Genomic DNA, 57671 nt, shown 5'->3' with positions numbered 1-57671 from the left:
GGTCGTCGTCCACCCGCCACAGGTTGATGCCGCGAGCCTTCGCCGCAGCGATCACGTTGTCGGCGCGGCCGGGCACCCGCGCCAGCACGGTGTCGAAGTACTGGTCGTGCACCAGCGCATCGCCCAGTGCCGCAGCGATTTTCTCGGCGTAGCCATGCACGCGGCGCGCAATCGCGGTCAGCCCGTCGCCGCCGTGGTAGCTGGCGTACATCGCGGCGATCACCGCCAGCAGCACCTGCGCGGTGCAGATGTTGCTGGTCGCCTTGTCGCGGCGGATGTGCTGCTCGCGGGTCTGCAAGGCCAGCCGGTAGGCGGGCGACCCATCGGCGTCGAGGGACACCCCGACCAGCCGGCCGGGCACCTGGCGGGCGTGCTGCGCGTGCACGGACAGGTAGCCGGCGTGGGGGCCGCCGAACCCCATTGGCACACCGAAACGTTGGGTAGTACCGAACGCCACGTCGGCGCCGAACTCTCCGGGCGGAGTGATCAACGTCAACGCCAGCAGGTCGGCCCCGACGGCGACCAGTGCGCCGCGATCGTGCGCCTGCCGCACCAACGCAGACCAGTCGGTGATCCGGCCGCTGGCCCCGGGCAGCTGGGTTATTACACCAAAAAAGTCGCCGTCAGATAGGTCGTCGGGCAGGCCGTCACGCAGGTCGGCGGTGACGATCTCGATGCCCAACGGCTGGGCGCGGGTGGCCAGCACGGCGGCGGTCTGCGCAAACAGGTCGACGTCGACGACCAGCCGGTCGGCCTTACCGCGGGCCGCCCGGTGCATCAAGGTCATCGCCTCGGCGGCTGCAGTGCCTTCGTCGAGGAGCGACGCGTTGGCGACCTCGAGGCCGGTGAGGTCGGCGACCATGGTCTGGAAGTTCAGCAGCGCTTCCAGCCGACCCTGGCTGATCTCCGGCTGGTACGGCGTGTAGGCGGTGTACCAGGCCGGGTTCTCCAAGATGTTGCGGCGCAGCACCGCCGGAGTGAGCGTGTCGTAGTAGCCCTGGCCAATCATCGATACCGCGACCGTGTTGTCGGCTGCCATCGCCCGCAGCTCGGCCAGCGCCTGCTCTTCGCTGGCTGCGGGCGGCAAGCTGTCCAGACCGGGCGCGGCGCCGCTGCCGGTCAGCGCATCGAGAATCCCGGCCGGCAGAGCCTTGGCGGCCAGCTCGTCGAGCGACTCGATACCAATGACGGCGAGCATCGCGGCGATCGCGTCGCGGTCCGGGCCGATGTGCCGGTCGGCGAAACAGGTTTCAGTGAGATCGAACATCGCGGGCTCCTGACATCGGCAGAGGACTACGGGTCCTCTCCCTCTGTCCCTACCCGAGCCGGGCGCCTGAGAGATTCGACAGCTGCGCTAAGCCCAACATGTCTTTCCCCATCGGCGGGTGAACATTGTCACCGCTTTCCAGAGGCATCGTGTCCCCGCGCGGTCCGGGTGCCTGAGAGGTTGACGGAGAGGTGTTGCTCCTTCGGCGTCCGTGGCTGGCGGTCACGGAACTCTCCCGCGCGGGATCGATGCACAGCCGATTTTACCGACTGCTATTCAGGCCTATGAGCGCGGACCAGCTAGCCGATCTTGCGGTCGCGGTGCTTGCGGCGCGACGCCAGCTCGTCCTCCGGCGCGGCGATCGACTCGCCGCCGTCGGCGCGCTCGCCGGGGAAGTCGGCGATCACGCCGGTCAGCTCGCGCATCGCGCCCGACACGGCGATGCCGAACACGCCCTGGCCGCCCTGCAGCAGGTCGACCACCTCCTCGGCCGACGTGCATTCGTACACCGTCGTGCCGTCGGAGAACAGGGTGATGTTGGCCAGATCCTGCACGCCGCGCTGACGCAGGTGGTCGACCGCGACCCGGATGTTGTGCAGCGAGATACCGGTGTCGAGCAGCCGCTTGACGATCTTGAGAACGAGAATGTCCTTGAACGAGTACAGCCGCTGGCTGCCGGAGCCGGCCGCGCTGCGGATCGACGGCACTACCAGCGACGTGCGGGCCCAGTAGTCCAGCTGGCGGTAGGTGATGCCAGCAATCTGGCAGGCGCTCGGCCCGCGGTAGCCGACAAGTTCGTCGGGCACGGAGTCGTCGGGGAACAGGCCCGGTTGCACGGGTTCGCTCGGCGCTGTGGCGGCGGGTTCGGGGCTCGGTGCGGACTTGTCACCCGTGGCGGATCCGGAATCAAGGTCTAACTCATCTTGACGTGGTTGGTCGCCCACGGTGCTTCCTCTCGCCGCTGTCACTGACTGCCCCCGCAGTCGCGCTTGGTCAGGCCCGAGTGCTTGAGAGCATACGCTTTTCGACAAGCTGTCGTGCTGCTCGTCACGATCAAGCCGCCATCAAAGTATGGCCGCGATCGGGGGCGGCCGAGGCTTTCCGGGGGGCGTGTCGAGGTCGAAGTCACAGATGAGACGCATCCGTAACATCACGGACAGCGCTTGACGTCCGCGATCAGCGCGCAGCATTTGATCGATTAGGTCGCTTTGAAATCGTCGGGCGACACGCTGTCGAGGAACTCCTTGAACTTCTCCACTTCGTCCTCGCGCACAGCGCTGGTGGGCTCCTCGTCGCTTTCGTCCGGGATCAGCAAACCCGCTTCCGCGAGCACCGCCTCCTCGACGTAGATCGGCACGCCCACCCGCAGCGCGATGGCCACCGAGTCCGAGGGCCGCGCCGAGACCTTGATGTTGCGGTCGAAGATCAGGTCGGCGTAGAAGGTGCCCTCCTGCAGGTCAACGATCCGCACCTCCTTGAGGGAATGCCCAAGGGCGGCAATGACATCGCGGATCAGGTCGTGCGTCAGCGGACGGGGCGGCTCGACGCCCTGCTGCTCTAGAGCGATGGCAGCGGCCTCCGACTGGCCGATCCAGATCGGCAGATAGCGGTCACCGTTGGCCTCGCGCAGCAACAGCACCGGCTGGTTCTGCGGCTGCTCGACGCGAATGCCCACCACGCGAACTTCAGCCATCTGTGTCTGCCCTCCGCACGTGCCGCCGTGTCCACCCGACCCGGTGTCACGGGGTCGGGCGAACCTCACACCACCGAACACCAAGCCGTCGAACGAAGTCTAGTCCTCAGCGGTGAAGAACGTCGCGTACGGCCGACTTGATCAACGCCGTGTGCAAGGTGATCGCCAGCGCGGCCACCTCCCGCGCCAAGTCGTCGGCGCGGTCCCGCGCGCCGGCCTTTCCGGCTTTGCCGGCCCCGACGAGAGGCGCGGCGATCTGCGCGATGAGGTCGGATTGGCGATCAGCCGCGGAACGGAAGGCCCGCAGATGCCGCGGTTCGATGCCGTAGTCGGCCAGCGCCCGGGCGCATTGCAGGATGACGATGGCGTGCTCGTCGAAGAAACCGCCCGGTCCGGTGGTGATGACGCCCGCCTTGAGCAGTGCGGTGAGCAGCTCGCCGTCCACGCCTGATCGCTGTAACAGATCCTCTCGGCTCAGCCGGACTCCGGTCGGGGCCACCGACGTCGTGTCGGCTGCGGGTGAGGCACCTGCTACCGGCACCAAACGCGGTACGCCGTAAGGCGATACAGAAGGCGGCAGCTCACCGTCGGGCTGGGCATCCAGCTGCTCCTTGATCACCTTCAGCGGTAGATAGTGGTCCCGCTGGGCGGTGAGGATGAAGCGCAGCCGGGCGCAATCGTACGCAGTGAACCGGCGATACCCCGAGGCTGCGCGCTGGGGGGTCACCAACCCCTCGGCTTCCAGGAACCGAATCTTGGAGATGGTGATGTCCGGGAACTCCGGTCGTAGCAGCTCCAGTACCGCTCCGATCGACATCCCGGTCAGCGCGGGCGTCTCGGGCGCGGTCACGAGCTGGCCGATCCCCCGTCCTCGCTGGGCTTGGGGCCGGTCAGAAACACCAAGCGGAATTTGCCGATTTGGACTTCGTCACCGTTTGCCAACACCGCCGAATCGACCGGTTCACGGTTGACGTAGGTGCCGTTGAGGCTGCCCACGTCGACGACGTGGAATTCGTCGCTTTCCAAGCGGAATTCTGCGTGCCGACGGCTCACGGTGACGTCGTCGAGGAAGATGTCGCTGTCGGGATGCCGGCCCGCCGAGGTGACGGGTTGATCGAGCAGGAAGCGAGAGCCCGCGTTGGGGCCCCGCTTGACGACCAGCAACGCCGAGCCGGCCGGCAGGCCTTCGACGCCGGAAACCGCACTCTCCGTGCCCGCTTGCGCGGGAGCATCCAGTTCGTTGAGGAAGTCGGCCCGGAAGACCGATGTCGTCTCCACCGTGACTTCGTCTGAGGTCTGGTCGTTGTCCTTTTCCGTCACCGGCTGCTCCTCACTGGCCGCTGTGGCGCTGTCTGGCCGGGCCCACTGGGCCGGCTATCCGACCGATTTACCGTCGTTGTCTTGACCGTACCGCGCACGGGTCCCCAATGTGCCCACCACCGCAGGATCACCCGACCCGATGCCAGGTTGCTCCGCGGGCCGTCGAACGGCCGCATCTGCGCCCGCGGGCTCGTGCTGGCGAAAGGCACCTTAACAATCGTCATTCGGTCAGCGTCCCGCGGTAGGCGTCGGCGTCGAGCAGCGCGGCGAATTCCTGTTCGAGGGCGTCGCTCCCGTCGGCTTCGAGATCGAGCAACCAACCCGCGCCGTACGGGTCGGAGTTCACCAGTTGGGGACTGCCTTCCAGATCACCGTTGACCGCAACGACTTTCGCCGAAACCGGCGCATACAGATCGGATACCGACTTGGTGGATTCCACTTCGCCGAAGGATTCGCCCGCGGTCACATTTGTACCGACTTCGGGCAGCTGGACGAACACCACATCACCCAGCGACGACTGCGCGAAGTCCGTGATGCCCACCCGCACCGTGTTGTCGCCGGTGCGACGTACCCACTCGTGCTCGGCGGTGTAATGCAGGTCGGGCGGGATTTCGGTCACAAGCAATCCTGTTCTGGTCGATATAGCTTATTTGACTGGCTGAGCGTATTGGTGTGGTTTCGGTTGTCGCAAGGCGGTGACGTCGACTCGGTCCGACTGTTGCACCGACATGCGGCCGCCCACGCGTTTGACGCTGTCTACTGCGCCGCCGGGGATGTTCATCGCCGCGGCCAGCGTGGGTGGATCACCAACGGCCAGAATCGAATACGGCGGCGACAGGGTTTTGCCGTCGATGGTCAGCGCACCAGGTGCGCCGACCACCCAGGTGTCGACGCCCACCCGCAGCGCCTGGTGCCCGTCGTTGATCTCGATGGCCTCGGCGCCGGCGGCCCGCAGCTCGTTGATGACATCGAGCATCGCCTCCGGCGCGACGCCCGGTCCCGGATCGTCGATCTTGACGCTGACACCGGGACCAGTGGCTCCGACCGTCCCGACCAGGATGGACAGCGCAGCCAGTCTCGCCTGCGCGTTTTCGATAGCCGCCTGGTTGCTGCTGCCGGATGCCTGCAACGAGCTCAGCGTGCGCTGCAGTTCGGTGACTTCGGTGTTCAGCGTCGCCTCGCGCTGCCGCAACGAGTCCAGCAACACCAACAGGTCAGCCGGACGAGCGGTTTCCAGCGAATCACCGGACTCGTTCTGCCGGACCTGGGTGACGATCGCGACACCCAGCACGAAGCACAACACGATCGCCAGCGCACCGAACACCAACTGTGAACGGCCACGCCGCAATACGCCGCCCAGATCCGATCGCCGCAACCATCCGAACCTTCGCCGCGGATAGTCGGGCGGCAGCTCGTGGCGACCGTGCGGCGCGGCTCCGTCAGCGTGGGAGTCGTGTTGCTGCTCGCCGCCACGTGCTGCCGGTTGATCGGTCATCGCCGTCAAGCCCCGAACAGCCGGCGTCGAAGTGCGGCGGTATTGCCGAAGATGCGGATGCCCAGCACCACGATGATCGCGGTCGACAATTGCGTTCCGACACCGAGTTGATCGCCGACGTAGACGATTAGCGCGGCCACGAACACGTTGAATACGAACGACACCACGAAGACCTTCGGGTCGAAGATCCGCTCGAGATAGGCCCGCAATCCGCCGAACACCGCGTCGAGCGCGGCGACGACGGCGATCGGCAGGTAGGGCTGAATGACCTCGGGCACGCTGGGATGGAAGACCAAACCCAGCACGATGCCGACGACCAGAGCCGCGAGACCGATCATCTGGCTCGGGCTTTCGCCGCGGCGGTGGTAGATGCTGGTGTCATCACGATTCCTGTCGGTCCGAATCAGGGGCCAAACGGCTTGGCGAACTTAACATCCCGAACAGCCCCCGCCGGCAAAGTGAGCCCGTCGCCGACGCTGACATTGACACCGACACCGTAGGAAACCTCCAGCAGCCGGAGCCGATGCAGGCCGGGGCTGTTGTCGAACTGATCGCGCATGGCGTGCGGCGGTCCGATGGCCTGGATCGTGTACGGCTTGCTAACCGGATTATTGTCGACCAAGATCGCGCCGCCCGCCTGCCGGATGGTGACGTTGGGTCCGATCCGGACGCCTCCCACTGCGATAGCTTCGGCGCCACTGGCCCACAACGAATTGACCACCAGCTGCAGATCCCGGTCCAAAATGATTTGCTGGCCGCCGGCCACCCGTTGTTTGGAGACGTCAGACAGATTCGGGCTGACACCCGGGTCGGTCACCGTCACGGTCAGACCTGGACCGATGACCGGCGTGCTGGCCGAGGCCAAGGCCAGCTTGTCGAGGTTGCCCAACAGTCGCTGCCCCTGCGCGTCGGCGACCAGCGTGCGCCGCTGCACGTCGTCGACCTGCGCTGCCAGCGCGTTACGGCGCTCGGTCAGCTCGTTGGTGGACGCCTCGGCTGATCGGACGCTCGCTGCCAGCACCTGCTGAGCAGCGCTGACGCCTGGCGCAACCGAACGGGCCTGCGCGACCGCCGCCGCGAAAACCACGGCGACCAGTAACGCCGCCGCCGCTTGCCAGATCCGGCCAAGCATGCGCGCGCGCCGCGTTGGCGGTGTGGTGGCGCGGGCACGTTCGGCGGCTGCCGCGGCGTAGCCAGGATCCAGGTGCTCCGATAGCAGTGCCCGCAGCAGCGATGGCACGGGGATCAGTTGCGGTCGCTCAGCCTCGTGCGCGCTGCGGCCCGCGACGGGGTCATAGCCGCCCAGCGTCGGGTTAGCCATGAGCCGCTTCGCCTCCCATCCTGGGCAGTCGGCGGACCACGAGGATCATCTGAGCCACGTACAAAACGAACGACCACAGGTACATGTACAGGCCCCAGATCAGAAACGCCCAGCCGCAGGCCAGCACCACCCGACTCCACTGTGCGTTCCACTGCCCCAGCAGGATGAGCGGGAACGCCGACATCAGAGCGAAAGTCGCTGCCTTGCCGATGTAGAGCACGGGCAGCGCGGTGAACCCGCGGCTGCGCAGCACCGGCAGCTCCAGGGCTAGTAGCGCATCGCGCGCCAGCAACACAGCGATGATCCACCACGGCACGATGCCGCGTAATCCGAACACGATCGGAACCGTCACCATGTAGAGCCGGTCAACCGCCGGGTCGAGCAGTTCCCCCAGCCGCGACGCCTGGTTCAACAACCGCGCGATCTTGCCGTCGGCCCAATCCGACGCGCCACTGAAGATCAAGATCGCAAGCGCCCAAGCGTCGCTGTGCGCCACCAATAGCAGGTAGATGAAGACCGGGATGAGCAGAAGCCGGACAACGCTCAGCGCGTTGGGTACGGTCAGCACCCGGTCGCGCGCAGCTGGGCCGCTCATGAGCCGTGACCCTACCGAAACACCCCCGGCAGGCTCAGTGCCGAAAGCGTGTCGTCGGCCAACGGGTTGTCCCGCACCATGTACGTCCACGTCGACGTCGGCCGGGCCAGCTTGGACAGGTCCACGCCCGGCTCGTCCTCGATGGCCGGTGACGTTTCGAACGTCTGCTGGGCCGCCTCGATCGCGTCGGCGGCCAACGACGCGAACGCGTCGACCGCCATCCGGTGGAACTCGTCGAGCGGATTCTGCCGGCCCAGTGCGCGCAGGTGGATGCTCTCCCGGATGTCGGCCAGATAGGCCAGGTGATCGGCCCAGCCGCGGTCGAGGTGATAGAGCATGATCAGCCGGCAGATCTTTTCCAGACGGTCTTCGGAGAGCTCCTCGGCCAGCTCCTTGTACCGCTTCGGTGACAGCTCGGCCAGCTCCTTGCGGGCGGTGTCAGTGGACAGCAGCGCGTTGCGCCGCTCGACGATGATGGTCCGCTGCTGGGCGGTCAACTGGTTGTAGCGCCAGGTGTTGGCGTGCACGTCGAGCATCTTGCCCTCGGCGACCCGCTGCGCGTGGTCGAGCAGGCCGGCCGCTTTGGGGCTGGTGATGCGACCGTTGTCGTCGGTGGCCATCGGCAGCTTGTGCCGCTCCAAGTTGGCGGTGACGACGTCGTCTTCCCAGCTGGCGAAGAAAACCGACGAACCCGGGTCGCCCTGGCGCCCGGCCCGCCCGCGCAGCTGGTTGTCCAGCCGTTGGGTCTGGTGTCGCCCGGTGCCGACCACGTGCAGGCCACCCAAGTCCGCGACCCGGTCGTGGTCGGCCTCGTCGGAGCCCCCGAGCCGGATGTCGGTGCCGCGCCCGGCCATCTGGGTGGACACCGTGACCACCCCGAACTTGCCGGCCTCGGCGATCACCCGCGCCTCCTCGGCGTCGTTCTTGGCGTTGAGCACCACCGCCGGAACGCCGCGGCGCAGCAGCCGCTCGTGCAGCTCCTCGGACTCGGCGACGTCTCGGGTGCCGATCAGCACGGGCTGTCCGGTCTCATGCACCTCGATGATGTGCTCGACGATCGCGTCGTTCTTGGCGGCCGCGGTGATGTACACCCGGTCGGCCTCGTCTTCACGAATGTTCGGCTTGTTCGGCGGAATCGGTGAGACGCCGAGTTTGTAGAACTGGCGCAGCTGTTCCCCGGCGGCCAGCGCGGTGCCGGTCATCCCGCACACGGTTTCGTAGCGGTTGATCAAGGCTTGCACCGTGATGGTGTCGAGCACCTCGCCGGTCTCGGTGGTCTCGATGCCTTCCTTGGCCTCGACGGCGGCCTGCAGCCCATCCGGCCAGCGCTGCAGCTGCGCGATGCGGCCCCGGGAGGCGTTGATCAGGTGCACGGCGTCGTCGCGCACGATGTAGTGCACGTCGCGCTGTAACAGCACATGCGCGTGCAGTGCGACGTTGACTTCCGTCAGTGTCGTGCCGACGTGCTCCTCCGAGTACAAGTCGATGCCGCCGAGCGCCTTCTCGATCTTGCGGGCACCGGCTTCGGTGAGGTGGACGTTGCGGTTGTCGGAGTCGGTGTCGTAGTCGTCGCCGGGCTCCAGTTCGCCGACCAGCCGGATGATCTCGAGCCGCGGAGTCTCGCGATGGGTGGTCCCGGCCAACACCAACGGCACCAGCGCCTCGTCGACCAGCACCGAGTCGGCCTCGTCGATCAGCGCGACGTCGGGATCGGGCGACACCAGGTCGGCGACGTCGGTGACCAACTGGTCGCGCAGCACGTCGAAGCCGATCTCGTTGACCGAGGCATAGGTGACGTCGCATTTATAGGCCTTACGCCGCTCCTCGGCGGTGGACTCCGCGGTGATCCAGCCGACCGTCAACCCCAGCGCCTCGATCAACGGGCCCATCCACTCGGCGTCGCGGCGGGCCAGGTAGTCGTTGATGGTGACGACGTGCACGTGTCGGCCCGCCAGCGCATACCCGGCGGCGGCGATCGCGCCGCTCAGGGTTTTGCCCTCGCCGGTGGCCATTTCGATCACGTCGCCGGCGAGCATGCGCAGCGCGCCGAGCAGCTGCACGTCGAAGGGGCGCAGCCCGGTGGACCGCTCGGCGGCTTCCCGGGCGATGGCAAGGAATTGCGGAATGTCGGCGGACTCGGCGAGGTCGTCGAGCCGTAATAGCCCGGCCGCTTTGCGCAGTTGTTCGTCGTTGAGCCCGGCGGCCTTCTCGTCGTATTCCGCCGACGCGCTGACCTCTGACAGCGAACGGCTCTGGTTCTTCTCCGTGCTCGCGCCGAGCAGGCGCCAGAAGCGGCTGCTCAGGCGCCCCGGCTGAGCGCTGGTGGTCTTCGGCACAGGTCAACGGTACGCGGACTCGACGGAGGGCCGTCACCGGCACGAGCGTGCGTGTCTGTCCGCGACACGCCGGTCGCCGGTGTGCAACTGCGCACGTTCAGCGCCATCAGGCGAGGTTCGAACGGCGCGGATACGCGATCGCGGGGTCGGTGAGCACGTTGACGACGGCGGGCATACCGCTACCGAAAGCGCGCTCCAGGGCCGGGCGCAGCTCGTTGGGTGTTGATACCAGCTCACCGTGGCCGCCGAGCACGCGCGCCACCTCGTCATACCGCGTCCCCGGCCGCAGCTCGGCAACCACCGAGTAGCCGTAGAGGGCCTCCATGGGGTGTTTCTCCAGGGCCCAGATGCCGTTGTTGCCGACCACCGAGACGACCGGCACGCCGTGGCGGACCAACGTGTCCCACTCCATGCCGGAAAACCCGAATGCGCCGTCGCCCTGCAGCAGTACTACCTGGCGGTCCGGCCGGGCCAGCTTAGCTGCCAGCGCATAACCCGGCCCCGAGCCCAGGCAGCCGAACGGGCCGCTGTCGAGCCAGGCGCCCGGAACGTAGCTGTCGATCACGCGGCCCGCGTAGGAGCCGAAATCTCCGGCGTCGACGACGACGATCGCGTCACGGTCCAGCAGCGGCGCCAGCTCGGCATACACCCGCATCGGATGTAGGGGGGCGCGATCGTCGGCCAGCTCGGCGCGTTCGAGATCGCGCGCGGCGGTTTCGGTCTCGCACAGCAGCCCGATCCACTCTTCATGGTCGGGTCCGCTGGTGTCGGCAAGCGCCGACAAGATCGCCGACAGATCGCCGTAGAGCCCGGCCGCGATCGGACGCGGATGCTCGCGCTGGGGTGCGGCGCGGTCGGCGACGATGAGCTGAGTCTCGGCTCCGAACACCCCGCCGAAGCCCAGCCTGAAGTCCATCGGCACCCCGAGCACTACGGCAACATCGGCCTCCCGCAACGCTTTTGAACGCGCACGCGAAAACGCCAGCGGATGGTCGGCGGGTACCGTGCCGCGTGCCATCCCGTTCATCAGCACCGGTATCCGTCGCTGCTCGACCAGCCGCAGCAACGCCGCTTCCGCATGGCCCCACCACACATTGGTGCCCGCCATGATCACCGGCCGCTGGGCCGCGGCCAGCAATTCTGCGGCGCGGTCGAGGGCCTTGCCGTCGGGTGCGGGCGCCGGCGGCGGGTCGGTCAGCGCGCCCGGGCGGTTGTCGTCCTCGCACGGCGAAAAGACGTGGTCCATCGGGAAGTCGACGAACGCGACGCCCGATGGCGCGGCCACCGTTGCCCGCAGCGCGTCGTCGACCAGTCGCCCAGCATCGTCGGCGGATTTCGCCGTGGCCGCGAAGCGGGCCAGCGGCGCCACAAACGGCACGTGGTCGATTTCCTGCAGCGAGCCCATGCCCCACCGAGCTGCGGGCGCGCGGCCGCCCAGCACCAGCAGCGGTGACTGGTTTTGCTGCGCGGCCGCCATCGCGCTGATCCCGTTGGTGACACCCGGACCGGCGGTCAGCGCGGCCACACCGGGTTGTCGTGTCACCTTCGACCAGCCCTCGGCGGCGAAGGTGGCGGTCTGCTCGTGGCGGGTGTCGACCAGCCGGATGTCCTCGCTGCGGCAGCCGTCGTAGATGGAGAACAGGTGGCCGCCCGACAGGGTGAATATGGTGTCGATGCCGCTGGCATTCAGCCGCCGCGCGATCAGACGGCCGGCGTGGGTGGTCTGGTTGCTGGGGGCATCGGTGCTCATTGGCCGAGCGTAACGATCGCCGTGGCGCTCTGGACGGCTGCGCTCAGGTAGCTTCGCGGGAAAGTCATCGGGAAAGTCATGAGTTGGCGCTCGTCGGCGCCGCCGGCCGCACAGATCAAAGGAGTGGGCACACCGTGGAGCTGTTCAAGCCATCCATCGACTGGAGTCACGCCCTGGTCGATTCGTTGCGTTGGATTGCGCTGGCATGGGTGATAAGCGCGGTGTGCGTGGTCGCAGTGTTGGCGCTGCTGCGACTACTCACGCCGTGGGGGCGCCAGTTCTGGCGGATCACCGGCGGCTATTTCGTCGGTCGCCGCAGCGTTCGGGTCTGGCTGATGCTTGCCGTGCTGCTGTTGTCGGTCGTTATCGCGGTGCGCCTCAACGTGTTGTTCAGCTACCAGGCCAACGATCTGAATTCCTCTGTCCAGACCGCGGTGCAGGGTATAGCCGCCCACAACCAACAGGTCAAACAGTCTGGAATTCACGGCTTTTGGATGTCGCTATGGGTCTTCAGCATCATGGCGGTACTGCACATTGCCCGCTTCATGCTCGACATGTATCTCATGCAACGCTTTATCGTTGCCTGGCGCGTCTGGCTGACCGACCGACTCACGGGCGATTGGCTCACCGGGCGCTCTTACTACCGCGGACGCTTCATCGACTCCACCATCGACAACCCCGACCAGCGAATCCAGCAAGACATCGACGTGTTCACCGCCGGGGTGGGAGCCACACCTAACGTGCCGTCCAACGGCTCCAACAGCGTGTTGCTGTTCGGCGCCGTGAATTCGGTGCTGTCGGTATTCTCGTTCACGGCCATTCTGTGGAAGCTCTCCGGAACATTTACCATCTGGGGTTTCAGCATTCCCAAAGCGTTGTTCTGGAGCGTCATCGCCTATGTATTGTTCGCGACGATCATCGGATTCTGGATCGGGCGACCGCTGATCTGGCTGAGCTTTCGCAACGAGCTCACCAACGCAGCCTTCCGTTATGCGCTGGTGCGGGTGCGTGATGCCGCCGAGGCGGTCGGTTTCTACCGCGGCGAGCGGGCTGAACGAGTGCAGCTGTCCGAACGGTTCCGCCCGATCATCGACAATTACCTGCGGTTCGTGAACCGGACGATCGGGTGGTTCGGCTGGAACGTCTCGATGAGCCAGGCGATCGTGCCGTTGCCCTGGGTACTGCAAGCGCCGCGGTTATTCGCCGGCCAGATCAGGTTCGGCGACGTTACCCAGTCGGCGACCGCGTTCGAAAGCATTCACGACGGCCTGTCGTTCTTCCGTAACGCCTATGACCAGTTCGCGAGCTACCGCGCGGCGATCATCCGGCTGCACGGTCTGGTTGTAGCCGACGAGAAAGCCCGCGAGCTGCCCGAGATTCTCACCACACCGAGCGCCGACGATGCGGTCGAGATCGAGGCTTTAGAGGTGCGCACGCCGGACGGCGACCAGCTCATCGATTCCCTCGACGTGCACCTGTCGTCCGGTGAGGCGTTGGTGATCACCGGACCATCGGGCAGCGGTAAGACGACGCTGCTGCGCAGCCTTGCCGAGTTGTGGCCGTACGCGTCGGGCACATTGCGGCGGCCTGACGGGCCTAACGAAACGATGTTCCTTTCGCAGCTGCCCTATGTGCCGCTCGGTGATCTGCGAGCCGTGGTGTCCTATCCGTCCTCCGCCGCCGACATTCCTGACAGTGAGTTGCGCCAGGTTTTGACGAAAGTTGTGCTGCCGCATTTGGTTAACCGCCTCGACGAGGAGCAGGATTGGGCGAAGGTGCTCTCCCCCGGCGAACAGCAGCGGGTGGCATTCGCCCGGGTCCTGTTGACCAAGCCCAAAGCGGTGTTCCTCGACGAGGCCACGTCGGCGATGGACGAAGGGCTGGAGTTGGCGATGTATCAGTTGCTGCGCAACGAATTACCGGACACCGTAGTGGTCAGCGTCAGCCACCGCAGCACTGTGGAGCCGCACCACGATCATCGCCTTGAGCTGCTCGGCGAAGGGCATTGGCGGCTGAGCCGGGTCGAGGAGGAGCCGGCCCCAGTGTAGGGCGCTTAGGCGCGAACAGACGCAAAAGTACCCAAATCGCCTGGAAAACGGGGGCTTTTACGTCTGCTCGCGCATGGCAGCGGCGTGGGCTCCGGCGCGGCGGCCGAAGAATGACCCTTCACCGAGCTGGGTGCCGCTGGCGTATCCCTTGCCGTCCTGGGCGATATTCGATGCACACGCGCCGACCGCATACAAACCCGGGACGACGGTGCCGTCGTCACGCAGCACCTGACCGTCCACCGACGTGGCCAGCCCGCCGATGGTAAACCCGGCATACATCGCCTTACCTAGTGACAGGTCGAACGCACCCCACGGCCCTTTGTCTTGCGGCGCAAGGAATTCCGGCTGCTTGTGAAAGTCCGGGTCCTCCCCGCGGGCCGCGAACTCGTTGTAGCGGTTCAGCGTCGCAACGAGGTTGCCCGTCGGGATGCCCAGCGCGGCTTCCATCTCCTCGACGGTCTCCCAGCCGTCGATCAACGGCACCAGCGGCACTTGTGGGCGTTGCAGGTGCGCCTCGTCGACGATAAGGAACGCCGCGCTGTCGGGCTGGTCCATCACGAAACCCGAAGTGCGCGAATGATAGCTGTCCTCGGCGACGAACCGCTTTCCGAGTTTGTTGACGATGACCCCGGTCAGCAGGATCGACGGCGGGTAGGCCGGCGCCGTAATGAAGATCTGGTCCATGTGCTGGGTGGCACCACCGGCCGACATACCCAGCCGGATGCCCAGGCCGTCGTCATAGGTGTTGCCTAATACGAACGGCTTTTCCGCCAGTTTCGGGGTGTACTTCGCCACCATCTCGTTGTTCATCACAAATCCACCGGCGGCAATGATCACCGACTTCGCTTTCACCGCACCGGTTTCCGAGAATTGCTTCCACATCACCCCGGTGATCGCGCCCGACCCGTCCACGATTAGCTGCGTCGCACCGGTCTCATACCGGATCTGCACACCGAGGTTCTCCGCGCGCTTGAGCAGCAAGTCGATCACGAGCTTTGCGCCCTCGGTGTCGCCAGGCACCGGCACCTTGTGCCCCCGCGGCGCCGGCAGCGCTTTTTCAAAGAACGGCCACACCTTCTCGTTGCCGGTGTACATCAACCCTTCGGTGTTGGGCTGGATAACCGCCTTCTCAGGGTAGAAGCTGCGCTCGAACTGAAAGCCAAGATTTTCAAGCCAATTGAAGTGTTCGACGCTGCCCTCGCAATAGGCGCGGATCTTTTCGCGATCGGGATCCCGCGACACCGCGACCAGATACTTGTACATCTCCTCCGGGGAATCCGGGTGGCCGGTCGCTTGCTGCACCGCGGTGCCGCCGCCGAGGTAGAAATGCCCGCCCGCCATTGCGCTGGTACCACCGGCCGCGGCGGCGCGCTCCAAAACCAGCACCCGGGCGCCGGCGGCGGCCGCACTGACGGCCGCGCAGCCACCGGCGATGCCGAACCCGATGACCACCACGTCGACGTCGTCCGACCACGACGTCACATCGCCCGCATTGACCGTTGCCGGTGCCTGGATGCTCACTGCTGCTCCTGCTTCACGTAGTCGAAGAGCGCCCGGATTTCTGGCGAGATGTGCGCGATCTCGACGAACGGCACCCCGGCCTGCGGTGCCGATATGTAGGCGAACCGCATACCGCCGGGCATCAGGCCCTCTTGCGCAACCTCTGCCCCGTGCTCGCCGGCCGCCGCGATCATCGCGTCGAACTGCTCGGCGCTTTCCGCCTCGATGCAGATGTGGTGCAGCCCCGGTCCGCTGTCGCGCAAAAAGTCACTATAGATGTTCGGCCCGCGGACCGGTTCGATGAGTTCCAGCTGCATGTCGCCGAGGTAGCTCAGGGAAATGCTGGCGACGAAGTCGACGGGCTTCCCGTGGTAGCGGCAGGTGTCCGACGGGAAATGGACGTCCGGTAGCCGCACCCACTTGCGGACGCCTAATACGCCGGTGAGAGCGGTTTCGGTGGTGTTCAGGTCGGCGGTTACCCACGCGATCTGGACCGGCGATCCGGCGTGTAGGCTCATCGCCTCGAAGGATAGCCCAGCTGCTAGGCCGACAGATAGGCGTTGCACGGCCGGCTGCTGCAGGCGCGGTCAAGCTCGATGAACACGTTCTAATTCACGCGTGACAGGCGTCATCGCCGCGTCAACACATCAACCAACAACCGGCTCTGGGCATCGAAGACCGCTTCGGGGTCGGTCAGGATGTCGGGTCCGTACTGCCCGAACACCTCCAGGCTGATCGCACCCACAATGGCTGCCCATAACAGGAAGCACTCGGCGACGACGCGGTCGTCTCCGGGAAACCCGAACTCGTCGCGAACCCGCCTGAAGTCCGACGACGTTGGCTGCGGCGCAGCATCGTCCGTCAACATAATCTCGCCGGTGGCGATCCCGGCGGCTACCGCGTCGAACAATGCGCCCACCACCCGGGTGCCGGGTCCAGCGGTCCGTTCCGCGGGTGCGTGATAGCCCGGCACTGGGCTGCCGTACAGGAGCGCCCACCTCGCCGGGTGTGCGACGGCCCATCGGCGGACCGCGTGCGCGATCGCGATGACGTCGTCGCTCCACGCCTCTGCCATGGCGTCGCGGGCCCCGTCCACGGTATCGGCTAGTTCGTTGTAGGCGTCGACGAGCAGCAACGTCAACAGCTCGTCGCGGCTGGCCACGTACCGGTAGACCGCCGAGGAAACCATGCCCAGGTCGCGGGCGATCGCACGCAGCGAGAGCCCGGCCGCCCCGTGGTCGACGAGGTGGCGGCGGCCCAGCTCTACGATTTGCGCCTCAATGCGCTTCCGCGAGGCCTGCCGCGTGGCCATGGCGTCAAGTGTGGCACAAAGCGAGAACAGTGCTCTTGATTTGGCGCTGGGACCCGCCGCTGGGAGCCGTGCGAGGTGTCAGGTGCGCGGCGGCAGGCCGGCCGCTGCGCTGCTGACTTTGCCCACCCCGACGTCCTCGCGGACCTGTTGGGACGCCGACACCCAGGACACGGCCGCCGGGAACTGCCCCCACCTGCTGTTGAACATTCCGACGATCAGCGCCGACCCTGGATTGGAGGTCACATACACCGGCCCACCGGAGTCGCCGCTTTGGCTGACGACGCCTTCGGACATGGTGAACCAGCCGTTGTTGACGCGCTCGACGGTGCCGCAGCTTTCACCGGTGACGACGCCGAAATGGCAGACGGGATCTCCGGGCCGCACCACGAGACCAGGATCGGATCCCAGCGCACGCCCGCCGGGCAGGATGTTGTTCGCGGTCACGTCGTCGGCCAGCACAATCGCCTCGTAGTCGTTGATCTGCTGGTCGGTTGCGACGGTGGCGCCGTTGGGAGTGTTGTCGCGAAACGTCGCCAGGTTACCGATGACGTGGTTGTCCCTGTCGGTGACCGGGCCGTGGCCGCGGCAGTGTCCCGCGGTGAAGGCGACCCGCAGTGCCGGGTCGACGTAGCCCAGGGTGCACAGGTGGGTGTCCTGGTGGATTTCCATGCCCGGATACACCAGCACGGGATCGGCCCCGGCGACCATCGGCGCCAGCCATGCCGTCAGCGCCGCGGTGAGCGTCGCGGCGAATGCGTATATTGCAGCCCGGCGCACCATCGACTCCGATCCGTCGGCGGCCGGCACGACGCCGGCCGAAGAGTAGGTCCTGTGCAGACCATCGGCGTAGCGCCTCGAGACGTTACCGGCTTGTGACCCGCGACGGCGACCGAGTGACAAATTCGCCCGCCGGATCGGCGTTTAGCCGCCCACTGCTGCGGGGCTGCCAGCCGGGTGGTCCGAACACGTAACCGAGCCGATCACGAAGCCGTGCCGCCGAGCGCACATCCCGGGCGATCGCGACGTATTCGTAGGTCTGCAGCTTCCAGATGTTGAACGTGTCGACCTGCTTGGTCAGCCCGTAGTGCGGTCGGAAGAGCTCGGGCTGGAACGTGCCGAACAGCCGATCCCAGACGATGAAGATGCCGCCGTAATTCTTGTCCAGGTACTCGGGGTCCATGCCGTGGTGCACCCGGTGATGCGACGGAGTGTTGAAGACGAATTCGACCGGTCGCGGTAGCTTGCCGATCCGTTCGGTGTGTACCCAGAACTGATAGATGAGGTTCACCGAGAAGCTGGCGAACACCAGCCACGGCGGAATTCCCAACAGCGGCAACGGAATCCACATCAGGATCTCGCCGCTGTTGTTCCACTTCTGGCGCAGCGCGGTGGCGAAGTTGAAGTACTGGCTGGAGTGGTGGGACTGATGCGTGGCCCAGATCAGACGAACGCGATGAGCGATGCGGTGATAGGTGTAATACAGCAGGTCGACGCCGAGGATCGCGATCAGCCACGTGTACCACCGGGTCGCCGACAGATGCCAGGGTGCCAGATACGCGTAGATCGCGGCGTAACCGAGCAGCGCCAGGAACTTCCAGCCCGCGGTGGTGGCCAGCGACACCAGGCCCATTGAGATGCTGGTCAGGGAATCGCGTGTCAGGTACGCCCCGGACGGCGGCCGCTCCGCGTTTTCGATGTGTTCGAGCTTTCGCGCGGCGGTCCATTCGAGGATCAGCAGCAGCAGGAAAAACGGGACGGCGAAGAGTACCGGGTCGCGCATTTGCGCCGGCAGCACGGACAAGAAATCCGCGATCGCATCCACATCCGACACCCTAGGATGCACTCAATCTCGTAGGCGCCGATCCCTAACGTCAGCTGACTATGCGGCGGCTTCCGGCGGGAACGCAGCACGGTCGGCGATCGCGCTGCGGTAGGCATGCACCCGTCCGGGGATGGTGGACACCACCGCTATGGTCCGGCCGTCGCGCCCGTAGGCGGCGACGAACTTCCAGGCGTCGAGATCGCCTTCAATCACCTGCATGGCGTCGTAATCGTCTGGCACACCGAGCATCTGCAACTTGACGTCGTACTGATCCGACCAGAAGTAGGGCACTTCGTCGTACGTGTCACCGTGACCCGGGCCGGCCAGCAGTGTGCATGCGGCCGCCGCACCTTGGCGCGCCGCGTGTTCCCAGTGCTCGACCCGCAGATGCTTCTCATAGAGCGGATGCCACCAGCGAGCGAGATCGCCAGCGGCGACGACACGGGTGCCGCCCTCGACGGCACCGGTGGCATCGCACACCACACCGTCGTCGATCCGCAACCCCGAACCGTCCAACCAGCCGGTGGCCGGGTCGACGCCGAGGCCGATGAGTACGAGGTCGGCCGGCAACTCGTTGCCGTCGGTGAGCCGCACGGCCCTTACGTGGCCTTCGCCGATAAACGTGTCGACGCCGACATTGACCCGGACGTCCACGCCGTGCTGGCGGTGCAGCGCGGCGTAGCGATCAGCCATCTCCTCGCCAAGCGCTCCCAGCAACGGCCCTGCGGTCAATTCGATCAACGCGACATCCAGCCCCAGCGACCGGCAACTCGCGGCGACCTCTGCGCCGATGAACCCGCCGCCGACGACGACGACCCGCGGACGCGCCTGCAGTCGCTGGCGGATAGTCAGGCAGTCGTCGACGGTGCGCAACAGGAACACCCCGTCGGGCACGGGGCCGCCCGGCCATTCCCGTGGAGCGGCGCCGGAGGCGATGACCAGCCCGTCGAAGCCCAACTCCTGCTCGCGGTCGTCGTCTCGGACCAGCACGGTGCGCGACGACATGTCAAGCCCGACGGCAGACGCCCCGCGCAGCACCCTGGCATCGAGATCGATGTGCGGCGCCAAATCGATGCCTGCGCGCTGCACTTGTCCGGTGAGCAGTTTCTTCGATAGTGGCGGCCGGTGATAGGGGGCATGCCGTTCAGCGCTCACAATCGTCAGCGCACCGTCGTAGCCCGCGACTCGCAGAGTCTCTGCCGCCCGCATGCCCGCCACGCCAGCACCGACGACCACGACCTGTTTCAGCTGCTGATCTGACGACACGGCATTAATCCTGGATGGTGATGGCCTGGGTGGGGCAGGACACTTCCGCGCCCTTGACCTTTTCGCGCAGGTCCTCGCCCGGTTCTTCTCGGAGCACGTGAAGATAACCGTCGTCGCCCAGTTCGAAGACTTCAGGGCAAATACTCATGCAAACGGCGTTCCCGTCGCAGGTGTCGAAATCCACGAAAACCTTCATCGAATCTCCGTCCTTAGCAACTCATGCCTCGACTGTGTCGGCGCGCTGCGGATTCAGTTGGGTAATGGCGCGCTTCCGGGCTTCGCGGGCCGACGGCGAGTGCTTCAGGTAGTCCACCGCCATCTGTGTGGACGCCTCGGTACCGGGATGGTGGCTGGGACGCAGGTAGCGGACCGGGACGGTCACCAGCAACTTCCACGGCCCCGGCACCTTGTACTCGCGCGCGGCGCGCAGCCAGTCGCTCCAGCGCGGTTTGGCGTCGATGGTCGGGTCGTGGGTCATCAGGAAGCGCACCCCGAGAAACCACCAGAACATGAACTGCGGCGCGGTCGTCAACATGGACAGTGCCCGCAGCGGGTAGCTGCCGCACACATGCTGATACACGTCGTATACCAGCGAGCGGTGCTCGATCTCCTCGGCCCCATGCCAGCGCAGCAAGTCCAGCATGACCGGGTCGGTGCCCGCGTAATCCAGACCCTGGTTCTGCAGCACCCACTGACCTAGCACCGCGGTGAAGTGCTCGAGCGCAGCTACATCGGCCAGCCGCCGATACAGCCACCACCGCTTCATCGCCGGCGGCCACCACTTAGGCGGATCCCCCAGTGCCCACGACAAATATCTCCCCAGCCGGGTGGTGTACGGCGTGGTGTCGATGCCTTGCTCGGCCAAGTGGTCGAGCACCACTTGGTGCGCCCAGGCATGCCAGGACTCCTGTTGGATGAACGGTTTGATCGCCGCCTCCAGCTCGGGATCGTCGACGAGCGACGACGCTTCCAAGACGGCCTTGATGAAATGCCGCTCCCCTTCCGGCAGCAGCAAATGCAACACGTTCATCATGTGCGTCGCGAACGGGTCATCGGGTACCCAGTGCAACGGCAAATTCGACCAGTCGAAGCGAACTTGGCGACGAAACGCAGGGTGTCCATCGTGGCGCACTTCCACTTCAGGCATCGGCCACTCCTCTCCAGAGGGTTATGAGTGCCCCGTGTCAGATAAGGCAAACCTGCGGTCGCATGAGACCGCGGCAACCGAACGACACCCGCAGCAGCCGCCGCGGCGACAACTTCCCCCGGCCCTAACGGTTGGCCACCCCATCCGGCACCAGCAGCAGTTCCGGACAGTTACCATCCTACTGAGTGAATAGGCGAGCACACAACACCGGAATCCGATCAGGGTGAAAATTCCTGGCAGTAGACGAATTCTGTGATAGCTTCTCAGTTAGGTGTACGACCGTTCACCAGCCCAGTGAACAGGTAGATGGTCTCTTAGCCGGCGTCTGACATCGGCGGCAGTGAGTCGCTCGGCTCACCGGCGTACCAATGCACCGCCTGAATGCCCGGCTGCAGAGACAGTTCGGCGACGAGGCGCTCAAGTCGCGCTGGCGCGTGCCCATCCATGAGTAGGTAAGCGGTCAGCGCAACATTGTCGTCGCCAGCGCGTCCGGTGTGGATTCCGCGCAGGATGAGGTCGTTGGTGCTGGTGTGCTGCACGATTTGGGCGCGCGCATATTTTTCGCTCTTGGGACGGCAAATCAACTGAATTTGGTAGGGCTGCTGGTCTTCGCTTTCTTCGACGACGTTGTTGTCGTGGTCGATCAACCGGCCCAGCGGGCGGCCCAGGAGGTGGATGGCGACGACGGTGCCGGTGGCGATCACAGTGAACAACAGATGCCCGGAGGCGGCCAGCACCCCCACCGCGGCCGAACACCACAGCGTCGCAGCGGTATTCAGCCCGCGAACATTGAATCCCTCACGCAGGATCACCCCTCCGCCGAGGAATCCGACCCCGGATACCACATACGAGGCCACTCGTGTCGGACTACTGTCGTTGGTGACCGCCGCGTAGAGCACGAACAGGGTGGCCCCGGTTGCCACCAGCGCGTTGGTGCGCAGTCCGGCCATGCGGGCCCGCCATTGCCGTTCCAGGCCGATCAGCGCGCCGCAACCGAGGCCAACTGCCAAGCGCAGCACGAAGTCGGCCAGGCTCAGCGTGTTCATGACACGGCGCTCCTTCCTGGTGAGGCGGCCGATTACCTGCAAACAGTGTGTCTGGTTTTGGCGACGGCCAGACGAACACGGGATGTACAGCCGGGTGATCGGCAGGGTTGGGATCGGCGCGGTGCTTGGGGCAATAGCGCCGCGGTGTCACGCGGACTGACGCGCGCGTTCCGCCTCGGCCGTCTCGCGATTCAGCCGCTGGGACCGGTAGATGCTTACGCCGCTGCGCGACATCAGCAGCGACGCGATGCCGACCGCGATGATCGCTCCGGGTATCGCGGCGAAGGATCCGGTCATCTCGGCCACCATGATCATGATGGCGAGCGGCGCATGGGCGACGCTGCCGAAGCATGCCATCATTCCCACTACCACGAAAATGCCAGGGTCGCTGGGTACTCCGGGCAAGCCCCACAGTTCACCCACCCGCCAGATCGCCGCCCCGACAAATGCGCCAATCACAATGCCGGGACCGAAAATTCCGCCAGATCCTCCCGTGCCAATCGACAATGACGTCGCGACGATTTTGGCGATCGGTAGGGCGAGAACGATCCACAACGGGATCGCCGTCAGTGTCGGTCGTGCGATGGCTTCCTGAATCCAGCCGTATCCACTGCTCAGGATTTGAGGGATCAGCAGCCCTAACAGCCCTACCAGCAGTCCCCCGAAGGTCGGTTTGAGTACGCCCCCGGGCAGTCGATCGGTCAATGCCACCGTCCAGTAGAAGACGCGGGCATATAGATAGCCGATCGCCGCAGCGATCACGCCGATTAGCGCGAACCACAGCAGCGGCCAGGCTTCCTCGAAGCGGTATTCCGCGTCGACAAAACCGAACAGCGGCTCGAAGCCCATGATCGAGCCGAGCACCGCATACGCCGTGGCGGAGGCGATGAAACCGGGCACCAGTGAGCGGTACTCGAGGTCTTCGCGATAGATGATTGAGGTCGCCAGTACTGCTCCGCCCAGCGGTGCGCCGAAAATCGCTCCGATCCCTGAGCCGATACCCACGGCAACCGCGATCCTGCCGTCCTCGACTGGAAGGTTCAGGCGACGGGTCAGCAGCGATCCGAAGCCTGCCGAGATCTGAGCGGTAGGGCCCTCGCGACCACCCGAACCGCCAGACCCGATAGTCAGTGCGCTTGCCACCATCTTGACCAGCACCACCCTGCTGCGGATGTTGGTGGGATAGCTGTGGACCGCCTCGATCGCTTCGTCGGTGCCATGGCCTTCGGCCTCCGGGGCAAGCCAGGCGACGATGACCGCCGACAAGAACGCACCGGCCGTCGTCACCAGCGGAATAGCCCATGGACGGTGGAAACCGGAGGCCGGATGGTGGCCGTCCTCCCCCACGGGCGTAGGGATGCGGTAGTCGGCCAGATAGCCGAGCAGAAACTCGCCGGCGTATTTCAGCAACTGATAGAAGACAACCGCGCCCACGCCGGCGATGACGCCGATGGCAATGCCAAGGATGAGCCACTTGCGCACGTAGCCGGAGCTCTGGATGAATGCGCCCAACCGCCCACTGGACTCGTCGGGACCGGTATCTTTCGCCGCCGGCACCGTGGGATGGTATCAGCGCACAGGCGGCGCTCGATGCGGCCAAAATCGCCTCGGTCGCGCTGCGAAACGTCGGTCGCCCGGGACCGCCCGTTGAAGAGCGGATAGCTACACGTCACCCTCGAAGTCGGCGGCCGGCTCTCCCCCGGCGCCGGTAAACGCGGTCAGAGCGCGCACCAACCCATGGCGCTCTGAGGGCGGCATCTTTTCGACGATGCGCGCAATCTCAGCGCGCCGGTGAGAAGTGACCTGCCGCACCGCCTTTCGTCCGCGGGGAGTCAAGGCGGCAAGTAGTTCGCGCCGCGAGTTGGGATGTGGTTGGCGGTCGATCAGTCCGGCGCTTACGAGTCGATCGACCATCCGGCCCGCGGCCGAGGGTTTGACGCCGAGCAGCCCAGCCAGCGTGGCGAGGTTGATCGGCCCGCGATTCGACAGGATCACCAGGGTCCGGAACTGCGGAATTGTGATTGTTTCGTCGACTTGGGCAATCGAGTGAGCCGAGATGGCGACCAGTAACCGCGACGCGGTCAGCAACGCGTCAGTGATCGCATCGAGTGATTCCATTGTTGCTGCCGCGCTTTCGGTTGCCATTGTCTGCTTTCCGCTCCTGGTTCATCCCGCCGGACGCGGCGCTCGTCGATGCGATTTTCACAGCTGCATCCAGCAGTTTAGCAGGCACCTACTATAGTTAGAGTAAACTATCTCCTAGTATTACTATAGCTGCATGTGAGCTTGGTGCGTGAAGTTTTGCCGCCATGGCGCCGACGACGGTGTTGGCGCACCCACCCGTTGCTTTCGTCAGGAGATTTGTATGAGCATCGACACCCCTGCCGGCGCAGAACACGCCGTGGCGACCACACACCGGGCGGTGTGGGCGATGGGCGACTACGCCTTGATGGCCGAGGAGGTAATGGCCCCTCTCGGCCCATTACTGGTCGCCGCCACGGGCATAGGCCCGGGCGATCGGGTGCTCGACGTCGCCGCTGGCTCCGGCAACGTCTCGATCCCCGCCGCGAAAGTGGGTGCCGAGGTGGTTGCCAGTGACCTCACCCCGGAGCTGCTGCACCGCGCCCAAACACGAGCTGTGGAACAGGAACTCAGCATCGAGTGCCGCGAGGCCAACGCCGAAGCGCTGCCGTTCGCCGACGGCGCGTTCAACCGGGTGGTTTCGGCGATCGGGGTCATGTTCGCGCCGCGGCATCAGCGTGCGGCCGACGAGTTGGTGAGGGTGTGTCGGCCCGGCGGAAGGATCGGGCTCATCAGCTGGACACCGGAGGGCTTCTTCGGCCAGATGCTCGCAGCCATCAGGCCGTACCGGCCGACGCTGGATCCGACCGTGCCGCTGGCGGCGCTGTGGGGCCGGGAGGATTATGTCGCGGGGCTCTTGGGCCAGCGAGTCAGCGAAATCAGCGCTCGGCGGGGCATGTTGACGGTCGACCGGTTCGACAGCCCCGAGTCGGTGCACGAGTACTTCAAGCACCACTACGGTCCGACCATCAACGCCTACCGCAACATCGCCGACAATCCCGTGCTGGTCGAGAGCCTCGACACCCAACTCGTCGAGCTGGCGCAGCGCCACATGTCGAAGGGCGTAATGCAGTGGGAGTACCTGGTTGTCGTCGCATCAAAGTGGTGCCCGACTGGAAACGCTGGCAGCGCCCGGGCATAACAGCGAGATGGCCCGCTCGCATCGCATCTCGTACTGGGACGCTGAAGACACTGTCGCGTGGGAGGCGGGCAACAAGGCGATCGCGCGCCGCAACCTGCTCTGGATCGTCGCCTGTGACCACGTGGCGTTCGGGATTTGGACGCTATGGCCGGTGATGGTGCTCTTCATGCCCCGCAATGTGTACGGCTTTTCTCCGGCCGACAAGTTCCTGCTGGGCGCTACCGCCACACTGGTCGCGGCGTGCCTGCGTATCCCATATTCGTTGGGCATTGCGCGCTTCGGTGGCCGGAGTTGGACAGTCTTTTCGATCCTGATACTGTTCGTCCCCAGCGTGAGCGCTATCGTGCTGCTGGCCCATCCCGGCCTGCCGCTGTGGCCATATTTAGTGTGCGCGGCGCTTACTGGCTGCGGGGGCGCTAATTACGCGGCATCGATGACCAACACCAACGCGTTCTACCCTCACCGGCTGAAGGGCTCAGCACTGGGATTCAACGCCGGGGCCGGCAATCTCGGCGTGCCGGTGATCCAATTGGTGGGGCTGCTTGTGATCGCAATCGCCGGCCACCGCCAACCCTATTGGGTATGTGGCCTATACGTGATGCTGTTGACGGTCGTCGCGATCGGCGCAGCTCATTACATGGACAACCTTGAGCACCCCACCGAGGTCAGCCACCTGCGCTCGATTCTCTCCGAGCGGGACACCTGGCTGTTGGCGCTGCTCTACCTGGGCACCTTCGGTTCATGGATCGGCTTCTCGTTCGCCTTCGGCCTCGTGCTGCAAGTGAATTTCGAAGCCACCGGGCAAACCCATGCCCAGGCAGCACTGCATGCCGCCGAATTCGCTTTCATTGGACCAGCATTGGGCTCCGTGGCCCGCATCTACGGCGGCCGGCTCGCCGACCGCATCGGCGGCAGCCGAGTCGCGCTAACGGTCTTCGCCGCCATGGGGTTGGCCACCGCGATGCTGGTGGCCATCAGCACGGTGGATGACCACAATCCCGGTCCCACGACTGCCGCCACGATGGTGGGCTATATCTGCGGCTTCATGGTCCTGTTTCTGCTGTCCGGGTTGGGAAATGGATCGGTATACAAGATGATCCCGTCGGTTTTCGAGGCGCGCAGCCACCTACTGGCCGTCACTGAGCTCGAACGCCGGCACTGGTCGGCCGCCACTTCGGGCGCAGTAATCGGATTTGTCGCGGCTTTCGGCGCACTCGGCGGTGTGGGGATCAACCTGGCGCTGCGGCAGTCCTACCTGAACACCGGCACCGATACGCCGGCGTACTGGATCTTCTTGGCTTTCTATATCGTTGCTGGCGTTCTGACCTGGGTGAGGTACGTTCGTCGCCCGGCCTCGACGCGCTTTGAGCAGCAGCAAGCCGCCATGCAGAAACCGGCCGCCCATGTTGGGCAGCTGTAGACCACGGCCATGGATCGCACACAACCCGTCGTCGATACCGGCGGCACGGACCGCCCAGACCGGCTTCCCGCGTCAATTCAGGCTTAGTGAGGGACAAAGCGGATAAACGGCAGCTGGTGCCCGACCGCGCGAAAGTCAGCCTCTGAGCCATCGACTGAGTAGCCAAGTAGTCGCGGGAGTAGGTATTTCGCTGCCGCTCGATGACGCGCAGCGTATTTCGCGAATGTCTTTGCTCCGTCTTCTTCGTCGAGCTTCGCCGCTCTGACCGGTATAGTCCGCCTGCCCACCTGGATCGTGACGTCGGGCGTATGCATGACCTTGCGGTACCACGCGGCGGTCGGTCCCCATCCCGAGGCGACGACATAGCTGTCGTCGGCCGGATCATCGTCGACGACTTCGAGTACCGCTTGACGTGGCTTGCCCGACACCCGCCCGATGTGATGCAGCAGCAAAAGACGTTGCCCGAAAAGCGGGCTGAGGCCAGCTCGATACACATAGATCGGAAAGCGAAAAACTAGCTTTCTCAAGCCTTTCGGTGGGCGGACGTTCTTGGTGATCTGCACCCTCCCCATCCTTTCAGTGAGTGGCCGCTCTTCGCGCCTATCCGCGATCAGTCAGACCAGCACCCAACCACACTGTTGCATAGAGTCATTATATGCTGAGTGTGGTGTACTGCCCCGAAGGGCTGCGTCGATGCTGTATGAACCAAAACGGGAATGCGACGCAACGCGTTACGCTCGAGCTGATTTCGACTCGGTGGACGATCGCTCGAGCGGCCAATTCATTGGCGGGGCCGCGCTGATGAGAAATAAGGAGGGAACAATGGTCGACGCACGAGGGCGGCTCCCAATGGCGCGCGCTGCCAACCAGACATACGACAGCCGAAACGGCCGGTGTTTTCGATGAACGAGGTGCTGGCGCAGTTAATCGATGGATGGCAGCCCGCAGCCTACGCAGCGCTCAAGGCGCTTGCCCTATTCGTAACTGCCGCCGGGGCTTTCCGGCTCACGCTTCGTCGCACCATCTCCGCGTTCACACCATTTGACTGGGTAACCGCCGTCGCAGTCGGCGCCATTGTGGGCCGGACCGCCACGGCCGCCGACACGTCCTGGCTCACAGGGGCAGCGGCACTGCTGACGTTAATTGCTGCGCATGACATTGTCGCTCGGTTGCGTTTCAACCCGTGGATGCGTCGCCTGGTTGACCCACCGGTTCGGGTGCTGGTCCGCGACGGGCAATTGCACCAAACCAACATGAAACGATGCGGTATCACCCATGCCGACCTTGACGCGATTCTCCGCGAGCATGGTTACCAGACGCCCGATGCCATTCGCTTGGCGCTATTCGAATCCAAAGGAGTGGTATCCATCTTCGGCAGCCCCGACTAACCCCGGTGGTACTAAGCCCAACTGGAGCCGACGGCGGTGTCGGTGCTGTTCATGTTGGCACTGGCGGTTTGCACCTTTTGGCCGTGGGCGTTGGCCTGCTCGTAGATCACCTGGAAGTTGCGGCCCGACTCGGTGATGAACTGTTGGCACGCCGTCGACCCGGCGCCACCCCAGAAGTCACCGGCGGCCAGCACGTCACGGATGATCGCCTGGTGCTCGGCCTCCAACGCCGCAGCCTGCGCCCGAATCGTCGCACCGTGGGCGTCGACGTCACCGAACTGATAGTTGATCGTCATGTCGTTGTCTCCTAACAGTTTTCGTTGCTAGCTGCGCAGGATGTTCTGGGACGCCTGCTCTTGCTGTTCGTAGTTGTTCGCGTCGCGGATCAGCCCGTCACGCACGCCGTGCAGCATGTTGACGATGTTGCGGAAGGCCTGGTTCATTTGACCCATGGTGTCGTAGGAGGTGGCCTGTGCAGTACCACTCCAGCTCGCACCGGCGATGTTGACCGACGACGCCCACATCTTGCGGGCCTCGTCCTCAACGGTCTGCGCGTGCACGTCGAAACGGCCCGCCATCGCCCGCATCTGGTCCGGGTCAGTCATAAAACGCGTAGGCATTTCCTAATCTCCTATCTCGAGGTCATGCGGCAGTAGCCGCCGTTGCCGATCGATTGCAACAATGGCCAACGGCTCACCGCCGAAACTCCTGCGCAACAATATCGTTCGTTCTGAGTGGTGGTGTCGCTAACGCACTGCTAGCGTGCCGCGACCGCATTGGCGGCCTCGGTGGCCGCGTACGATCCCGCGCTGGTGTACATCGTGTTTACAAACATCTCGTGGATCGCGGCCGCTTGGGCGCTGATCGCCTGATACATTGTGGCATGCGCGGCAAACTGTGCAGCTGTCAACGCTGATACCTCTTCCGCGGCAGCGGGAACCACGCCCGTAGTCGGAGCTGCCATGGCCGCGTTCTGGGCCGCCATATCAGCGCCAATGCCTTGCAAGTCGTCGGCCGCTCCTGCGAGCAGCTCGGGTTGTGTTGTCACAAATGACATTTACTCATCCTTTCTCTCGTTATCCCCACTTTGCCTCGGGTCGCGTACATTGTCCACGTGATGACCGCTGCGGCGACATAGGCCGCCAAAAAGGTCCACAGCGCCGCGGTGTCGGTGCGGATGCTTTGGTAGGACTCGCGCGCAGCGCGAGATTAATGCCGACGCCGCCGAACGCTCCAGCCGCGGCGGCGAACCCGATCAGTGCTCCGGACATGTTACGTGACCATTGTCGGCGTTCGGGTTCACTGAACACCCGCGTATAGCTGCGCGCGTCGACAGCAGTCGGAATCAGCTTGAAAACCGCCCCTTTGCCCAGTCCGGACAAGGCGAACAACGCGATGAAGCATGCGACACACTCGATCGTCGCGGCAGTGGAGGTGGCCCCGGCGGTGTGGTCGTGGTGAGTGCTGATGCCGGCCAGCGCTCCGGTTACGGCGATCATGCCGCCAAAGACGGTCAAGGTGACGCGGCCGCCTCCGAAGCGGTCAGCCACGCGGCCGCCGTAGATCCGTGCCAGTGACCCAACCATCGGCCCGATGAATGCGAACTCGGCGGCATGCAACGACGCCTGCGGTGCACGTGTCCAAAGCCGGCAAGAACAAGGTAACGGCATGCCAGCTGACAATCCGATGCGCGCGGCCCATTCAACCCCCTCGCGATTAACATTGGCCGACGATCACGCTAATCTCGGGCCATCCTTCATCGCTCGCGACCGCAGCTGTAAATTAGTCGTGAATTTCAACTGGCCGACCTGGGTAAGGATCGCTCGAGCTCACCGAACCGGCGCTCGGTGAGCCGCACGCCGAGCTCGGTTAACCACACTAAGAGCCGTTAGCCGCCCGCCGCCGCGCCTCGGCCTGCGAGGCTCACAGCATCTGCTGACGACGTGCTCGGCGGCCGGTAAAGCGGCGCACACCGGTTGGGCCTTTCGGTGCAGGCTATTTCGCGCCTGCACCGCTGCTTGGTGCCAGTTGTTGGGGACAGTAAGACCTCGCGGCAATCGCAGCGAATTGTGCTGCGCCGTCGGTCGTGAATCCGGGATTGGTGCTTTTCAGGTCCTTGAGAACCTCCAGACCTGATTCGCCGTTGTCGATCAGCCCGCAGACAGCATGGCCGGCTGTTATGGCTTGATCTGCGTTGTTATAGGTGATTCCTGCGTTTCGCAGCGAGGCAAGGAAGGCGGCATTGTCAGTACCCTCCTCGGCGCCGGGATCGGCATGTCCTGGCCCGGCCAGAGCGATCAGCGTGCAGACGCTAGCTAAGGCTGGCATGAATCTCATTGGCACTCCTTGCTGTTGACTGGCACTCTGTTTGCGGCTGCGGAACTCGCCGGGCCGCAGCAGGGTTAATGCGCATCGCTAGCCTGGCTGCGACCGCGGCGAGGTGGGCTTGGCCTTCTCAGCCGACAGGTGCACCGTATGGATGCCGGGCTTCTTGGCCAGGTTCGCCAGCAGATCGTCGAGCCCGTCCTGGTCAACTTGCCAGTGCTGCACCGCCTCTGGTCGCTGCCGCAGTTGCGCGATGACGCGGTCCAGGTTGACCGGTTGGCTGCCGTCTTTGCCCGCGTTGCGGCCGCGGGCCGCGGTTCCGTTGATCACCCGAGGGGCAGAGCCGCCCAGCGCGCCTCCGGTCAGACTTCCCAGCGCCATCTGGCTGAGCAGGCTTGCCGGGATAGCGGCGGCTGGGGCCGCGGCTACGCTGGCGCCCGGGAACGCATTGGCCGCCAGTCGGATTGCCGGCGTGGCGGCGGCCCAGCTCGGCGGGACCGATAACGTTCCCACTGTCGAGGCCTCCCCGACACCCGCCGACACCGTCGTGGCCATGCCGGTGGAGGCTGCCGAGCGCAGCCCAAGACCGGCGCCCAGATCCGACTTCGGGATCAACTCGGGACGGAACGGAACAACCGGGTGGTAGAACTTCTGGAACTGCACCATGCCCAAGAGCGCGGTGATCATGGCGTCGTTGGCCGGCAGGATCGCCTTCGCGCCAGAACCGATCGAGAACAAAGACTGATACATCGATGCTGCCGATGACGAGCCGGTAAGGCTGTCCAGCAGGTTCCCCATGTCGGTGTTGTACTGCGTGCTGGCCGATGCGAGATCTTGCAACAGCTGCGGGATGCCGGACAGCACTGACTCGGCTCCGGTGCCCCCTGAGGTGCCGGCAGCTTGCGTCACCGCGGCCGTCTGGCCGGCCAGCGCAGCCGCATTGGTGGTCTGCGGCGGCACAGCGAACGGCGTCACCTTCGTGGCGGCTGCCGACGAGCCGGCGTAGCCGTACATCGCGGCGGCATCCTGGACCCACATATCCCCGTACTGCGCTTCGGTGGCCGCGATCGCCGCGGTGTTCTGCCCCAAGATGTTCGTCGCCACCAGCGACGCGAGCTGACTGCGGTTGGCCGCAATCACCTGCGGCGGCACTGTCATAGCAAATGCGGTTTCATAGGCACTGGCCGCGGCCCTGGCCTGCAGCGCGGTCTCTCTGGCCTGCGCCGCCGTGGCAGACACCCATGCGACATACTGTGCGGCCGCAGCCGCCATGGACGCCGACGACGGCCCCGACCACGGGCCGCTGGTGAGGCCCGAGACCACCGACGCGTAGGAAGCAGCTGCGGAATGCATGTCAGCAGCCAGAGCATCCCAGGCCGCCGCCGCGGTCAGCATGGATCCCGCGCCGGGACCGGCATACATCCGGCCGGAGGTGATCTCCGGTGGTAGGGCACCGAAATCCGTTGCCATAGCTCTGTGTTCTCCCAACTTGTCAAAGCCGTTCAGCGGCGGTCATTCTTGGGTCGGCGGGATGACGATGATGGTCGCCGTGGTCGGGGCTACTTCAGCAACCGCGCCACCCAGGACACTGGTAGCCGAACCTGTGATGGAACGAGCCGCGGTACCGCCGACTGCCCGTCCAGCCAAACTCGCCAGAGCCATGTCGCTGAAGAGGCCTGCCTGGCCATCGGCGGCGACGGCTGGGGCGGCACCCAGTGCGGTGCTTGGCATGACCGCCGCAGCCGTTCTGATTGCCGGTGCCGCGGAGGCCCAGCTCTGCGGCACCGAGAGCGCGCCCACCAGGCCGGCGCGGCCCATCGCCCCCGATGCCGCCCCTCCACCGAAGCCGGCCGGACCTGGAACACCCGCCTGCAACCCAGTTCCCTCGGCCAGAGGCGCGAGCGCCCCGGTGATCGGCTTTGACGCTGGGCCGCCGAGCAATGCGGCGACACCCTGTCCGTTTTGCGGTAGGAGCACGCCTTGCATGCCGAACAGGTATGGCGCGCCAGCCACGTCGGTCAGTGCGAACGGCGAATACGGTCCGGTGACGTTGGTCACCAAGGTGGCGAGGCTCGACAGGCTGGACTGGAGCCCCGACGTCGACGACGTCGATGACGACGCCGGCAATGCCAGGGTCTGTAGCGTGTTCGGCACCAGCGAAACCAGCTGTGACAACGCCGCGTTCACGCTGCTACCGCCCGATGTCCCAGCGGCTTCGGCGACCGTGCCGGCTTGAGCGGCCGTGCCCGCGGCGCTGGCGGTCTGCGGCGGCGAACTGAACGGCGCCATCTGGGCGGCAATCGCCGACGAGCCGGCATAGCCGTACATGGCGGCCGCATCCTGGGCCCACATCTCGGCGTACTCCGCTTCGGTAGCCGCGATCGCCGGCGTGTTCTGCCCCAGGATGTTCGTTGCGATCAGCGCCGCCAGGCGGGCACGGTTGGCCGCGATCATTGGCGGCGGCACGGTCGCCGCGAAGGCGGCCTCGTAAGCTGCCGCCGCCGCCCTGGCCTGGCTGGCAGCCTGCTCAGCCTGCGCGGCGGTGCCATTCATCCACGCCACATATGGTGCGGCCGCGGCCGCCATCGACGCCGACGAAGCGCCGGACCACGACGCGCTGGTAAGCCCTGAGATCACCGATTGGTAGGAGGATGCCGTCAAAGCCAAGTCCGTTCCCAGGCCGTCCCACGCGGCAGCCGCAGCAAACAACGGCTCAGGTCCTGGCCCCGCATACATCCTGCCCGAGTTGATCTCTGGTGGTAACAAACCAAAATCCATGCCCTCAACCTCAGTGAATCGTTCGGCTCCGGCGCATCACGGCCGCCGCGCTGACGAGCCGAACCCTCTTGCGCCAATGAGTTCCCGAGAACTCGTACCGGCCACTCTCTCAAGCGGCCCTGTCTACTCCCTGCCAGAAAGATCTGAAACGTCTTCGAATCGGCCTTAGTTCATCACTCGCATTTGGGAACATCTTGCAGCAGTGAGCATTTCGATGCTCGACCTGCCTGGTGTGGTGCCTCTCACAGTCGCGACCCCATACTGTCGCGACCATGCTGCGTGCACATTGTTTGTGTTGCGTTCACTCCAGGTAATTGAAACGTAAACCAGCCTTCACTTCACCGGGTGGTTCGCCGTGAAACAACTGTGCTTGTTACGCAAATCACATGGGTAGGCCACTCGACGTCCGGTATCGAACTGGAGTGGGCAGCCGAGGCACACAACTAATCTGACGTTGCTGTTACACAGCAGAATGAACCGAAACCGACGCCTATGACGGGTAGGGAACCTGTCAACCTGAATGAGGCACCGTTGCGCGGCATTTACTGCATCCTCCTCTGGTTGGTCGGGGCGGTTGATCCACGAGATTTCGGGGATCTTCGGCGGTTCGGGCGGCTTGCGGACGAACCGTTCGGGATGTGCGGCATAAGCGGCGTCGAGTACGCCGGCGCGCTTGTCGCGGATTGCTTCGGCCAGGCCGTAGTGGACATCAGAGGCGGTATGCAGCCCCAGCGCGGTATGGCGATGTTCATCGTTGTACCAGCCGAAGAAGATCTGGGTCACTAATTGTCAGGGGGGTGCCTCAACCCAGGTTGACAGAGAGGGGTAACCCCTTCTGCGATCACCACGGGATTGCCCAGCCGCTTACCCGCTTGGGCCTTCCCCGCCGGAAGCGCGAACATCGCTACCGCGGTGGTCGCTGTCCGCGCAATGCCGGTAACCGAGTGCCGGGATGAAAGCTTCTGGTTGACAACACGGTTGACTGGGTCAGCAGATATGCTGCTAGCGCTGGCAGTAGGGGTTCCCCCGGATTTCCCGGAGACTTTGCTATCTGGGATCGGCACCCTCGGGTTGGAGGGTAGCCCGTTGGGGTTGATGCTGCTGGCTGGCCTGCCACGCAGCCTCGTACTCGTTGGGTGAGAGTCCGCCGAGTCCGGCTTGGATGCGTCGGGGTTGTACCATCCGTCGATGTAGCGGAACAACGTCGCCTGCGCTTCTGCTCTGGTGACGAAGTTGTTGCGGGCCAGTAGATCAGCTCGACCTTGATGGCTGACCACAGGTTCTCCGCGAGGGCGTTATCGAACGAATCCCCGACGCCCCCGGTGGACGGTGCGATGCCGGCGTCGAGCAGCCGTTGGGTGAACCGGATCGAGGTGTATTGGCAGCCCTTGTCGCTGTGGTGGACCAGCTCCCCGTCGCGGACGTCACGAGACCAGATCGCGTAGTCGAGCGCTGAGATGACCAGCTCGGTGGTGGCACGTAGGCCGCTGTCCCAGCCGACCACTTTGTTGGAGAACGCGTCGCGCACGCTGGCCAGCCACACCACACCCTCTAGCGTGAGAATCCGAGTGAGATCCGCGACCCACTTCTGGTTGGGCGCTGTGGCGGTGAAGTCGCGGCCGAGCAGGTCCGGCGCGGCGGTGTGCTTAAGGTTTTGCCGGGTCGACCCGTGCTTCCAGCCTCGGCGCAGGTAGGCGCCTTTGCGGCCATTTTCGCGCATGATCCACTCGACGCGCTTGCGGCCGACGCGGATGCCGCGGTTGCGCAGTTCCAGCCACAGCCGTGGCGAGCCGCAGGTGGCGGCGAACTCGTGGGAGCCGCGGATCTCGTCGATCAACCCCAGCAGCTCGGTGTCCTCGCGTGCCCGCCGCGACGGCTCGCGTCGCGCCTTGCGCCAGTCGTAGTACGTCGATGCCGGAATGCCCAGGACCCGCAGTACGAGACCGACCGAGAAGTCATGCACGTCAACGAAGTTCATGACCGCCTCCGGGTCGGGCCGATCTCCTGTGCGAAATACGCGCTCGCCGCCTTGAGCACCTCGTTGACCGCCCGCAGCTCCTTGACCTCGGCGCGCAGCCGGCGGTTCTCCTCAATCATCTCCGTCGTGGGCCGATCGTGGCGCTCGCCCCGGTCGGCCTCGTCTTGACGGATCCAGTTCGGCAAGGCCTCCGGGTGCACGCCCAGCTGCCGCGCCAGCTGCGCAATCACCGGCTTGGATCGGAGTCCCGCTACAGCCGCACCGCGCGCTCACGCAGCTCGATCGGGTACTTCCTGTTCGCTGCCACTGGAAACTTCCTTCCTCCAGGCTTGCATGATCAAACCCGGCTCGGAAGCCTCCGGAAAAGCGGGGGAACCACAAGTGCGGGCGAAGGTTATTCGCAGTGCGAATTGTTGACGGGCCGCACCGGCTCCGTAAAGCGTTCAAATGACCACCAGCGAGGCGCCGATCTCAATCAGCGAGTCTAGACCGAACCCGGCCAGCGCCACTGATTTAGCGTGGGTTGCCATCACTGCTAGACCGAGCCATCTCGACCGCATTCCAGGCCAATGCGGCGTATTCGCGGGCCAATCCGCGCCGCAGCACAGAGCGACGTGCGGCCTCGTCGGGCAGGTCACGAAGGCAAGATTCACATACGTCAGATCAGAACTCATCCGCCGTGCGGCTTACCCCGGCGCCCGCACCACCAAGCCATGCGACCAACCGGCGAGCACGATGCGGACGCCTGCAGCGATGAAAAGACTGTTGCGTTGCCATGCACCGACAGTCATCACCGCGTCGCCCACCAGGCGAACAGCTTGCGCTGCCGCAGGCATGTGCTCAAGACGTACCTGCCGCGCCGGTTCGAGCGCAGGTGCTTGGTGTCGGCGCCGAAAAGAGCTGCCGAGGCGATCGCAGGGGTGAGGAAATGAACCACGAGCCCCACGCTTCGACGGCCGGTCCAGATCAAGGGCAGCGAAACTACTTCCGCGGCTGCATCGGCGGCGAGCTTCGCCCAGTGAACCTGGTGCAGGACAAGGGCTTCGGCATCCAACGATGCGTCTGCCTCTCCTCATCTATGCTCGGCGAGCATGTTTCGCCGATCCTGCAGCGCCGAGTTCGTAGAACATGCTCCGGTAGCGACTATCCACCGGCTGGCCGAACTTCCTTGACGGTGGCGCGATACCGACGCGCAGGATAAGCAACCAAGTAGCCGGCTGTACCCGTCGACAGTGTTATGGGTGTCTCTGTCAAGGCGCCTGGTATAGGGCTTGGGTTCGGGGTTATCGCGGCCTGCGGGCGGCTGGCCGTGGCCGCCGTCCTCCATACCTGCGGCACCGACAACCGGCCGACTGACGCCGCGCGGCCCCGAGCCGCCGACACCACCGGTACATCCCCACTGACGGGACGACTCGTCGCGGTCGTCAATCCCGCGGGCATGCCCACAACTGTCGACAAGATCGAGCCGACAGACCTGGCTTCCGAAGGGTGAGCGAGTTTCCGCAGTGTATGGGGCACTATCGACATCAGCCGCGAGAGTGTCGCGCGGTTGTCACCGGTGGTGTCTACCACGCCGGCAGCAGATCCGGCCGATTGGGCGTGATTAGTGTTCTGCAGCGGTGGCACGTATGGCGTCAATGTGGCCGCGGCCGCCGAAGAGGCGGCGTAGCGGTACATCACCGTGGCATCCTGTGCCCACATCTCGTCATAGCGGCCTTCGATGGCCGCGATGTCGTGCGAATTTTGACCGATAACGTTCCTCACGGCAAGCAACGTGAACCGAGCACGGTTGGCCGCGATGACCGGTGGGGGCACCGTCTGCGCGAACGCGGCCTCATAGGCCGCCGCCGCTTCCCTGGCTTGGCCAGCAGCCTGTTCCGCGAGCGCTGCCGTAGTCCTCATCCACGTCACATAGGGCGCGACCGCGGCCGCCATCCCCAGTGATGCCGACCCCAACCATCCTTCGCTGGTCAACCCGCAAACCACCCACCCGTAGCCGGCGGCTGCGGCGTACAGGTCCTCGGCCAGCCGGTTCCAGGCCTCCGCAGCGGCCAGCATCGGATCGGATCCCGGCCCTGCGTACAGGTGCCCGGAATTAGTTTCCGGGGGTAACGCACCTAAATCCATCGCGACCCGCCCCTCCGCGCAGCCGCGTCCGCGCCGGGCGATCGAGGTGACCGCAGACGACGCCGCACCGGCCTGCCGGATGCCGCCCAGATTTCGCAGGTGACGAAGTCCTCGAGATTGGACAAGTTGTCTCCAGCGTGCTCGGTGATCTGCAGCAGGTAGCAGCCAACGCTACCCCTGCCGACTATCTGCGCGTAACTACCGCATGAATTGTTTGCCGCGCTAACCGCATTTCCGGCACGCCACGCCGGTCAGCATGCTGACTCGTTCGGTCACGGCATGCGTGTGGTCTATCCGCTGTCGCTACTGCTGCTGCCGCTCTGTAGTTGGTCGGGGCAGTAGACACTTGCCGCAATCCCCGCGAACTTGATGGCGCCGTTCCCGGTGAAACCTGGGTTGACATCCGTCAGCTGTTTGACGAGGTCTGGAGCCTTCGCGCCGTTGGCTAACTGGTCGCAGACCGCTTTGCCGGCCCCGATGGCTCGGTCGGGATTGGTGTAGGTGATGCCGGCCTGGTTGAGCGAAGCGAGGAAAGTGGCGTCGTCGCCACTGGGGTCGGCATGAGCTGGTACAGCCAGAACGATGACGGCGGCAACGCTGGATATCAGGAGTAGAACGCGCATGCCTGCCATCATCGTCACACGACGGTCGGTACGGCAGGCTGTCAAAATTTGTCCGCCCAGGAGCGGTCTGGCACTTACGAGGCGATCGCAGGCCGGACGGCGCTGCCAGCACCTGCGGGTAAGCCGCCTTGCCAACCACAGACACCCGTCGGCGTCAGTTGGCCTCGCATGAGGAAGGCTTTGTCTCTCAAAGTCCTTCACGTCCGTCAACCTAGTCGCTATCGAAGTCACGTGCGTTGTCTTGACCACTCACCGGAAGCCGACAGTGACTGGGTCTCGACGACTTGGTATGCGGGCTCGACCTTCGACGTAGGCCGGTTTCCGTTGGTCGCCGCGTGTGCGGCGATCGGCAGCACTTGACCAGATCGCACCCTGTTGCTTTGCCCGGCTCGCCTGTGCGATCCGGGACCGTATGTCGTAGGGGACGATTTGCGGGGTGGCGCCGGGGATGCGGCTGATGACTTTGGCCATCTTGTCAGCGGTGCGGTCATGAAGCAGCCGGCCAAGCAGCGGCGAGAATGTTCGACGAGGCAGCAGCGCCGTCACCTGGGAACCGGGGTGATCGTCCAGCTCCTGCAGGATCAGCTCTTGGGCCGCCCGGCACAGGTGACGATCGGGGCATTCGATCACACGCAACCTGGTCTGGTGATCGAAGTGCTCCCAGCGCGTTCGCAATCGCGTGGCATGAGCCGGATCCAGCACGAAATGCACTGCGGTCAACTCGTCGGCGTGCAGTCCCTTCCCGTAGCGCAGCGCCTCCATCTCGGCCAGGTCGATGCTGTCGACAAAGACGATCACTCGATGTCGCGCATGCTTGACCAGCTCCGGACGCGCGCTGCCTGACATCTCCAGCACCGAGGCCTCGTCGCGGTACTGCCGGTTGAGCCGCATCAATGCCAAGACCAGCAACGGGAACACGACGACGATCAGCCAGGCTCCCTCGTCGAACTTGGCCACCGCGAAGATCCCGACCACGATCGTCGACAAGATTCCCGCCGACAGGTTGATCGCCAGTTTGCGACGCCAGCCTGGGTCACGGTGGGTGAGATGGTGTTTGGTCATTCCATAGCCGGCCATGGCGAATGCGCTGAAAACGCCCATCGCGAAAAGCGGCACCAACGCGTTGACCGAGCCGTGGGTGACCAGCAGCAGTGCCACCGCCAACACGGTCAGCGTGATGATCGCGTTGGAGAACACCAGCCGGTGGCCTCGCTTCATCAGCGGCCGTGGCAGGAAACGGTCTTCGGCGACGAAGTTAGCCAACGCGGGAAAGCCGTTGAAGCTGGTGTTCGCGCCGTTGTACAGGATGGCCGCGCTCGAAGCCTGCAACAGAAAGTACAGGGCGCTGCCGACCAGCCCGCTGCCGAAAACCGCTCGGGCGATCTCGGAAAGCATCGACGGATATCCGGCGACATACGGAGTGGCATGGGTCGCGTAGGCAAGCCAGGCGACACCGGCCAGCAACAACCCCAGGATCCAGGCCATTATCGTCAGGACCCGACGCGCATTGCGGCCCTGCGGCTCCCGAAACAGGTTGACGGTATTGGAGATAGCCTCTACTCCGGTCAGTGACGAACCACCATTGGCAAACGCCCGCAGTATCACCAGGATGGTCGCACCCATCACCAATCCGTTGCCCTGATGAATCGGTACCGCTCCAACAATGTGCTGCGGATCGTATTGGGGTAAACCCCAGAAGATCTCACGCACCACGCCGACCACGGTCATTAGGCCGAGCATGACGACGAACGAGTAGGTCGGCACCGCGAACGTCCGGCCTGCCTCCCGCAATCCCCGCAGATTCGCGTAGCAAAAGACCAGTACCGCGCCGATGGTGATTTCCAAGCTGTACGGGCCGAGCGGCGGTATCGCCGACACCACCGCCACCGTGCCGGCCGCGCATTGGATCGCCACGGTGACCACGTAGTCGATCAGCAGTGCGGCTGCGGCGATCTGGGCCGCTCGGGGTCCGAAGTTCTCCCGGGCCACGATGTAGGAGCCACCAGCGCGCGTGTATGCCATGACGACCTGGCGATACGATGCGGCGACCAGCGCCAGGATCAGCAAGATGACGCCGGTGAGCGGAAGCAACAACATGAACGCGGCCATCCCTGCAGCAGGCAGCAGTTCGACCATGATCTGCTCGGGACCATAGGCAGTTGACGAGATCGCGTCCGGTGAGAGCGCGCCCAGCGCAACGGGGTTCGATAACCGCTCGTGCTGGAGCTGGTCGGTGATCATGGGTCTACCCAAGAAGGCCCGCTTACACACGTCAGAAAACGACGGCGACACCTTCTGCCCGTCAGCCAAAGTCGTCACAGAACTTCCTTTGTCCCATCTCTACAGGTCGCTGAATGACTATGAAGCGCATGCCGATCGCGTACGGTGACGCCACACATGCAATCTCGCTCGAACGCGGGCGAGCGCCACCGTCGCCTGGCAGGAGGCAACTGGTTAGCGGCCGTTACCGCGCCACGGAGATAGCGGGCGGCCTGACTCTGACCCGGTGCGTGACCATTTCCCAGGCTGACGGCGAGTAGTGCGTCGTGACTTCCTCGAATCCCTCGACACGGCAAACGCTGACCACGCCGGTGTCGTGGTTGATCGTGAGTTGCGCTCCGTCGGTTGCGCGGACTTCGTCTCCGTTGAGGAGCCTGATGATGAACACGATCCTTCTCCCTTCCTAGTTGTATCCAGTCGTCTGCAGCGGCCCAGGTCAGGCGCTGCCGAGTTGAATGGCTTTGATTACCAACAAGATTGCCCCGACCACGAGATAACCCCGCAAAGCGAGCATGCCCAATCGAGTCCCGACCGACCATGTCACCGGCTCCAGTAAGGTCAATGGCGGCATCCGCCAGGTGGTCCGCTCAGCTGTTGCCAACTCAAGCGATAGCTCGCCGGACGGGGGTGGTTTGGGCCACCGACGACCGGACCACCTCAGCACACCCAACGTGACTGCGGCGCATATGGCCATACCGGCCGTGAGCTTGACGGCGATAGAGACAACGTCAAGGTCGGGGAACATTGTGGTGGCCATCAACACCCCGGACAACAGCAACAGCACACTGACAATGAACCCGGCCACCACATTGAGCCAGGCACGATTAACCCACGGCCCCAACACTTGCCGATCGTTGCACAACAACAAGAGAAAGACGCTCGCACTCGGCAGCAGCAATCCGGCCAAGGCCTGCACGCCGGTGGTGATGAGGCCCAGCGGCGCTCCCGGGATCAAAACGATCGCAGCCGCTGCCACCACTATCCCGGTGTAGGACAGGTAAAACGCTTTGGCGTCAGCGAAGCCGCGGTGCAGCGAGTGCTTGAGCCCGAACACGTCCCCGAATGCGTAGCTGGTGGACAGGGTCACCGCCGCCGCGCCGATGATCGAGGCGTCGAGCAACACGATCGCGAACACCGACCCGAGGATGTTGTTGTGCTGGCCGAGCAGGTGCGCGACCGTTCCGGCGTCGACGAAATTCCCACGGGTGTGGGTGGCGCGGGCGGCCCAGTCGCCCGTCATCACCAACGCGGCCGCCCCGACCACCACGACGAAGGCGCCTAGGACGGTGTCGGCCCGCTCGTAGCCGATGAAGCGCGGCGTGATGCGCTTGTCCACGACGTTGGACTGCTGGAAGAACAGCTGCCAAGGCGCGACGGTGGTGCCGACAATGGCGATGATCAGCAGCACCGAGTCAGAGGTGAATCCGCCGTTGACGCCCGGCAGGACAAACGATTTGGCCGCGTGCCCCCAGTGGGGATGGGACATCAACAGCATGGGAATCTGAAGCAATGTGATCACGATGAACACGAGCATCGCGCGTTCCCAGCGCCGGAAGCTGCCGGTGGTCATGATCGCGATCAACGCGATCGCAGCGAACGGGACGACCAGATATCTGGGAATTCCGATGTAGTCGGCCGCCAACGTGATCCCGATGAATTCGGTGACCAGCGTCAGAAAGTTCAGGATGAACAGGTCGCCGACGGAGAACCAGCCCCACCCGCGGCCGAACCGTTCGTTGATTAACCGTGCGTGTCCGACCCCGGTAACCGCACCGAGCCGGACCACCATCTCCTGGTTGACAATCAGCACAGGAATCAACAGCAGCAGCACCCACAGCAGGCTGTAGCCGTAGTTCTGTCCAGCCTGCACGTACGTCGCGACTCCGCCAGCGTCGTTGTCGCCGACCATGACGATCAAGCCCGGCCCCACGATCGCCAGCATCGTAGCCAGGCGCACCTTGAGGGTCCGCGGACGATCGGTGTCGCTGAGGCTGATCCGGCCCAGCGCACCCTCGATGTCGCCGACGTGGGCGCTGTCCAGCACCGCCGTGGGCGGCGTCTGGACTGCCAGCTCGTCGGCGGCGCGGTCGAGAGTGGTCATCGCCAGTCACCCCCGTCGCCGCCGATCGAGATGGAATCGTCTGTGACAGCAGGTTGTTCACGGACCGGACGTGGGCCGGGTTCTCGCCGGCGCCAGTCGTCGGGAATAGTTGCTTTCAGCACGTCGTCGACCGTGACAACGCCCAGCACCCGATCCTCGTCATCGACGACCGGGATGGTGTGCAGGTCGTAGTCGGCCATCAGCACAGCGACGTCGATCAGATCGGCGTCGGGAGTAACCCTGGTCGGATCCGAATCCATCAGCGTGGCAACCATGTCCGCGGGATGCGCCTGCAAAAGCGCGATCACCGATACCACCCCGACCAGCTGCTCGCGCTCGTTGAGAACGTGCATCTGCAAGAGCGCCTCCGGCTGCAAGGCCTGTGCGGTGCCGATGACAGCGAGTGCCTCCCCCGCAGTTGCCCCCGTTCCACACGAGGCGATGTCGACGTTCATCAATCCACCCGCGCTGCCAGGATTGAACCCGAGAAGGGTGATCACCTTCGTACGGTGCGGTCCAGGCATCAAGTCGAGAACCCGACGGCGCCGCGACTGGCGCAGGTCCATGATCGCGTCGGCGGCGTCGTCGGCACGCATCCGGCTGAGCAAGGCGGCGACTTCCCCGTCGGGCATGTCATCGAGCAGCCGACTGGCTTTCTCCGGTTCGAGTTCTTCGAAAACGTCTGCTGCGAGCTCGAGGTCACTGCGCACGCGGTCAAGGATTTCTCCGCCCTCAGCGCGATCCGCCTCTTCGAGCAGGTCAGCGATCTGCGCCGGCTTCAGCGCCCCCATCCGCCCCGAAACGCGGCGCACGGCAATCGACCGGCTATGTCCGATCAAGGGCTCGAATGCCTTCCAGTCCCGGGCGGCGTGACCGCCGGGGGTTTTCAGCAGTCCGAACAGCCTGGGCGGACGCCGAGTGTCGAGCCGCGCAAGCACCCACCCTTCTCCGCTGTCCTCGAGCTCGACGTCGTAGGCGCGCACCAGCTCGCCCGCGGCCACGTCGATCAACCGATACCCGAGCACGTCGGCACGCAACAACACCTCACCGGGCCGGCGTTCGAAGTGTCGGAGGTCGATCGTGTTCTGGCCCAGCGTTACCCGATCCAACTCGAACCGCTGAACCGACCCCGTGCCGACGAACACCCGCCGACCGCCGACTGCCGCGACGATGCCGGTCACCAGTGGATAGGTGTCCGTACCGCCCAGCCGCACGATGATGTCGTCAACCCGGCCAATCGCCTCGCCGGATGGTGTCACCACAGGGGCGCGCAACAGCGCAGATAGATGGATCACAAAACGACCGGCACCGACATCGCGGGGCTCGACGACTGACATGCTCATGGGTATCCCTTCTCGACGCCAAGGGGCGTTAATGGTTGTTGGGCGACGGGGCGGCATCGTGTTGCCGCCCCGGGCATTTGAGCTCGGTGACCAGATCAGGCCCAACTGGAGCCGACGGCGCTGTCGGTGCTGCACATATTGCTGCTGGCCGTTCGCACCTTTTGGCCGTGGGCGTTGGCCTGCTCGTAGATCACCTGGAAGTTGCGGCCCAACTCGGTGATGAACTGTTGGCACGCCGTCGACCCGGCGCCACCCCAGAAGTCACCGGCGGCCAGCACGTCGCGGATGATCGCCTGGTGCTCGGCCTCCAACGACGCAGCCTGCGCCTGAATCGTCGCACCGTGGGCGTCGACGTCACCGAATTGATAGTTGATCGTCATGTCGTTGTCTCCTAACAGTTTTCGTTGCTAGCTGCGCAGGATGTTCTGGGACGCCTGCTCTTGCTGTTCGTAGTTGTTCGCGTCGCGGATCAGCCCGTCACGCACGCCGTGCAGCATGTTGACGATGTTGCGGAAGGCCTGGTTCATCTGGCCCATGGTGTCGTAGGAGGTGGCCTGTGCAGTACCACTCCAGCTGGCACCGGCGATGTTGACCGACGACGCCCACATCTTGCGGGCCTCGTCCTCAACGGTCTGCGCGTGCACGTCGAAACGGCCCGCCATCGCCCGCATCTGGTCCGGGTCGGTCATAAAACGGGTGGTCATCGGTGTGTCTCCTTAACTTCTCGAAGTAATCCATCCGAACGAAACATGTTGTGGTGCAAAAGCGTCTGCCCTCCTAACCGGCCGCCGGCGGGCGGGCCATCACGATGGGGCGAAAACCGTACAGGGGCAGTTCGTCGCCTTCATGGCTGGCCATGCCCGCGATCCCGCCCAATGGCATCCCGGGCATGCCTACTGGCGCGTTGGGCGATACCAGCGGGGTGGCGCCCAGAGCGGCACTCAGCCCGCTGGTGCGCGACAGCGCTTGGCTGAATGCCGGAGCGGCCGAAGCCCAACCGTGCGGTACCGACAAGGCGCCCAGCGATGCGGCCTGGCCCATTTCGGCCGACACCGCGCCCAGTCCTGGCAGGCCCGCTGCTGACCCGAGCGCGCCGGCCGCCGGGCCGAGACCGAGTCCGGCCGCGAAATCTTCCACCGCGCCCGCATCGGCCGCAGCCATCGAGGGAAACAGGTAGCTGAATCCCGTCACCGAGTCGATGAACGATGTCGGGTTCAGAATTCCGTTGGTGGTGAAGGCATTGCTGAGGTTCACCACTGACGCGTTGTTGAGGAAGGCACCGATCAACGACCCGTTGGACCCGTCGAGGGTGTTCAGCAGTCCGGCGAGTCCCGTCGTCGACTGGTTGGATCCCGGTGCCGTGATCCCAAGGAAGTCGCCCAACCCGGACGCACTGGATGCGTTGGGGGCGGCCGAAGTGGCGGTGGTGGCGGTTGCGGTCGTCGCCGCCGAGGTACCCGTGGCCTGGCTGACGGCAGCGGTTTGGTTCACCACCGCGCTCGCGGTGGTGGTCGGCTGCGGCGCGGTGAACGGGGTCAGCTGGGCGGCGGCCGCCGAGTTGGCGGCGTAGCCGTACATCGCGGCGACGTCCTGGGCCCACATCTCGCCGTACTCCGCCTCGGTAGCTGCGATTGCCGGCGTGTTCTGGCCTAAGTAATTGGTCGCCACCAGCGATGTCAGCTGGGCACGGTTGGCCGCAATCGCCGGCGGCGGCACCGTCATCGCGTACGCGGCCTGGTATGCCCCGGCGGCCGCTTGGGCCTGGGCGGCTGTCTGCTCGGCCCGCACGGCGGTGGTGTTCATCCACCCCACATAGGGCGCAGCCGCGGCTGCCATCGACGTGGACGCCGGACCCAGCCAGTTCCCGCTGGTCAGCCCCGAGATCACGGAGCTGTAAGACGCTGCAGTCGATTGCATTTCAGCCGCCAGCTGATTCCAGGCAGCAGCGGCGGCCAGCATGGGGACCGCTCCCGGACCGGAATACATTCTCGCCGAGTTGATTTCCGGCGGCAACAGTGCAAAGTCGATCATGACACTCTTCCCATCAGTCCGTTATCCGGCGGCCGGCGGACGTGCCATCACAGGAGGAAGCCGGAAGCCGTATTTCGGGATCGCGCGCCTTAGCCCGCCGGTCATCCCCATCGGCGAAGCAAAGCCGCCCGGCCCACCGACCGGAGCGCCGGGCGGAGCAGCCAGCGGGGTGCCGCCCAGCGCGGAGGCGATCGGGCTGGTGGGGGCGGCCGAGGCCCAGCTCGGTGGCACCGACAGACCACCCACGGAGGCCGCCTTGCCCAGCCCGGCCGACACCGCCGACCCGGCCCCACCCAGGCCTGGCACGCCAGCCGGCGTCAGGCCGGCCGCCGCCGGATCGAACAGGTCTGCCAACCCCGGTAGCCATCCGCCGTTGGCGGCATCCTTGGCGGCGTTCAGGAAGCTGAACCCCTGCAACGTCTGCAGCAGGAACTGCGGGTTGAACGGCCCGCCCGCAAGGGATCCGTTGACTACGGCAGTGCTGAAGAAGTTGGAGTTCAGGAAGGTTCCCAGCGCCGAGTTGTTCGACCCGTTCAGGAGACCCGCCAGCCCGGACGAGCCTGTGGAGTCCGTCGACGATGTGGCGCCTCCCAGCAGGGAGGTCAGCCCCGAAGCCGTCGATGCTTTACCGACAGCGGACGTGCTGCTGGTGGCCGCCGAGGTCCCGGTGGCCTGACTGACCGCGGCGGCCTGGCTGGCCAGCGCGTTCGCGGTGGTCGTCTGCGGCGGCACGTTGAACGGGGCCAGCTGCGTCGCGACCGCCGAGTTGGCGGCATAGCCGTACATGGCGGCCGCATCCTGAGCCCACATCTCCGCGTAGTGCGCTTCGGTGGCCGCAATCGCCGGGGTGTTCTGCCCCAGGAAGTTTGTTGCCACCAGCGCCGCCAACTGCGCACGGTTGGCTGCGATCACCGGTGGCGGCACCGTCATCGCAAACGCGGCCTGGTAGGCCGCGGCGGCCGCTTGGGCCTGGGCGGCCGTCTGCTCAGCCTGCGTGGCGGTGGTATTCATCCATGCCACATACGGTGCGGCCGCGGCTGTCATAGACGTGGATGCCGGACCCAACCAGCTCCCGCTAGTCAGCCCAGAGATAACCGAGTCGTAAGAGACTGCTGTCGTGCGCATTTCGGCAGCTAGCTGGTTCCAGGCAGCAGCGGCGGCCAGCATCGGGCCCGCTCCGGGACCGGCATACATTCTGGCCGAATTGATCTCCGGCGGCAAAGCTGCGAAATCCATTGCGGTTAAACCTCCGAGCGCTCACAAGACCGTGGCGTTCGCCGCCTCAGTGGCCGCGTACGATCCGGCGCTGGTCCCCAAGATCGTCACGAACATCTCGTGGATTGCCGTGGCTTGGGCGCTGACGGCCTGGTACAGCTGCCCGTGTGCCGCGAATTGTGCTGCAGTCAGGGCGGATACCTCGTCGGCAGCAGCGGGCACCACGCCGGTCGTCGGCGCTGCTACCGCCGCGTTCTGGGCGGCCAATGCCGAGCCAAGTCCCTGTAATTGGCTCGCTGCCGCGGCCAACATATCCGGCTGTGTAGTGACAAAAGACATGACACTTCTCCTCAAGCAAGCAATAGGGAACCCCGGGAGGGGCATGTAGTCGTGTCAGAGCACGCCAAATCACGCATACGCACCAACGGGTGGGAATGCGCGTTAAGTGAAGCGGCGCAAGCCGATTCAGGCGACGGGATTGATGCCGGGGTCGGATCCGAACGAAACGGTCACCGAACTCGGATACGGACTATCACCGCGACTCATTCCGCTCTCACCTCCTCAGGGCCAAGGGCACATGGGAGTGCCACCATGTCGCACATCGGGGTGAGGCAGCCTGGTGATTCCGCCAGGAGCGGCACCCCTCTCGTCTGAGCTTTGGCACTGCAAGGCGTATCCGGAAGATCCGGAAGCCACTTGGGCTCAACCCTTAAGCCGGGAGGAGCTGTCCTGACCCTGGGCGTCTCTCGACGTTCGGGGTCAGTGGCCTGTGTCCCTGCAGACGCCTCACCTAGCGAGGTGCATGCATGGGCAATCGTGGCACCCGGAAGGCCGTCCGTCAACCCAACACCGTGACCTAGTGCGATATGTCACCAACGGCGCGCGCCGGTCTCGAGGTGCCGGCATTCGTGCGAGTCAGGCGCAGCTGACTGGCTGGCTTGCCGGCTTCGGGCATCGGCGTTCCGAGGCCCGCGTCATCGCGGGCGTGAACAAATCGGGGCTGATCGGCCTTCGTCAGGAACGTACGCAGCTAGGCAGTCTGGCCACTGCAGCACATCTGGGCCGCTCCAAAAGCGCGCCGGCGCAACCACACCCAAGATGTTGACAGAGTCTGATGTCGCGGCTGCGTGTTTTATTAACGCCTCGGCCGTGGCGCCATGGAGTTCGGCGGAGCGAATTTTGCCAAATGTTTGACGGGCACCAGGTGTGAGTGCCAGCATGTAGGGGCAAGCACCTCGCTAGGTGAGGCGTCTGCAGGGATACAGGCCACTGACCCCGAACGTCGAGAGACGCCCAGGGTCAGGACAGCTCCTCCCGGCTTAAGGGTTGAGCCCAAGTGGCTTCCGGATCTTCCGGATACGCCTTGCAGTGCCAAAGCTCAGACGAGAGGGGTGCCGCCCCTGGCCGAGTCGCCAGGTCGCCTCACCCCGTTGTGTAACGTGATGGCACCCGCGTGTGCCCCGGCCGTGAGGAGGTGAGGGCGAAGTGAGTCCGAGCGACAGTCCGTATTCGTATTCGAAGTCCGTTTCGTCCCGATCCGGTCACGGCATCTCTCCAGCCGCCTGAGCGTTAACGGACGCTGTTTCGCTGACGTCTGCGCGCTATCGGTGCGCAGAGCGATGAAGCGCGCCGGCATTCGCTCGCCCTCGGCGGAATTCTGCGTGCCAGCCGGTTGGGCTGCTGCCAGGAGAACATCATGGATTTTGTTGCGACACAGGCACATCCGAGTGGCCCGAGGGCAAAGCAAATGCCCGCTCCTAACCCCGAGCGCCAGATCCACCGAGCCTGCGGGGATGTCCGAGCGGCGCTTTGTGACGCACTCGAGGTCCTATCGGGGATAACAGATCCAAACGTGAGCTGCGCCGACATGTTCCGGGCCTTCAGCGATTTAGGGCATGTCCAGCATCATGTCGCGCTGGCCCTACATGCCACGAACCTGCTCGACCAGATGGTGGGCACGCCGGCTGAGCACCGTCTGCCGTGGTCGCACTATCGCGGCCGCATCGGCAAGAAGCTGCCCGAGGGCCGTCAGGACTTGCAGATAATTGCGACACAGCGTGTGTTCTAGCCGTGAGGAGGTGAGGGCGAAATGAATCAGAGCGATAGTCCATATCCGTATTCGAAGTCCGTTCCGTCCCAATCCGGCCGCGGCATTCCTTCTGCCGTCTGAGCGCAGCGGGCGTCTTTCGCCTGCGCCTGTACACCATTGGTGAACGGGCGGTTAATGAAGCGCACCCGAGACTGCTCGGGCACTGAGGTGGACTACGGCAAGCCGGCCGGGCGTCACTCCTAGGAGAAGATCATGACTCGTTTTGTTGCACAGCGGATTCCAAGGACCCACCGGTGGATCGGGTTACACGCCGCTCGGCAGATGGCGGGCCGGTTACGCGCTCGCTGCAATCTGGCTCCACAGCAGCGAGCCGCCCTATATGTCTCGACAATGCCGCCGGCAGTAATCACTGCCACCCCGGGCGGTCATCGGTCCCGTGCTGAAAGCGACCGCAAATGACACACCGGCCCAGCACACACTGCACACCTGCAACCACGATTCTGTTCGGAAAGTGAGAGGCCGATGACTGAGATCTCCACCCGGCCAGACGACATTGTCGGCGTTGGTAGCTCAGCGACCACCGACGGCGCCCCGGGCGATAATGGTAGCCATGTCGCAGCGGATGTGATCGCCAGCGAATCCGGGTCGGCGGTGATCGATTCGGCACATGTCGGCGACATCATTGGCGCGTTCGGCCGCATCGCACGCGACGCCACTGGCCCGGGCCGCAGCCGCTGGCAGCGGCTGCGAACGCTGATGGTCATCACCGGGCCGGGACTGATCGTGATGATCGGCGACAACGATGCCGGTGGCGTGGCGACCTACGCCCAGGTTGGGCAGAACTACGGGATGAGCCTGTTGTGGACGTTGCTGTTGATGATCCCAGTGCTCTACGTCAACCAGGAGATGGTGCTGCGGTTGGGCGCGGTCACCGGAGTTGGTCATGCGCGGCTGATTTTCGAACGGTTCGGCAAGTTTTGGGGCGCATTCAGCATCGGTGACTTGTTGATTCTCAACGCGTTGACGATCGTCACCGAATTCATCGGTGTCTCATTGGCACTCGGATTTCTGGGCTGCCCGAGAGCTATCGCGATTCCGGCTGCCGCGGTGTTGCTCTTCGGAGTGGTCGCAGGCGGTTCGTTCCGTCGTTGGGAGCAACTGATGTTCGTGCTCCTGGCAATAAACCTGGCGCTTGTCCCGGTGGTGCTGTTGGTGCATCCCACGCTAGGGGAAAGCGCCCGTGGGCTGGTGCCTTCCTTGCCGGGCGAACCCGACTCGATCGTATTGATGGTGATCATCGCGATCGTAGGCACCACAGTGGCGCCCTGGCAGCTGTTCTTTCAGCAGTCCAATGTCGTCGACAAACGCATCACGCCCCGCTGGATACCGTACGGGCGTGCCGATCTGGCTATCGGCATTGTCGGGGTCATCGGCGGGGGCATCGCGCTCATGGCAGCCACCGCGTTCGGGTTGGGCCGCACCAGCGACGCAGGGAACTTCACCGACGCCGGGGCGGTCGCTGCTCAGCTGTCCCACCACGTCGGCCACACCGTCGGCGTGCTGTTCGCGATCGTGTTACTGGACTGCTCGCTCATCGGCGCGAACGTGATCGGGCTGTCCACCACCTACGCGCTTGGTGACACGCTCGGCAAGCCGCATTCGTTGCATTGGAAGATGACCGAAGCGCCGCTGTTCTACAGTACTTACGCTGCGCTGCTTGGGATTTCGGCTGTGGTCGCATTCAGCCCCGATCATGTCCTGGGACTGATCACGCAGGGTGTGCAGGTTCTCGCCGGCATCCTGCTGCCGTCGGCAACGGTATTTCTGGTTCTCCTGTGCAACGACCGTCCGGTACTGGGGCCGTGGGTGAACAGTTTCCGGCAGAATGCCCTGGCTTGGATGATCGTGTGGTCGCTCGTCGTGCTGTCGTTGATGTTGACGGCGGTGACATTGTTTCCGAACCTGTCAACCGACACGCTCGAGGGTGCCCTGGTTGGCGGTGGCGCGATCGGCCTACTCGGCGCCGTGATCGTCTTCGCAATCGGTTGGTACGCCGACCGACACGACGCGGAGGACACCGTGCCGTTGGGTGCGCTCAATCCCGAACAGTTGGAAGAACTGGACAATTTCCCCACGTTGACCCGCGCCGACCGCAAAGCTTTTCGCAACAAGGTGCGTGCAACCTGGCGCATGCCCGCGTTCGCGACCCTCGAGCGGCCGGTGATGTCGCCAGTACGGCGGGCAGGGCTGCTGACGCTCCGCGTCTACTTGGTCCTCGCCGGTGTGCTGGTCGTGGTCAAAGTTGTCCAAGCCGGCGTTGGCTGACCGGTGTGCCTCCAGATCAGCGATGGGAGCCGCGGAGATCATGTACGGCCACATCATTGTCAGTGGTGAGGACGCACTGGCGACGACGATCATCGAGGAGTTGAAGAACGCCGGCGCGAGCGTCGTCAAGCTCGGTGACACCGACCTCGCCAATGCCGGGGTTGCCGAAGCGGTCGCCGTGGTGTGCGCGGGAGATGACGATGCGACAAATCTCGAAATCGCACTACTGGCAAGGAGGGCCAACCCGCACGCGCGCGTGGTGGCGCGGCTGACCAACGACGTGCTGCGAGAAGCGGTAGCCGCCGACAATGGGCCGGGGGCGATCCTCGACGTCGCGGACTTAGCGGCGCAGTCGGTTGTCGAGGCTTGTCTGGCGAGCAGCACGCACCCATTCGAGGCCGCTGGCATCAAATTCGGTGTTTGGGGCAGCGAGGCGCCGCGTGACGCGACGTTGCGCGAGCTCTACGGTGACCTCGCCCCGGTGGCGGTGATTCGAGGCGAGCAGTCCTTTACCCCCGGAGAGGTGCTCGGGTCTCCCGGCCGGGATCTGCGGGTGAACGCCGGCGACTGGACGGCGATGATCGGCACCGCTGACGAGTTGGCCGGCCGCGGCATCAGGGGACCGCGGCCTATCGGAAGGCGCACACGCCAGTCTCGGCTACGGCGACTACTCGACGCCGCACGCACCCTGCGCGACGACGTCAACCCGGCATTTTTTCCCTTGTCTGCGGTGGGGCTGATCCTGCTGATCGGCTCAACGATCCTGTTGCGCTTCAGCTACCAGCTGCCTTCGGGGATGACGTGGCTCGACGGGTTGTATATGGGCGCCGAGACGCTCACCACGGTTGGTTACGGCGATTTCAGCTTTGCCCAACAGCCCAGCTGGCTGCGAGTGTTCAGCATCATTTCTATGTTCGTCGGCATGACCACCTCGGCGATCCTGATCGGCTTCATCGCCGACCTGCTACTGTCGCGCCGCTTCACCCACACGGCCGGTAGGCGACGGGTGCGTCATCTCCGCAACCATGTGATCGTCGTCGGACTAGGCTCGCTTGGTATCCGCGTCGTCAGTGATCTCACCGCCGCCGGGTATGACGTCGCGATAATCGAGCGCGACGAAGACAACCGCTTCCTGTCGTCGGCATCCGAACTGGACGTGCCGGTGATCTTCGGGGACGCCACGTTGCGGCAGACGCTCGAATCGGCCCGTGTCGACCGCTGCCGCGCGGTGGCGGTACTGACCGGCGATGACATGGTCAACATCGAGACGGGGATCATGCTCCGCGAGATGTTGGGACCCCGGGTACGGCCGGAGGTCAACCGGTGGCACGACGTCCCGATTGTGCTGCGCGTGTACGACCGTGCACTGGGTTTCGCGGTAGCACAGCGGTTCGATTTCGAAAACGTCCGCTCGACGGTCGAACTGGCCGCACCGTGGTTCATCGGGGCCGCCATGGGCCTAGAGGTTCTGGGCACGTTCTCGGTCGGCCAAAGCTCATTCGTGGTCGGCGCCATGCATGTCGAAGCGGGCAGCGAACTCGATGAGCTGCGGATGTTCGACCTGTCCACGGAGGCGCGCGTCATCGCGATTACCCGGCCGGACGCCCCGGTCAAGCTGCATCCACGCCGCGACGCCTTGCTCAACGCGGGCGACACCGTCTACCTCGTCGGTCCCTACCGCGAACTGCTCGCGACCCTACGCAAAGGACAACCTCCGAAGCAGCTCACGACCAGCTATGAGCGCCCGCGCCAAGACCAACAGGTCAACGTCAGTATCAACACAGAAGGAGCGAAAGAGCTTGTTGCCCAAAATCAATCTGTCGGTTGACCAATCGCAATGCGATGGACACAATGGTCGGGTGCCTCAAGAAGAGCGGGCCTTAATAGATGCGGTTGAGCGTCGACTCGTCGAGAAGTATGCGGCGCTGCCGGCTGACGATGTTGCTGCGGTGGTCCAGCACGCATACACACAGTTCCAGCAGAGCACCGTGCGGGATTTCATCCCGCTATTGGTCGAGCGGCGTGCCAGCGAAGAACTAGCTAACTTAACGGGTGCCGCCATGCGGCAGCTGGCATAGCTGGACTGCCGCATCCGCTGAGTAGGCGGCAAAGCGGTCGCAGCGCTGCCGAGGGGCTGGTGGCAGGTTGCTCAGTCCGCTTTCTTCTCGGCTACCGCCGCGCTGAGGCCTTCGGCGAGATCGTCGCGCGTCAGCTCCTTGAACTTGCGCAGCTGGTCCTCACTGAACTCGTCGACGTCGCTGGCCAGCACCGCATCGAGGTCCTCGTCGTCGAGGCGGAAACTGCGGTGATCGCGCGCCTTTTCCACCACGTTACGGACGAACCCGGCGTTGCCGAGCACATCGATACCGCGGATCAAGTCGCCGTCCTCGGAGATGTTCTCCTCGAGATAGAACTTGGTGTACGACGGCCGCAACACCTCGACCGCGTCGTCGCTGACGAGGTCTTCGTTTTCCCGGCCCATCAACTTGGTCAGCGCGATCAGCTCGTCAGGCGTGTAGCTGTAGAACTCGATCACTGTCGAAAACCGCCGCCGCAGGCCAGGATTCACCTCGAGCATCCGCTCCATCGCCTTGGCGTAGCCTGCCCCGAACACCACCAGCTCGTCGCGGTGATTTTCCATGTAGAGCAGCACGGTGTTGATGATCGCGTTGCCGTATGGGTCGCCTTGGTGATAGCCGCGCTCATGCAGCGTGTGCATCTCGTCGAAGAAGACCGCCCCGCCGAGTGCTTCTTCGAGCATCTCCTCGGTGTTCTTCTCGGCGTCGGCCATGTAGCGGCCCAGCAGCTTCGAGCGGCTGGTTTCCACCACCATCGGCTTGCGCAACACGCCCAGCCCGCACAGCTGCTTGGTGAAAGCCCGTGCCACCGATGTCTTTCCGGTACCCGGCGGTCCCAGCAGCAGGGTGTGACGCGAGGTGACCGGCACCGGCAGCCCCATCTTGGCCCGCGCCATGTTCACCTTCGTCGTGGCCTTGATGAGCTTGATCTCGCGCTTAGCCTTCTCCATGCCCAGCATTGCGCCCAGCTCGGCATCGCCTTCGTCCAGATACTTCTTGGCCATCTCGGCGTGGCGGGCGGCCTCGGTCTGCTCCCGGGTGGGCGCGCTGTCGGGATCCCACGGGTCGGTGCGGGCCTCGATGGTCTCCGGGTCGGTCAGCACCAGTCGGTAGTTGGGGTTGTCCAGCGCTTCTCGGGCGGGGGTGAACTTGGCGTCCCGCGCGTACACCCGGCGCAGGTACTCGAGTGCCTCCTCTTCGCGACCCAGATGCCGCAGGCACATTCCCTTGGTGTACATCGCGACGTTGGCGGCGCCGGGCACCCGGTCCGCCTCGATCGCCTCTTCGGCGCGCCGGCAGGCTTCCTCGAACACACCCAGCGAGGCCAGCGCGGTCGTGGCCATCGCGGCTCCAGCGGCTTTCAGTTCCGGCTGTCGCCACTGCGTCGCCGGTGGGAACTGGGTCAGCACGTCGGGCCAGCGGCCGGTGCGGAAATGCAGCAGGCCGCGCACGTAGCGGACCAGTTCGGCGTCGACGGGCTGCCGCGGCTGGGTTTCATCGAGTAGCCGTGCCGCTTCCGCGTAGCGCTTGGCGTCGATGAGCGTGGCAGCGTAGGCAGCCGCCAGCGAATCGACACTGGTGACGGCCAACCGCAGAAACAGCCCGTCCGAGACTTGCGGACGAAATTCTAAGTCCGACAAGCCAAGTCGACGAATCTCCCAGCCGAATGTGTTGACCGTCGCCCAGGCATTGTCCAGCACTTCGATGCTCTGGTCGCCGGCCAGCAGTCGCGCCAGCCAGGCATCGCACATGCCCGGATCGATCTTGGTGGCCGTGGTGAACATCTGCAGCGCCACCTGTGGGTTGCGGCTGGGCTGAAGCCCGCTCACCGAAATGCCGGATGCCAGCAGACCAGCCACCATCGCGTTTCGGGCGTCGGTGGCAGTCTGCGGACTGCTCATCGTTGCGCCACCGCCGGGGTCGGCGACTGCTCTGGCGCCTGGCCCACCAGGACCGCGAGGTCTTCGTCATCACGCAACTCGCGACCAGGAACCGCCAGCCGTGAACGCCGGGTGGGCACCGGCATGCTGGCGCACACCGCATCCAGTTGGCGACCGGTCAGCCGGTTCAGTCCGCTCCATACCCTTCGGCGGAGCCGCTGGCTGCTGTGGTAGCGCACCCACGCTGACACCTCGGCACCGCCGTGGCGTGGCGTGAGGCGAAGCGTCACCGCGGTGGCCGCGGTGTCCGGCTGCCACAGCCGTTCCAGCGTGTCCGATGTGATGTCGCGCGGCGAAACCCAAAAGCTGGTCACGAATTCCTTATGCCCTTCGGGCTGCTTGTATTTCAGCCGGCGCCGGCGGGGGCTGACATGAGCCGGCTGCAGCCCTGCCAGCACAGTGGCGTCCATGTCGTCGATCTCAGCGGAGGTCAGCGGCCGCGCTCTCCAACGCCGCCCGTCGAGGTCATAAGCCAGCCGCTCGGCAGCCGCCGCTAACGTCGATGCCACCGAATCGCGCGCCGCCACCGCGGCGACGTTGCGCTGCGGATCCATCCGCAACACCAGCCAGGTGTGGTGCTCATCGAAAGGACGCCAATCCTCCAGAGGACCGGTGTCATCGTCATCGTCGTCGTCCGCGACAACCCTGGTTTCGGACGAGTGCCTCGTTCCCACGGAAACGATGTCGATCGCGTCGAGACGCACGTCGAACTGGCGCAGGCGAGCCGCGATCGCCTCCACCGGCAACCACCCCTGTCCTGCTCCCTGGTTTCGGTGCCGTCCCGATGTGGCCTCGTCGTGCCCGTCCACCGCGACGACTGCGACCAGCTGGCCGTCGTACTCGCGGATACCGACCACGTCGCGGCCGTAGCGGCGCTGGTGGTCGATGGCGGGCGTGCACCCCTCCGTGAGCGTCATTTCCGGATCGACGAATCGGTCCAGCACCCGCGCGGCCAGCGCGGTGGCGAGCGGAGTCCGCCGATAGCTGATCAACGCGACGATCGTCACCAACGCTGCCACGGCGACACCCGACCACCACGCGATGTGATTCGTCTGCCATGCGTCCGGCAAATGACTGACCAGTGCCAACACCGCGACGTCGATCAAGAACACCACGGTGAGGCGCGGCCATGACAGGTCGAGCCCGAATCGGCGCTGCGCTCTCATGGCTGCCTCCCTTGTCGCCGCATCAACACTGCACCACCGACCACCGCGCCGGCGATCAGCAGGGCGGCAGCAAGCCCACCGGCGGCCACCCATACCGGCGTCATGTTGCGGGGCGGTGTCGGCGGTGGCGGTTTCAGTGGCGCGGACAGCTTCTCCGGCGGCTTCGCCGGACCCTCCGGCACATCCCAGGTCAGCGCGGCCACCGGATCAACGACGCCGTAGCCGAGCTGATTGTCCACGCCACGAGCCGGCGGCCGCGCGGTACGGATCAACCGGTTGATCACCTGGTGCGCTGACAACTGCGGGTATTTAGCCCGGACCAACGCTGCCACGCCGGAGACAATCGCCGTGGAAAAGCTCGTGCCTGATGGGACCAACAACGAATTCTCCGGCCCCTCAATCGCATTGATCACGCTGTCGTCACGAGGTGAGAGCCCGACGATGTCTGTGCCTGGGGCAGCGATCGATACCCACGGCCCGGCCACGCTCATGTTGGTCATCGGCGCACCGCTGGAATCCACCGCACCTACCGACAGCACATAGTCGCTGAACCACGACGGAGTTACGACGGTATTCACACCATTCCAATCGCGGGGATCGTTGGGCTGCAAGGGATCAAAGACCGGATTCTGCTTGCAGTCTTTCTTGCTGGTGTCACCGGCGGCGGAGACGATGACGGCGTCCTTCTCGACCGCCGCGTAGCGGACGGCAGCGCCAAGGTCGGCTTGGTCGAGCACATTACGGACGGTCATGCATGTCACGTCCGAGATGTTGATCACCGATGCACCCATATTCGCGGCGTGCACGATCGCGCGGGCCATGGTCCGGATGTTGTCCGACTTTTGCCGCGTCTGCGGGTCCTCGTCTCCGCCGAAAGGCTCCTTAGCCGTAAACGCCTGGCTCGACTGACGAATCGAAATCACCTCGACGTCGGGGGCGATGCCGTTGAAAGCATCCGGAGCCGCAGGAGGCGGAGGCGGCGGCGGTGGGTCGAGCGGGTGTGTGCGATCAGCGACAATTACCTGTCTGCCCCCGGAATAGCTGGGGGCGGTGATGCTTCCGTGCCCGCGGTTGGCAGCGCCCGGCGCCTTCGGCGGCTGGGGCATCCACGGCGGAGGCGGCGGGCCCGCTGGTTCCTCCGACTGCGACGGCGGCGGCGCCGGCACCATCGTGATCGTTTGGGGCGGCGGTGGCGGCACCGACATGGTGATCGTCTGGGGTGGCGGAGGCGGCGGAGGCGGCTCGTTGGTGGGAACCGGTAGCGGCCTGCGGGGCGGTGGCGCGGCGGCTGCCGCACCGTTGGCCGGTTCCGCGGCGATGACCGACGCCACCATCGTGCCGTGGGCGTCGCAGTCCGATAAC

At 64.9% G+C, this 57671-nt stretch carries 55 protein-coding genes, 2 pseudogenes and 4 riboswitches (2 of these 61 running past the window's edge); of the genes and pseudogenes, 8 read left to right on the top strand and 49 right to left on the bottom strand.

Translation table 11 applies throughout. From position 1 onward, the window contains the following. The 12 genes from gcvP to G6N15_RS20145 form a co-directional block, all read right to left on the bottom strand. On the bottom strand, positions 1 to 1267 hold the beginning of the coding sequence (gcvP, locus tag G6N15_RS20200) for an aminomethyl-transferring glycine dehydrogenase (RefSeq protein WP_083087313.1). It extends 1580 nt beyond the left edge of the window; 1267 of the gene's 2847 nt are visible here — the first part of the coding sequence; its start codon is at positions 1265 to 1267; its stop codon lies beyond the left edge, outside the window. A 33-nt stretch (positions 1268 to 1300) separates the two neighbouring features. Next, a riboswitch (glycine riboswitch) is annotated at positions 1301 to 1417 on the bottom strand. Beyond that, positions 1418 to 1515, bottom strand: a riboswitch (glycine riboswitch). A 51-nt stretch (positions 1516 to 1566) separates the two neighbouring features. Beyond that, positions 1567 to 2211 (bottom strand): MerR family transcriptional regulator, encoded by a 645-nt coding sequence (locus tag G6N15_RS20195; protein WP_083087314.1) that lies wholly within the window; start codon positions 2209 to 2211, stop codon positions 1567 to 1569. A 254-nt stretch (positions 2212 to 2465) separates the two neighbouring features. Further along, entirely contained in the window at positions 2466 to 2960 is a 495-nt protein-coding gene (locus tag G6N15_RS20190) for a bifunctional nuclease family protein (protein WP_083087315.1), read from the bottom strand. A gap of 106 nt (positions 2961 to 3066) precedes the next feature. Further along, positions 3067 to 3810 carry a transcriptional regulator FtsR gene (gene ftsR, locus G6N15_RS20185; protein WP_083087316.1) on the bottom strand — a complete coding sequence of 248 codons (744 nt, stop codon included), beginning with the start codon at positions 3808 to 3810 and terminating at the stop codon, positions 3067 to 3069. Further along, positions 3807 to 4280, bottom strand: a complete 474-nt coding sequence (gene garA / locus G6N15_RS20180; protein ID WP_083087317.1) for a glycogen accumulation regulator GarA — start codon at positions 4278 to 4280, stop codon at positions 3807 to 3809. The genes ftsR and garA overlap by 4 nt, the downstream gene beginning before the upstream one ends. Positions 4281 to 4500: 220 nt before the next feature. After that, positions 4501 to 4899: a glycine cleavage system protein GcvH gene (gcvH, locus tag G6N15_RS20175; protein WP_083087318.1), complete on the bottom strand. Its 399-nt coding sequence runs from the start codon at positions 4897 to 4899 to the stop codon at positions 4501 to 4503. A gap of 27 nt (positions 4900 to 4926) precedes the next feature. Beyond that, positions 4927 to 5775, bottom strand: coding sequence for a DUF881 domain-containing protein (locus tag G6N15_RS20170; RefSeq protein WP_083087319.1), 849 nt, complete (start codon positions 5773 to 5775; stop codon positions 4927 to 4929). 5 nt (positions 5776 to 5780) lie between these two features. Next, a complete protein-coding gene (locus G6N15_RS20165) occupies positions 5781 to 6113 on the bottom strand; it encodes a small basic family protein (protein WP_083087320.1) in 333 nt (110 codons plus the stop codon). 65 nt (positions 6114 to 6178) lie between these two features. Then, positions 6179 to 7096, bottom strand: a complete 918-nt coding sequence (locus G6N15_RS20160) for a DUF881 domain-containing protein (protein ID WP_083087321.1) — start codon at positions 7094 to 7096, stop codon at positions 6179 to 6181. Next, on the bottom strand, positions 7089 to 7691 hold the full coding sequence (locus G6N15_RS20155) for a CDP-alcohol phosphatidyltransferase family protein (RefSeq protein WP_083087322.1): 603 nt from the start codon (positions 7689 to 7691) through the stop codon (positions 7089 to 7091). Before G6N15_RS20155 ends, G6N15_RS20160 begins: the two co-directional genes overlap by 8 nt. 11 nt (positions 7692 to 7702) lie before the next feature. Then, positions 7703 to 10027, bottom strand: coding sequence for an accessory Sec system translocase SecA2 (gene secA2 / locus G6N15_RS20150; protein ID WP_083087323.1), 2325 nt, complete (start codon positions 10025 to 10027; stop codon positions 7703 to 7705). A 106-nt stretch (positions 10028 to 10133) separates the two neighbouring features. Further along, positions 10134 to 11777, bottom strand: a complete 1644-nt coding sequence (locus G6N15_RS20145; protein WP_083087324.1) for an acetolactate synthase — start codon at positions 11775 to 11777, stop codon at positions 10134 to 10136. Between the two features lie 134 nt (positions 11778 to 11911). Here G6N15_RS20145 and G6N15_RS20140 point away from each other — a divergent pair, with 134 nt between their 5' ends. After that, entirely contained in the window at positions 11912 to 13825 is a 1914-nt protein-coding gene (locus G6N15_RS20140) for an ABC transporter ATP-binding protein/permease (protein ID WP_083087325.1), read from the top strand. A 57-nt stretch (positions 13826 to 13882) separates the two neighbouring features. On the opposite strand, the gene G6N15_RS20135 is transcribed toward G6N15_RS20140, so the two are convergent. From G6N15_RS20135 to G6N15_RS20085, 11 genes are all read right to left on the bottom strand, one after another. Further along, positions 13883 to 15346: an FAD-binding protein gene (locus G6N15_RS20135; RefSeq protein WP_083087326.1), complete on the bottom strand. Its 1464-nt coding sequence runs from the start codon at positions 15344 to 15346 to the stop codon at positions 13883 to 13885. Further along, positions 15343 to 15843, bottom strand: coding sequence for a VOC family protein (locus tag G6N15_RS20130; RefSeq protein ID WP_083087327.1), 501 nt, complete (start codon positions 15841 to 15843; stop codon positions 15343 to 15345). The genes G6N15_RS20135 and G6N15_RS20130 overlap by 4 nt, the downstream gene beginning before the upstream one ends. A gap of 110 nt (positions 15844 to 15953) precedes the next feature. Then, complete coding sequence (locus G6N15_RS20125; RefSeq protein WP_083087328.1) at positions 15954 to 16637, bottom strand: TetR/AcrR family transcriptional regulator; 684 nt, start codon at positions 16635 to 16637, stop codon at positions 15954 to 15956. A gap of 78 nt (positions 16638 to 16715) precedes the next feature. Beyond that, positions 16716 to 17417 carry an Rv1815 family serine proteinase gene (locus G6N15_RS20120; protein WP_083087345.1) on the bottom strand — a complete coding sequence of 234 codons (702 nt, stop codon included), beginning with the start codon at positions 17415 to 17417 and terminating at the stop codon, positions 16716 to 16718. Between the two features lie 82 nt (positions 17418 to 17499). Next, positions 17500 to 18459: a sterol desaturase family protein gene (locus G6N15_RS20115; RefSeq protein ID WP_083087346.1), complete on the bottom strand. Its 960-nt coding sequence runs from the start codon at positions 18457 to 18459 to the stop codon at positions 17500 to 17502. Between the two features lie 57 nt (positions 18460 to 18516). Continuing rightward, entirely contained in the window at positions 18517 to 19725 is a 1209-nt protein-coding gene (locus tag G6N15_RS20110; RefSeq protein ID WP_083087329.1) for an NAD(P)/FAD-dependent oxidoreductase, read from the bottom strand. Positions 19726 to 19729: 4 nt separating this feature from the next. Continuing rightward, positions 19730 to 19921, bottom strand: coding sequence for a ferredoxin (locus G6N15_RS20105; RefSeq protein WP_083087330.1), 192 nt, complete (start codon positions 19919 to 19921; stop codon positions 19730 to 19732). Positions 19922 to 19942: 21 nt separating this feature from the next. Beyond that, positions 19943 to 20872 carry a metal-dependent hydrolase gene (locus tag G6N15_RS20100; protein ID WP_083087331.1) on the bottom strand — a complete coding sequence of 310 codons (930 nt, stop codon included), beginning with the start codon at positions 20870 to 20872 and terminating at the stop codon, positions 19943 to 19945. 314 nt (positions 20873 to 21186) lie between these two features. Continuing rightward, the gene (locus G6N15_RS20095) at positions 21187 to 21918 is read right to left on the bottom strand and encodes an MgtC/SapB family protein (protein WP_083087332.1); all 732 of its coding nucleotides are present in this window, start codon (positions 21916 to 21918) and stop codon (positions 21187 to 21189) included. Between the two features lie 147 nt (positions 21919 to 22065). Next, positions 22066 to 23475: a chloride channel protein gene (locus tag G6N15_RS20090; RefSeq protein ID WP_083087333.1), complete on the bottom strand. Its 1410-nt coding sequence runs from the start codon at positions 23473 to 23475 to the stop codon at positions 22066 to 22068. Positions 23476 to 23580: 105 nt separating this feature from the next. Beyond that, positions 23581 to 24063: a MarR family winged helix-turn-helix transcriptional regulator gene (locus tag G6N15_RS20085; protein WP_083087334.1), complete on the bottom strand. Its 483-nt coding sequence runs from the start codon at positions 24061 to 24063 to the stop codon at positions 23581 to 23583. Positions 24064 to 24283: 220 nt separating this feature from the next. Between G6N15_RS20085 and G6N15_RS20080 the strand changes: the two genes are divergently transcribed. Together G6N15_RS20080 and G6N15_RS20075 are read left to right on the top strand one after the other, a co-directional pair. Further along, positions 24284 to 25141, top strand: coding sequence for a class I SAM-dependent methyltransferase (locus G6N15_RS20080; protein WP_083087335.1), 858 nt, complete (start codon positions 24284 to 24286; stop codon positions 25139 to 25141). Between the two features lie 7 nt (positions 25142 to 25148). Then, positions 25149 to 26561 (top strand): nitrate/nitrite transporter, encoded by a 1413-nt coding sequence (locus G6N15_RS20075; RefSeq protein WP_083087336.1) that lies wholly within the window; start codon positions 25149 to 25151, stop codon positions 26559 to 26561. Positions 26562 to 26644: 83 nt separating this feature from the next. On the opposite strand, the gene G6N15_RS20070 is transcribed toward G6N15_RS20075, so the two are convergent. Then, positions 26645 to 27124: a nitroreductase family deazaflavin-dependent oxidoreductase gene (locus G6N15_RS20070; RefSeq protein ID WP_083087337.1), complete on the bottom strand. Its 480-nt coding sequence runs from the start codon at positions 27122 to 27124 to the stop codon at positions 26645 to 26647. 339 nt (positions 27125 to 27463) lie between these two features. Here G6N15_RS20070 and G6N15_RS20065 point away from each other — a divergent pair, with 339 nt between their 5' ends. Then, positions 27464 to 27949, top strand: coding sequence for a DUF421 domain-containing protein (locus tag G6N15_RS20065; RefSeq protein WP_083087347.1), 486 nt, complete (start codon positions 27464 to 27466; stop codon positions 27947 to 27949). An 11-nt stretch (positions 27950 to 27960) separates the two neighbouring features. Here G6N15_RS20065 and G6N15_RS20060 read toward each other — a convergent pair whose 3' ends face one another. The 22 genes and pseudogenes from G6N15_RS20060 to G6N15_RS19955 form a co-directional block, all read right to left on the bottom strand. Continuing rightward, positions 27961 to 28245, bottom strand: a complete 285-nt coding sequence (locus tag G6N15_RS20060; RefSeq protein WP_163748177.1) for a WXG100 family type VII secretion target — start codon at positions 28243 to 28245, stop codon at positions 27961 to 27963. Positions 28246 to 28272: 27 nt separating this feature from the next. Continuing rightward, complete coding sequence (locus G6N15_RS20055) at positions 28273 to 28569, bottom strand: WXG100 family type VII secretion target (RefSeq protein WP_163748174.1); 297 nt, start codon at positions 28567 to 28569, stop codon at positions 28273 to 28275. 137 nt (positions 28570 to 28706) lie between these two features. Next, a complete protein-coding gene (locus G6N15_RS20050) occupies positions 28707 to 29006 on the bottom strand; it encodes a PE family protein (protein WP_083089961.1) in 300 nt (99 codons plus the stop codon). Positions 29007 to 29025: 19 nt separating this feature from the next. Next, positions 29026 to 29499 carry a hypothetical protein gene (locus G6N15_RS20045; protein WP_139798050.1) on the bottom strand — a complete coding sequence of 158 codons (474 nt, stop codon included), beginning with the start codon at positions 29497 to 29499 and terminating at the stop codon, positions 29026 to 29028. Between the two features lie 445 nt (positions 29500 to 29944). After that, entirely contained in the window at positions 29945 to 30286 is a 342-nt protein-coding gene (locus G6N15_RS20040; RefSeq protein ID WP_083089963.1) for a DUF732 domain-containing protein, read from the bottom strand. Between the two features lie 78 nt (positions 30287 to 30364). Next, the gene (locus tag G6N15_RS20035) at positions 30365 to 31744 is read right to left on the bottom strand and encodes a PPE family protein (protein WP_083089964.1); all 1380 of its coding nucleotides are present in this window, start codon (positions 31742 to 31744) and stop codon (positions 30365 to 30367) included. 42 nt (positions 31745 to 31786) lie between these two features. After that, positions 31787 to 33052: a PPE family protein gene (locus G6N15_RS20030; RefSeq protein ID WP_083089965.1), complete on the bottom strand. Its 1266-nt coding sequence runs from the start codon at positions 33050 to 33052 to the stop codon at positions 31787 to 31789. A gap of 552 nt (positions 33053 to 33604) precedes the next feature. Then, positions 33605 to 33829: pseudogene (locus tag G6N15_RS20025) on the bottom strand (IS3-like element IS1141 family transposase); the annotation flags it as partial. 127 nt (positions 33830 to 33956) lie between these two features. Further along, positions 33957 to 35030 (bottom strand): IS3 family transposase, encoded by a 1074-nt coding sequence (locus tag G6N15_RS20020; RefSeq protein ID WP_139798051.1) that lies wholly within the window; start codon positions 35028 to 35030, stop codon positions 33957 to 33959. After that, complete coding sequence (locus tag G6N15_RS20015; protein ID WP_083089966.1) at positions 35027 to 35260, bottom strand: transposase; 234 nt, start codon at positions 35258 to 35260, stop codon at positions 35027 to 35029. Before G6N15_RS20015 ends, G6N15_RS20020 begins: the two co-directional genes overlap by 4 nt. A 560-nt stretch (positions 35261 to 35820) precedes the next feature. Further along, entirely contained in the window at positions 35821 to 36084 is a 264-nt protein-coding gene (locus G6N15_RS20010; RefSeq protein ID WP_083089967.1) for a hypothetical protein, read from the bottom strand. An 89-nt stretch (positions 36085 to 36173) separates the two neighbouring features. Beyond that, entirely contained in the window at positions 36174 to 37157 is a 984-nt protein-coding gene (locus G6N15_RS23550) for a PPE family protein (RefSeq protein WP_139798052.1), read from the bottom strand. Between the two features lie 290 nt (positions 37158 to 37447). Continuing rightward, positions 37448 to 37792 carry a DUF732 domain-containing protein gene (locus G6N15_RS20000; RefSeq protein WP_372506481.1) on the bottom strand — a complete coding sequence of 115 codons (345 nt, stop codon included), beginning with the start codon at positions 37790 to 37792 and terminating at the stop codon, positions 37448 to 37450. Between the two features lie 378 nt (positions 37793 to 38170). Next, positions 38171 to 40099, bottom strand: a pseudogene (locus tag G6N15_RS19995) (APC family permease); the annotation flags it as partial. 145 nt (positions 40100 to 40244) lie between these two features. After that, positions 40245 to 40448, bottom strand: coding sequence for a hypothetical protein (locus G6N15_RS19990; protein WP_083089969.1), 204 nt, complete (start codon positions 40446 to 40448; stop codon positions 40245 to 40247). Positions 40449 to 40496: 48 nt separating this feature from the next. Further along, positions 40497 to 42161 carry an NRAMP family divalent metal transporter gene (locus tag G6N15_RS19985; RefSeq protein ID WP_083089970.1) on the bottom strand — a complete coding sequence of 555 codons (1665 nt, stop codon included), beginning with the start codon at positions 42159 to 42161 and terminating at the stop codon, positions 40497 to 40499. Continuing rightward, complete coding sequence (locus G6N15_RS19980) at positions 42158 to 43504, bottom strand: magnesium transporter MgtE N-terminal domain-containing protein (RefSeq protein ID WP_083089971.1); 1347 nt, start codon at positions 43502 to 43504, stop codon at positions 42158 to 42160. The genes G6N15_RS19985 and G6N15_RS19980 overlap by 4 nt, the downstream gene beginning before the upstream one ends. A gap of 95 nt (positions 43505 to 43599) precedes the next feature. After that, positions 43600 to 43884, bottom strand: a complete 285-nt coding sequence (locus G6N15_RS19975; protein ID WP_163748170.1) for a WXG100 family type VII secretion target — start codon at positions 43882 to 43884, stop codon at positions 43600 to 43602. A gap of 27 nt (positions 43885 to 43911) precedes the next feature. Continuing rightward, entirely contained in the window at positions 43912 to 44208 is a 297-nt protein-coding gene (locus G6N15_RS19970) for a WXG100 family type VII secretion target (protein WP_163748167.1), read from the bottom strand. Between the two features lie 73 nt (positions 44209 to 44281). Then, positions 44282 to 45535: a PPE family protein gene (locus G6N15_RS19965; RefSeq protein WP_083090028.1), complete on the bottom strand. Its 1254-nt coding sequence runs from the start codon at positions 45533 to 45535 to the stop codon at positions 44282 to 44284. A 21-nt stretch (positions 45536 to 45556) separates the two neighbouring features. Beyond that, a complete protein-coding gene (locus G6N15_RS19960) occupies positions 45557 to 46771 on the bottom strand; it encodes a PPE family protein (protein ID WP_083090027.1) in 1215 nt (404 codons plus the stop codon). A gap of 21 nt (positions 46772 to 46792) precedes the next feature. Beyond that, the gene (locus G6N15_RS19955; RefSeq protein WP_083090026.1) at positions 46793 to 47089 is read right to left on the bottom strand and encodes a PE family protein; all 297 of its coding nucleotides are present in this window, start codon (positions 47087 to 47089) and stop codon (positions 46793 to 46795) included. Between the two features lie 295 nt (positions 47090 to 47384). After that, a riboswitch (M-box (ykoK) riboswitch) is annotated at positions 47385 to 47555 on the bottom strand. A 422-nt stretch (positions 47556 to 47977) separates the two neighbouring features. Further along, positions 47978 to 48148: riboswitch (M-box (ykoK) riboswitch) on the top strand. 454 nt (positions 48149 to 48602) lie between these two features. Here G6N15_RS19955 and G6N15_RS19950 point away from each other — a divergent pair. The 4 genes from G6N15_RS19950 (at position 48603) to G6N15_RS19935 (ending at position 53203) form a co-directional block, all read left to right on the top strand. Continuing rightward, entirely contained in the window at positions 48603 to 48818 is a 216-nt protein-coding gene (locus G6N15_RS19950) for a hypothetical protein (RefSeq protein ID WP_139798062.1), read from the top strand. 504 nt (positions 48819 to 49322) lie between these two features. Next, positions 49323 to 51125 (top strand): NRAMP family divalent metal transporter, encoded by a 1803-nt coding sequence (locus G6N15_RS19945; RefSeq protein ID WP_083090023.1) that lies wholly within the window; start codon positions 49323 to 49325, stop codon positions 51123 to 51125. 40 nt (positions 51126 to 51165) lie between these two features. Next, entirely contained in the window at positions 51166 to 52953 is a 1788-nt protein-coding gene (locus G6N15_RS19940) for an NAD-binding protein (RefSeq protein ID WP_083090029.1), read from the top strand. Positions 52954 to 52984: 31 nt separating this feature from the next. Continuing rightward, positions 52985 to 53203 carry a three-helix bundle dimerization domain-containing protein gene (locus G6N15_RS19935; RefSeq protein ID WP_083090022.1) on the top strand — a complete coding sequence of 73 codons (219 nt, stop codon included), beginning with the start codon at positions 52985 to 52987 and terminating at the stop codon, positions 53201 to 53203. Positions 53204 to 53274: 71 nt separating this feature from the next. Here the strand turns inward: G6N15_RS19935 and eccA are convergent, their stop codons facing one another. The 3 genes in view from eccA to mycP are tightly spaced (each overlapping or abutting the next) and all read right to left on the bottom strand, a layout consistent with a single transcriptional unit that may run on beyond the window. Further along, positions 53275 to 55104 (bottom strand): type VII secretion AAA-ATPase EccA, encoded by a 1830-nt coding sequence (gene eccA, locus G6N15_RS19930; RefSeq protein WP_083090021.1) that lies wholly within the window; start codon positions 55102 to 55104, stop codon positions 53275 to 53277. Beyond that, positions 55101 to 56309: a type VII secretion protein EccE gene (gene eccE / locus G6N15_RS19925; RefSeq protein ID WP_083090020.1), complete on the bottom strand. Its 1209-nt coding sequence runs from the start codon at positions 56307 to 56309 to the stop codon at positions 55101 to 55103. The genes eccA and eccE overlap by 4 nt, the downstream gene beginning before the upstream one ends. Then, positions 56306 to 57671, bottom strand: the 3' portion of a protein-coding gene (gene mycP, locus G6N15_RS19920; RefSeq protein ID WP_163748164.1) for a type VII secretion-associated serine protease mycosin. 401 nt of this gene lie beyond the right edge of the window; only the last 1366 of its 1767 coding nucleotides appear in the window; its start codon lies beyond the right edge, outside the window; its stop codon occupies positions 56306 to 56308. Before mycP ends, eccE begins: the two co-directional genes overlap by 4 nt.

The organism is Mycobacterium noviomagense, assembly GCF_010731635.1.
GTDB lineage: Bacteria > Actinomycetota > Actinomycetes > Mycobacteriales > Mycobacteriaceae > Mycobacterium > Mycobacterium noviomagense.
This window is presented reverse-complemented; position numbering and strand designations above follow the sequence as displayed.

Bases quoted from the DNA above. Each gene is read 5' to 3' on its own strand.
- G6N15_RS20190 (WP_083087315.1), bottom strand. From the start codon at position 2,960: ATGGCTGAAGTTCGCGTGGTGGGCATTCGCGTCGAGCAGCCGCAGAAC.
- G6N15_RS20170 (WP_083087319.1), bottom strand. From the start codon at position 5,775: ATGACCGATCAACCGGCAGCACGTGGCGGCGAGCAGCAACACGACTCC.
- G6N15_RS20165 (WP_083087320.1), bottom strand. From the start codon at position 6,113: ATGATCGGTCTCGCGGCTCTGGTCGTCGGCATCGTGCTGGGTTTGGTC.
- G6N15_RS20160 (WP_083087321.1), bottom strand. From the start codon at position 7,096: ATGGCTAACCCGACGCTGGGCGGCTATGACCCCGTCGCGGGCCGCAGC.
- G6N15_RS20155 (WP_083087322.1), bottom strand. From the start codon at position 7,691: ATGAGCGGCCCAGCTGCGCGCGACCGGGTGCTGACCGTACCCAACGCG.
- G6N15_RS20145 (WP_083087324.1), bottom strand. From the start codon at position 11,777: ATGAGCACCGATGCCCCCAGCAACCAGACCACCCACGCCGGCCGTCTG.
- G6N15_RS20130 (WP_083087327.1), bottom strand. From the start codon at position 15,843: ATGAGCCTACACGCCGGATCGCCGGTCCAGATCGCGTGGGTAACCGCC.
- G6N15_RS20125 (WP_083087328.1), bottom strand. From the start codon at position 16,637: ATGGCCACGCGGCAGGCCTCGCGGAAGCGCATTGAGGCGCAAATCGTA.
- G6N15_RS20120 (WP_083087345.1), bottom strand. From the start codon at position 17,417: ATGGTGCGCCGGGCTGCAATATACGCATTCGCCGCGACGCTCACCGCG.
- G6N15_RS20105 (WP_083087330.1), bottom strand. From the start codon at position 19,921: ATGAAGGTTTTCGTGGATTTCGACACCTGCGACGGGAACGCCGTTTGC.
- G6N15_RS20100 (WP_083087331.1), bottom strand. From the start codon at position 20,872: ATGCCTGAAGTGGAAGTGCGCCACGATGGACACCCTGCGTTTCGTCGC.
- G6N15_RS20095 (WP_083087332.1), bottom strand. From the start codon at position 21,918: ATGAACACGCTGAGCCTGGCCGACTTCGTGCTGCGCTTGGCAGTTGGC.
- G6N15_RS20085 (WP_083087334.1), bottom strand. From the start codon at position 24,063: ATGGCAACCGAAAGCGCGGCAGCAACAATGGAATCACTCGATGCGATC.
- G6N15_RS20080 (WP_083087335.1), top strand. From the start codon at position 24,284: ATGAGCATCGACACCCCTGCCGGCGCAGAACACGCCGTGGCGACCACA.
- G6N15_RS20075 (WP_083087336.1), top strand. From the start codon at position 25,149: ATGGCCCGCTCGCATCGCATCTCGTACTGGGACGCTGAAGACACTGTC.
- G6N15_RS20065 (WP_083087347.1), top strand. From the start codon at position 27,464: ATGAACGAGGTGCTGGCGCAGTTAATCGATGGATGGCAGCCCGCAGCC.
- G6N15_RS20060 (WP_163748177.1), bottom strand. From the start codon at position 28,245: ATGACGATCAACTATCAGTTCGGTGACGTCGACGCCCACGGTGCGACG.
- G6N15_RS20055 (WP_163748174.1), bottom strand. From the start codon at position 28,569: ATGCCTACGCGTTTTATGACTGACCCGGACCAGATGCGGGCGATGGCG.
- G6N15_RS20050 (WP_083089961.1), bottom strand. From the start codon at position 29,006: ATGTCATTTGTGACAACACAACCCGAGCTGCTCGCAGGAGCGGCCGAC.
- G6N15_RS20040 (WP_083089963.1), bottom strand. From the start codon at position 30,286: ATGAGATTCATGCCAGCCTTAGCTAGCGTCTGCACGCTGATCGCTCTG.
- G6N15_RS20035 (WP_083089964.1), bottom strand. From the start codon at position 31,744: ATGGCAACGGATTTCGGTGCCCTACCACCGGAGATCACCTCCGGCCGG.
- G6N15_RS20030 (WP_083089965.1), bottom strand. From the start codon at position 33,052: ATGGATTTTGGTTTGTTACCACCAGAGATCAACTCGGGCAGGATGTAT.
- G6N15_RS20020 (WP_139798051.1), bottom strand. From the start codon at position 35,030: ATGAACTTCGTTGACGTGCATGACTTCTCGGTCGGTCTCGTACTGCGG.
- G6N15_RS23550 (WP_139798052.1), bottom strand. From the start codon at position 37,157: ATGGATTTAGGTGCGTTACCCCCGGAAACTAATTCCGGGCACCTGTAC.
- G6N15_RS20000 (WP_372506481.1), bottom strand. From the start codon at position 37,792: ATGATGGCAGGCATGCGCGTTCTACTCCTGATATCCAGCGTTGCCGCC.
- G6N15_RS19985 (WP_083089970.1), bottom strand. From the start codon at position 42,161: ATGACCACTCTCGACCGCGCCGCCGACGAGCTGGCAGTCCAGACGCCG.
- G6N15_RS19980 (WP_083089971.1), bottom strand. From the start codon at position 43,504: ATGAGCATGTCAGTCGTCGAGCCCCGCGATGTCGGTGCCGGTCGTTTT.
- G6N15_RS19975 (WP_163748170.1), bottom strand. From the start codon at position 43,884: ATGACGATCAACTATCAATTCGGTGACGTCGACGCCCACGGTGCGACG.
- G6N15_RS19970 (WP_163748167.1), bottom strand. From the start codon at position 44,208: ATGACCACCCGTTTTATGACCGACCCGGACCAGATGCGGGCGATGGCG.
- G6N15_RS19965 (WP_083090028.1), bottom strand. From the start codon at position 45,535: ATGATCGACTTTGCACTGTTGCCGCCGGAAATCAACTCGGCGAGAATG.
- G6N15_RS19960 (WP_083090027.1), bottom strand. From the start codon at position 46,771: ATGGATTTCGCAGCTTTGCCGCCGGAGATCAATTCGGCCAGAATGTAT.
- G6N15_RS19955 (WP_083090026.1), bottom strand. From the start codon at position 47,089: ATGTCTTTTGTCACTACACAGCCGGATATGTTGGCCGCGGCAGCGAGC.
- G6N15_RS19945 (WP_083090023.1), top strand. From the start codon at position 49,323: ATGACTGAGATCTCCACCCGGCCAGACGACATTGTCGGCGTTGGTAGC.
- G6N15_RS19940 (WP_083090029.1), top strand. From the start codon at position 51,166: ATGTACGGCCACATCATTGTCAGTGGTGAGGACGCACTGGCGACGACG.
- eccA (WP_083090021.1), bottom strand. From the start codon at position 55,104: ATGAGCAGTCCGCAGACTGCCACCGACGCCCGAAACGCGATGGTGGCT.
- eccE (WP_083090020.1), bottom strand. From the start codon at position 56,309: ATGAGAGCGCAGCGCCGATTCGGGCTCGACCTGTCATGGCCGCGCCTC.